Genomic DNA, 57,671 nt, shown 5'->3' with positions numbered 1-57,671 from the left:
CGTCCGACAGGTCCAGCACGATCTGCTCCAGCGGCAGACCCTGGGACTCCGCGTCGAGGGCGAGCAGAAAGTGCGCCCGGTCCAGTTTGTTCCGGATCCTGATCGTGCCGACGTCCGGGGTGAAGTGGCATTCGTCCGCCGCGCCCGCCCAGTTCCGCACTCCCACGTGCCCCTGGAACTTGGGGAACCTGAACTTCGGACCCATCGCCCAGCACATGCTCAGTGCGGCGAGTTGGGCGTTGGCCGGCCAGGAGTCGAAGTCACCGAAGCCGTCGCGGCCGATGAGCACTCCCGCCATCTCGTCGAGCTTCTCGAACACATGGCGGTCGATCTCGTCGTCGTCCACGTGCAGGCGGGTCAGGGGCGGCCGGAAGCTGTTGTGGCCGACGGGGGCCAGTTCGAGGTGGGACTTCACGGTGTCCCATTCCTGGGCGACCTCCTCGCTCGCCGCCTCCGCGTCCACGTCGTTGACGAGCCAACGGAGTCTGCCCGCGGCGGCCAGTGAAGCGGCCCGCTCCTGCGGGGTGGGCGCGGAATTGTCCCGTGCCGTCTCGTCGATCTTGTTGCCTATGCCGGTGCTCACATACCCTTTCACGTCCAGGTACATGAAGTTGACGCGTCCTTCCAGCGGGTCGTTGAAGGTGATCCAGTAGTCGCGGACGCTCTGGTGCATGGTGCTGCCTTCCTTCTTCCGGCTCCGGCTCGCTCGGGCAGCATCCGGGCGAACCGGGGCGAGGGTGCGACGCCGAGTTCCTCCTCCAACAGGCGGCGGAACTCCTCGTAATGGCGCACCGCCTCGCCGACGTTGCCCTCCGCGAGATGGGCTGACACGACCGCCCGGTGGGCGCTCTCCCGCAGCGGTTCCGCCCGGACGCTGGCCCAGCCCGCCTCGATCGCGAGGGCCGGTCTGCCCTGTCTTGTCAGGGCCTCGGCCAGCTCGTCGAGCGCGTGCAGCCGCAGTTGCCGCAGATGCTCACGCTCCAGCAGTACCCAGTCCTCGTCCCAGCCGGGCAGCAGATCCTCGACGGTCAGCAGTCCCAGCGACGACAGGGCGTACGGTGCAGGGGCGTTGCCCTGCACGACACCGAGCGCTGTCCGGGTGAGGGCGTGGACGTCCACCCGCAGGTCGGCGGTGACCCGAAGGACGTCGCCGCAACAGCTGACCAGCGGCGGTTCGGCGTGAGGCAGCTTCCACAGGGTGGTGCGCAGGCTGCCTCTGGCATGACCCTCGGTGACGTCGGGCCACAGCGTGCCGGCGAGGACCGTGCGGCACGCCTGCCCCCGCAGTCCCATGAAGGCCAGGAGCCGCTGGGCGTTGCCAGAGAGGTCGACATGCTCGGTGCCCAGTTCCAGACGGAATTCGCCGAGAAGTCTCAGCCGAAGAGAGGACGCCACTTTGATCGCCTCGCGCGCACGGTTTCGCGTGGGCGCGCCTCGCGCGGACCTTTCGTTGCATCGAGGGCGCACGGTCGCGTTCGCCGCCTCGACCGGGCCCCCGAAACGTCGCACGGGTCGACGACGCGTACCGCCTTCTCATTTTCAGACTCCTGCTCACCCCCTGCAACCGGGCCCGGAGGGACCGTCATTGACGTCGGGGTGACGGTGCGCTGACGCCGCGTCCGTAGCGTCGGACGCGGCGCAGGAGAGGCGAGCGCGGGGAATGCCCGGCAGTCGGGCCAAGGACCGACAGGAGGACGCCATGACAGCGACGGCGACCATCGAGGAGTTCATCTGCGTGCGGCCGGCGACGTCGACCGACTTCGACCTCGGGTCGGTGATCAACACTTTGCTTGCCCCGGTCTACGAGTTGCCGGGTGCCCAGCTCATCGACCGGCTCACCGGGAACGTCGACATCGGCCGGCTCATCAGCGACGCCGCGAACGAGGCACCGGACGACCTGTATGCCACGACCACCGACTCGCCCGGTCTGGACAACAGGGTGTGGCCGCCGGGCGACCCGTTCGAGGCCGCCGCGGGAGCGCGGATCCCCGTCGGACTCGCCTTGCCCGTGGAGGGCGCCACGACGGTCTTCCTGTGGGAGAAGGACAGCAGCCCGTTCGCCAACGACGACAGGCTGGGCTCCGTCACCATCGACGAGAGTGAGCAGGGACAGGGCGACCTGTCGAAGATCGCCTTCTCCGAGGAGGAGAAGTCCTGTTACTACGTCTCGTACCACGTGGACTGAAGGGAGCAGTCCCATGTCGGTGCGGGACCGGGGGTACTGCGGCAAGTGCCACGCGATGTTCCACGACGGAGATCCGGAGAAGGGCGCCTGTCCGAGGGGCGGTGGCCACGAGGCCGTCGGGTACACGTCGTCCCTCCGAACAACGCCTCCGGGACCTCCTTGTGCGCGACCGCACCATCGCATGGCCGGGCAGCGGCGGAGCCCATGGGCAGTGGATCGCGCCAGGTCAAGGCAGGTCAGCACGTCTTCGACCTGTTCCCCCATGGACGGCCCCCGGGCCGGACGGTTCTGACCGTGAGGTGAGTGATGGGCGGCATCTTCGGACTCGATCTGGAACGGCTGGCCGACGACCGGCTCCCGGCGACGGTGGAGATCGACTCCCCGCTGCCCCCGGTGCGGCTGCGGGGCAGGCTGGAGCGCCGGCAGTTCCGCTCCTTCTCGGGCGTGCTGAGCGCGACCGTGCCCGCCACGACGGTGACCGCCTTCGGGCAGCTGGATCTGGCGGCGCCGGGCGGTCCGGCGTTCGTCGCGCTGCTCGGCGCCACCTTCCCCGAGCCGGGCGTCCAGCTGGGCCTCGGCTTCGCGCTGAGCGGCGTCGGCGGTGTCGTGGGCGTCAACAAGGCGGTGAACCGGGACGCCCTGATCGCCGCCATCGCCGACGGCACCGCCGGTGAACTGCTGTTTCCACCCGACCCGGTGGCGGCGGCGAAACGGGTCGTCCCCCGGCTGCCGGCCCTGTTCCCGACGGTGCCGGGGCGCACCGTCGTCGGGCCGATGTTCCAGATCTCGTGGGGCGGCCGCATGGTCTCCCTGTCGGCGGCCGTCGTGGCCGAGGTCCCCGACCCGGTACGGCTGTCCCTCCTCGGAATCCTGCGGGTCGCGGTGCCGGACCCGGAGGTGCCGCTGATCCAGCTCAAGGCCACCTTCGCCGGACAGTACGACAGCGCCGAGCCCAGCACGTTCCTGATGGCGAGCCTGAGCGGTTCGCACATGGCCGGGGTGCCGCTCGACGGGGACGTGCTGGTGCTGAGCCGGGGAGGGCCCGATCCGACATTCGTGCTCAGCGCGGGCGGTTTCCACCCGGCCTTCGCGGTCCCGCGGGGTGTGCCGGCGCTGCACCGGCTGTCGATGAACCTCTCCCCGGTGCCATGGATCCAGCTGCGCTGCCAGGCGTACTTCGCGATCACCACCAACACCCTCCAGTTCGGCGCCCAGCTCTCCCTGGTCGCGGAGATCGCCGGCTGCGGGCTGCGCGGCCAGTTCGGGCTCGACGTCCTGGTCCACCGTGAGCCGAGCCTGTCGTTCAGCGCGCGGATGCGGGGCTCGCTGTCGGTCGAGGTGTTCGGCGAGTCCCTGGTGGGCGTCGCCTTCGACCTCACCCTGGAAGGACCCGCCCCCTGGCACGCGGTCGGGCGCGGCAGCATCGACCTGTTCCTGTTCAGCGCCTCCTTCGATTTCGACGAACGCTGGGGCAACCCGCCTCCCGCCCTTCCGGCCCCACGCGCGGACCTGCGGCGCAGACTGGAAGAGGCCTTCGCCCGCCCGGAGGCATGGAGCGCGCTGCCCCCTGCGGGCGGCGACCGGATTCCGGTGCTGCTGTCCCCCGCCGCCAACCGGCAGATCGGCGAGGGGCGCCGCGTCCACCCGCATGGCGGCGTCGTCGCCCAGCAGCGCGTCCTGCCCTTCGGTGTGGACATCGAGCGCCTGGGACCCTCGCTCGTCGAACCGGCCGAACAGTGGGACATCGCCTCGGCCTCGCTGGGCGGCGAGGAGGCCGACGCGGGAGCGACCACGGACAACTTCGCCCCCGGCCAGTTCCGCAGGCTCACCGACGACGAGCAGTTGGGCGCGCCCGCGTACGACAGGTACCGGTCGGGTGTCCGCTTCGTCGCCGACACCTGTGAGCCGGACGAGGACGCGTTCGTCACGGCCTCGCTCGACTGGGAGACGAAGGTCGTGCCCGACCCGAACCCGACGCGGCTGCTCGACCTGCTGAGGTTCCTGCGGTTGGAGGCGCTCGTACGCGCCGAGATCACGGCCACCGTCTCCCTGCGGGACCCGATCTGGTGGCCGGCCGGGGTGAAACTGCTCGTGTCCCACGAGCCGCCCGTCGTGGCCGCGTCGACCTGGGCGATGACCGCCGCCTCCCTGCCGGCCTCGCCGTCGGCGACGAACGGGGAGCTGCGCCTGCTGTACGCCGGTATGGCCGGGGTGCGGCCGGTCGAGGCCTGGGAGGTGTGACCCCGATGTCCGAGGACCTCCAGTTCGCCCCGTACCTGCAAAGCCCCGTCGGCGGAGCGATCCGCAGCACGGTACCGAACGGGCCCGCGCTGCTGGATCCGGGGCTGACCCTGCTCGGGCCGGGCGGTGAGATCCCGGTCAGGCCGCCCGGCGACGCGTTGCGGATGCTCGGCCCCGAGGCCGTCATCGGCATCGACACCAGGCACGTCCTACGGGTCGATCCGCCGCCCGGCATCCAGGACGCCGAGCCGAACTACCTGGTCTGCGTGGAGTTCGACGCGCCCCAACTGCCCTGGCTGTTCACACCCGCCCGGCCCAGCGAGGGCATGCTGCGGCCCTGGCTGGTGCTGGTCGCCGTCGAGACCGCCGGGCACCCCCTGCAGGGCGGCGGGCCACTGCCCTTCGTGGACGTCGACGCCACGGCCCTGCCGCCGCTGGACCAGTCGTGGCAGTGGGCCCACGTCCAGCGCCCCGCGGGCCAGTCGGGTCCGCTGATCTCACGGCTGCTGTGCCCACTGCACCTGAGATCGGACACCGACTACACGGCCTGTGTCGTGCCGGCCTTCCAGGGCGGGGTCGCCGCGGGACTGTCCGGCGGCCTCACCGAGGTCGACCAGCACGGCGACGCCTGGCGCCGGGACCAGGGCGGCGTCCGGCTGCCGGTCTACTACAGCTGGCAGTTCCACACCGGCGCCCCGGGCGACTTCGAGCAACTGGCAACCGCGATCGTCCCGTTGTCCGCCGAGGAACGCGGCCCGCTGTCCGGCCGGACGGTCGACATCACCCAACCGTGGCTGCACGGCCCGCCGCTGGCCTCCGCCGATCCGCCCGGCGCCCGGCAGACCATCACCGTGCAGGGCGTGCTCCAGCTCGTCGACTCCCCCGCCGAACAGGCCGTCACCGCCCTCGCCGACTTCGCCTCCCGCGTCGCCCGGCACATCAGCCGGGGCACCGAGGACGCCGTCGCACCGCCGCTGTACGGCGGCCGCCCCGTCGTACGCGACGACGTCGAGGACGGTGAGTCCGGGTGGCTGGCCGAGCTCAACCTGAATCCGGAGACCCGGATCGCGGCATCCCTCGGCGCGGGCTGGGTGCGCGAGAACCAGGAGTGGCTGATGGCCCGGGCCTGGGACCAGGTCGGTGACGTCCGGGAGGCCAACCGGCTGCGCAGCCGTACCGCCTTCTGCACCGCGGTCGCCGACTCCGTCTACCGGCGCAGTGTGCAGACCCTCAGCCCCGACGAGACGCTCGGGCTCGCCGCTGCGGTGGGCGACCGCGTCCGCACCGGGAGCGAACTGCCGCTGCGGACCGAGGTCGTGGTCAGCCCGGCCCCTAACGAGCTGGTCGCCCCGGCCCTGCGGCGGCTGCTGCGGCGCCGTGGGCCGGTCGCCCGCCGCGCGGGCCTCGACGGGGAGTCGTACGTCCGCCGCACGCTCAGCGGCGAGCTGCTGCCGCCGCTGCCGACGGCAATGTTGACCCGGCCGGTGGAGGCCGGGCAGTTGGCGGGGGAGGACAGCGTCGAGCTCAACGCCAAGGTGGGCACGGCCCTGCGGGCGACCGCGACCGCGCGGGGCGCCCGGACGCTCAGGCTGCTGTCGGCCATGGCGCCGTCGGCGTGGGCCAACGGCTTCGACACCCAGGCAGGTGCGCTCACCGCGCTCGTGGCACGCCCGGCGGAGGGCATCGCGCCCGCCGAGGGGACGACGGGACCGGCCGACGCCCTGCGGATGTTCCAGGCGCTGTCCGCCGTGGAGCTGTCCGACCTGACCGGTGGCCTGTCCCCCGCGTTCGCCGAGCAGTCGCCGGACGCCGTGATGACGCTGGCGGAGCCAGACACCGCCCTGTCGCCGGACGCGTCCATGGGCGACGATCCGGGGGCGCACATCATGGAGTTCGGTGTGCCCGTCGACGCGCACGGGATGCGCGAGCGCCTCGCCCAGGCCTTCGACCCCGGGCCCCTGCTGGCGGCCCGGCTCGACAGCACCGTCACCATCCTGTCCGAGGAGGCGCTCGCCGTGCCCGCCACGCCCGGCGAGCCGGTCATGACCGCCCCGGACTTCCCCGCGCCCATGGCCCTGGCACTCCAGGACACCGCGGGCGACTGGTTCCTCCCGGGCTCCGGGACGATCCCCGACGACCGGGCCGTGCTGCTCCAGGCCAACGCGCCGTTCATCGCCTCGTTCATGGTAGGCGTCAACGACGAGATGAACGGCGAGATGCGCTGGCGCGAATACCCCACCGACCTGCGCGGCAGCCCCTTCACACACTTCTGGCCGCGCCCCGACGGCGAGCCGGACGTACCGCCCGTGCACGCCTGGGACCCGGACGGCGCGCTGAGCGCCCAGCTCACCCTGGGCGCGGGCGAGCTGGACGTGCTGCTCATCCGGGGCCGGCTCGTGCGCCGGTACCCCCAGATGGTCGTGGCCGCCGTCCCCGCCCAGTCCGTGGGCGCGGCCGACCTCGGGCAGAGCACCTGGGAGCACCCGAGGATGGTGCTCACCCTGGACGAACGGACCTGTGCGTACGCGTTCGTGCTGCCCGGGGACATCCACGACTGGTGGTTCGTACTCGCCGAGAACAGCTACCGGATGCGGTTCGGCTTCGACAACCCGGTGGATCCGGCGCCGCCGTACCGGCACTGGTCGGACCTGAGCTGGCAGGTCCCGGAGGGCGGTTTCGCCGACCTGTCGGCGATGCCCGCCGTGCCGGAGCAGGAACCCCGGCCGGACCGGTGGAACGCCGCCACCGTGGCCATGGTGAGTCTGCAGCGGCCTTTCCGGGTCGTCATGTCGGCCCGCAAACTGATCGGAGATCCAAGGTGACCGTCAACCTGGAACTGGCCAAGGCCCGCCGGGCCGTCGCAGACGCCCGGATCGCGCTCGACTGGTCCCGCGCCGGACTCGCCATGTACAACAAGCGCATCGAGTCCGGGGAGAGTGGCCTGGAGGCCGAACATCTCGCCCAGGGCCAGGAGGCGGCCACCAACCAGACCCGTTATCAAGCCGCCCGCGACACCTACCACGAGCTGGCCTGCGAGGAGCCGGAGCTGTGGTCGGCCGACAGCCACTCCGACCCGCTGCTGCTCCTGCCGCTGCGCCTGGAGACGGTGTACCGCAACACCGGGGAGGCCGCGTTGGAACTGTGGATCCGCGCCTACCCGGACGACATCCACGTCGACTCCCACGAGCCGGCTCTGACCCCGGCCGAACGTGTCGCGGCGGAGGCGTACTGGTGCGAGGTCTGGGCGGCCGGCCCCAACCAGGACCGCCGCAAGGCAGCCTGGGCGCAACTCGTCGCCGCGATCGGTCCGGGCCGCGCCGCATGGGCGGTGAAGGCGCTGCGGCCCGGCCTGCAGGATCCGCCACGGACCGAGACCCCGCCCGGCGCGAGCGCGCCCTCACCGGCTCCCTGGGCGGTGGAACCGCAGAGCCGCGACGGCTGCTGGACGCGGCCGGCTCACACGTACGCTCTGCCCGACCGGCTGGTGTTCTCCGGCTACGAGACTGTCGGGGACGGACAGATCGGGCTGGTCTGGCGCCAGGAGGGCGCGCCCATCCCGGAGGTGCTCGACGTCGGCCTCGGCCCGGACAGCCCGGTCCCACCCGGCTGGCTCAGCGACTTCGAGGAGGCCGTGCGGGTCGGCATGGGCGTCAAGGTGCTCATCGAGGGCGAGACGCGCTCCGACTTCAGCCTGGTCACCGTCGCCGGGGTGCGCGGCGGGGCCTCGGAGCACACCGCTGAACTCATCGGCACCCTGCTGGACGCCCATCGCTGCACCGACGGCCTGGCGGTGCTGCCCACCGGCACGCCGACCAACAACACCGAGTCCACCAGGTCGGCATGGCGCACCCGGATGCCGCCGCCCAGCCCGGAGAAGGCCGACGAGCAGCGCGCCGCCCTCGCGGCCCTCGGTGACCTGGCGCCCGGCAGCCCTCAGGCCGCCGCCCGCGCCGCCCGGGCCCTTGGACCCGCCGCCGGGCGCGTGCTGGCCGAGACCGCCGACGGGCTCGACGTGGACGACCACGACCTGCTGCGCCGACTGCACGCAGCATTCGGTGCCATGGCCGCCGCGTCCACGAACTGGATGAACTACGACTCCGACACCCAGGTCGACCTGACCTTCCTCGTCCAGCACTTCGTCGAGCACGTGCGCGGCCGCGGGACGCTGCCCACGATCCGGATCGGACGGCAGCCCTACGGCATCCTGCCGGTCACCTCACTCGACCTGTGGCACGGCACCGAGGTCGACCTGCGGATCCTGGAACACCTCCAGAGTTTCCGCACCTTCGCCGAGTCCCAGGGCTGGCGTTCGCCCACCCTCGGCAGCGGTGACGCCGACGAGGTGATCAACGACCTGCTGCACCGCCTGCCCGCCTCCCGGCGGCTGCGCTTCGTCCAACAGGAGCCGGTCAGCCCGCCGTTCCAGCCCGCGCCGGACACGCCGACCGGCACGATCCCGTACAAGAGCGGCTTCGCCTGGCAGCAGCCGCCCGACCCGGCGTTCCTGCCGCAGCCGCTGGAGTTCACCCTCACGGCCGCGCCCGCGCCGGAGGTGAGGGACCTGCTCCGGGCCCACCCGCTGCGCACGCTCCTCGGCGCCCTGCAGGAGTTCGCCCACCTGCAATCCCTCCAGCAGGAGGTGCCGCCCGAGGTCACCCAGCGGCTGTTCGACCTGGGCCCCGCCTTCGAGGGAACCCGCAGCGGCAAGCTCGGGCCCTGGTACCACCTCGCCATCATGGCCCTTCACCTGTACTACTTCCGGCTCGACCAGCGGCTCCAGTCCGGCGGCGCCGTGGACCCCGTCATCGACCTGACGGGTGGTCAGGTGAAGGTTCCGCCCGGCACGGTCCCCGAGTTCTTCGACTGGGCGGCCACCGCCATCGACCAGTTCGCCGCGGCCGAGGAGATGGCTGACGGCGACCTGCCCCGGCTGGAGCTCCTGCTGTGCGAGGTGCTGGACACGCAGAGCCACCGCCTGGACGCCTGGATGACCTCCGTCGCCTCCGCCCGGCTGAACCGGCTGCGCCGCGACCGCCCCGACGGCACCCACCTCGGGGCGTACGGCTGGGTCACCGATCTGCGTCCTCTGGGCTTCGGCGAGGAGTCCGTGCCGACCGACCCGGAGGACGACGAGGACCCGGAGATCGTGGGAAACGCGGAAGAGAACCCCCAGGCCCCGACCGACGACGAGACTCCGGCCGAGCCCGCCGAGGAAAGGATCAAGGAGACCCACGACGGCTATCTCGTGGCCCCCTCCATGCACCACGCCACCACCGCCGCCGTCCTGCGCTCGGGGTGGCTCAGCCACACCGACGCCGAGGCCTTCCGCGTCGACCTCCGGGCGCGCCGGGTGCGCCAGGCCCTCGCCGTGGTGGACGGCGTCCGCTCCGGCCAGACCCTGGGCGCCCTGCTCGGCTACCAGTTGGAACGCGCCCTGCACGACGCCCACCTGGACGGACTGATCGCCCCCTTCCGCGCCGCGTATCCCACCCCGCGCCTCGCCGAGCCGGACGCGCCGGGTGCGCAGGAGGCCCGTACCGCGACGGCCGCCCGCGACGTCGTCGACGGTCGCGCGCTCATCGCCGACCACACGGCCCACGGCCGTCAGCTCCAGGACCTTGACTCGCTCACCGAGGTGCTCACCGACGAGAGCCGGCCGCTGCTGGACCGGGCCGGTCCGCTCGTGAACGACCTGGAGGCCACCGTGGACGCGGTCGGCGACCTACTGCTCGCCGAAAGCGTGCACCAACTCGTCGCGGGTCATCCGCTGCGGGCCGGTGTGGCCGCCGACGGCATCGCCCGCGGTGACACACTGCCCGAGGAGTTCGAGGTCCTGCGCACACCCCGCTCGGCCGTCGCGCTCACCCACCGGCTCGGCCTGCTGGCACCCTCCACCGGTACGGGCGGCTGGACGGCGGGCCGGCCGCTCGCCGCACTGGAACCCGCCCTGGAGCGCTGGTGCCAGACACGGCTCGGTGACGCCGCAGGCTGGACGTTCGCCTTCGGTGACCCGGCCGCCCCCGCCCAGGTCTCCCTCGCCGATCTCGGGGTCTGCGCGCTGGACGTCGTCCTGGGCGCGGGGTTGTTCCGGGACGGCGCCGACCGGCAGCCCGACGCCGTGACCGGGGCCGAGAGCGTGCTGGCACACCGGCTGCTGCGCCGTGTCCCGGCGGGAGCCCGGGTCACCGACACCGGGGCCGCCCGGTTCGGCGAACTGCAGTTGCTGTGCCGGTCGCTGGCCGGAGTCCTGGCCGGCTCCCGGCCACTGCTCGTCACCGACCTCGACCCCGGCGCGGGCGACGACTGGTCGGCCGCCGACCTGCCGGAGCTGGCCGCCCGAGTCACGGCCTGGCACGGGGCGGTGACCCTCGCTCTCGCCGAACTGCGCGAGCAGGTGGAGGCGTTGCCGGGCACGGTCGACGAGGTCGTCCGGGTCCTGGAGACTCTCACCGACCTGGGGATGTCCGGCGCGTGGCCGTCGGCCCGAGAGGACGCCGATCGGGTGGAGTCGCTCCGCGGTCAGGCCCTCGCGGTGCTGAACCGCTTCGAGGCCGAGCCGCTTCCCGCCCTGCCGGGGCCGCCACCACAGGATCCGTCGGCGGTGCTGCAGTGGGTGACCCGGCTACGCGCGACGCTCACCTCGGTGCTCGGCTGGACCCTGCCCGTCCTGCCCGTACTCCACCTGGGCGGCAGCGCCGCGGCGGGCGCGCTGACCGGGCCCGCCCCGCAGGAGGCCGACGAGGACACGGTCGCGGACTGGCTGCTGGAGATGGAACGCGTCCGGCCCCAGACACAGGCCTTCGGTGACGCGCTGACGGCCGCCGAGACGCTGGCCGGCACGGCCCCCTGCACCACCGTCGTGGCCCAACTCCCCGCCGGGCAGCCCTGGATCGCCCGCGGCCGGGCACCCGTAGCGTCGCGCAGTCATCCCTTCCCGCACCACTGCGCGGTGCTGCGCGCCGACGGTGCACCTGACGCCGAAAAGACCGCCGGACTGATCGTGGACTCCTGGACGGAGTCCGTGCCCGAGCCCGGCGTGGGCGAGCACCCGCCGGAGGAACTGGGCGGCCTCGCCTTCCACTACAACCAGCCCGACGCCCGCGCCCCGCAGGCTCTGCTCCTGGCGCTGCCGCCCGACCGCACACGCGGCTGGCGGATGGAGGACGTCCACGCCGTGGTCGAGGAGACCTTCGCGCTCGCCCGGCTGCGCGGCATGGACCTCACCGACTTCTACGAGCTGCGCGGTCTGCTGCCCATGCAGTGGACGATGCCGGCACACGGATGGGGACCGCTATGACCATGTTCCGGTACGAACCCGTGCCGCGTGACACCGGCATGGACGAGGCACTCGCCGCCCGGACCGCCGACGCCGCCTGGTTCCTCGCCCGGCAGTACGCGTTCGGAGAGTTCCGGGGCGACGACGCCGCCTCCCCCGTCAAGGTCTCGCTCGCCCAGGAGGCCCACCGGCTGGACGGCTGGCGCACCCGTGCCGATGCCGAGTGGCAGCCGTACGAGCCGGACACGATGGTCCTGGAGGCCCTCGTCGAACGGGAACCCGGCAACGGCCTCGACGCCCGGCTGGCGATGGCCGGCGCGATGCGCTGGCGGCGTGCGCTGACCGTCGCCGGACTCGTCGCCCTGCTGCCTGCCTTCGCCCGGGTCTGCCCCTTCGCCACCGATGGCCCGCTGGCCCCCACCGGTCTGTCCGCCGCCGTGCGTGACCGGCTCCCCGACCCGGTCGCCCTCGCGCCCTGGCTGGCCCGGATCGCCGAACGCGACCAGACGGCCGCCAAGGAGTTCGACGCGCCCGACACCGACGCCGCGCGCGACGCCCTGGCGAGCGCGGCCGTCACCTGGCTGTCCTGGTGGCACGCGCACGTCCCGGACGCCGCGCCGCCCCAGCCCGCGAAGCCGCCCGAGGCATGGAACCCCGCCCGCCTGGAGTACGCCTTCGAGGTGCGCGCCTCCAGCCTGCCCGGCCTCGTACTCAACGCCGGGGAATACCACGGCGGTCACCTCGACTGGTGGGCCGTGGACGCCGCCCCGGACGCCCAACTGCCGGTCGACGCAGCCGCGGTGACGCGCGAGCAGCGCACGATCGTCCCCACCCCGGCGGTGTACGGCGGCATGCCCGTGTCCCGGTTCTGGGAGATGGAGGACGCCCGCATCGACTTCGGCTCCGTCGACGCCTCCCCCGCCGACCTGGGCCGGCTGATGCTCATCGCGTTCGCCACGGTCTACGGCAACGACTGGTTCTGTGTGCCGCTACCGCTCGTCGTCGGCTCCCTGAGCCGGGTCGTGGACTGCTCCGTCCACGACGTCTTCGGCGGCGAGACGACCCTCGGTCACGCCACCGCCCGCGACCTCGTCAGCTGGAACCTCTTCGGCCTGGGCGACCGCTCCAACGGCGGTGTCCCTCCGGCCGAGGGCATGGCGATGCCGCCCTCGCCCTGGATCTACCGGCCGGCGTCCCTGCCGGACGGTCTGGAGAGCCCCGCTGTCGAATCGGTGCTCCTGCTGCGCGACGAACAGGCCAACCTCGCCTGGGCCGTCGAGGAAACGGTCGCCGACCGCGCCGAGGAGCGGGTCGACCGCTACTCGCGCTGGATCGCCGCCACACCGCCCCCCGCGCCGGCCCAGGGCGCCGCGGAGCCGCCTGCCGAGGCCGCCCCGCGCTACCTGCTGGCCACCGACGTACCCGCCCACTGGTACCCCTTGGTCCCGCAAACCCTCGCCGACGAGGAGTCCATCCGCTTCCGTCTGGCCCATCTGGTCCGCGACGACGCCTCGCTCGAGGCTCCACTGGGCCGACTCCTCGCCGAGACGACCGGCCTCTACGAGGAGGAGGTGCCGCGCTCCGGCATCCGTGTCGAGCGCAGTCGGCAGTTCACGCGGTGGCAGGACGGTTCCGCGCACGCGTGGACCACCCGCCGCAAGGTGAGCGGAACCGGGGGCGGATCGAGCGGGCTGCGGTTCGACGTGCTGAAGCAGGACTGACCTGAGACCGGGACCGGCATGAGCCCCGCCCGCTGCGGGCGGGGCTCATGCCGGTCTCAGCTGTTCTCAGGAGTCCTCGAACAGCAGGTCCTCGGGCGGGTGGGTCATCCGCACGGTCTCGCCGTTGGTGGTCTCCACGACCCTGTGCAGTCCCACGCAGCGCTCACCCGTGGACAGGATGGAGAACCGGTCCCCCACGCCTGCCAGAAATGCGGGGAAGCAGGTGAGCGGCAGCGTTCCGAGGTTCAGGTAGTCCACCAGGCGGCGGAACAGTTTGGGCAGGAGCACGGCGTCGTCCGTCAGCGAGGACAGGCCGCTCACCTTCACCCCGCTCAGGGTGACGTCAGTCGGCCACAGGCCCCGGCCCGCTGTCCGGGCCTGTTCGGCGGTGATGGCCATCTCGGCGCGCAGGCTGGTGAACAGGCTGCGGTAGAACGTCGGGTAAGTCAGGCCCACCGTGAGCAGGTGGTGATTGAGCGTCGTCCTCAGGACGGCGGGGTCGACGTCGATCTCCCGTCCGCTGTCCCCCGGTGGTGCGCCACGGCCCGCCAGGGCGATGCACCGGCCGTGGACGTCGGTGCCTCGGGTGAGGACGAAGCCGGGGACCGCGTCCGGGGTGGTGGCGATCACGTTCTCGCCCTCACGCTGGACCTCGGTGAACCCTATCCAGCTCAGCAACTCGTCGCGCGCGGCGTGGGCGAACCGCAGGGGCTGGTGGACCCGGTTCGCACCGTAGTGCGTCTCCAGTGCGTCGATCGCGTCGAGCCGCAGCTTCGCGCGGCCCGTGGCACTGTGCTCGACGGCGCGGCCGCGCCCGCCGCCCACGAGGTCCCATTCGGCCGGTGCGTCGGGGGTGAAGGCCACCGTGTCCCCGTCCGGCTGGGAGCCCTTGACTTCGTACAGGCCTTTGATCAGAAGCATGGGCATGGCGACTCCTCAGACTGTCCCCCTCCGTCCAATTATGCTGCCGAATAAGGCATTTCGCACTTTATAGAAGGCAACAAGCCGTCACCCCACGCCAGTTAAGGGCGCCTGGACGGCACCTCAGGCCCGGCCTCCCCCAGTTCCAGGTCGGGTGGGCGCGGGCCCGGGGGCGGGGGTGCGCAGGGCCGCTGGGAGCCCCAAACCCCCGCTCCCGTGTTCTCCTAGCCTGCCGGCACGTCGGCTCCCGGCTGGCCGACGCGCTTGACCCTCAGGTCGAAAGCGAACGCCTCATCACAGGTGAGCTGCACCTGCCGCCCCAGCACATTCACGGCCACCTCGGCGGTCAACGGAGTCCGCCAGCCCTTTGCCACCACCTGGCCCCACGGCTCCTGGTACACATCCTTACCCCCGCACGCGCGGGCCGGACACCTCGTACGAGCCCTCAATACGGGCAATCTGCTGCTCCCCCGCAGCTGCCCCGGCCCCTTCCAGCCGGCCGTATGCCACCTCTCCGACGATGACACCCCGGTCGAACAGACCCGGCTCGACGGGCCCGCCACCCCCGTACTGCTGCCCGTCCACTTCCAGCGACAGGCCGATGTGAGTACCGAAGGCGGAGTTCTCGTAGAGCTCCAACGACACCTGCATGCCGTCCCGCTCGGTCTGGCACGTCGCCGCATGCCCCCTCTCGCGGGTCACACTCACCGAAGTGTCCCGCTCACCCGCCACCGCCGCAGGTGCCAACGCCAGCACCGTCGCAGCCAGCGCACCAGTGACTGCAACCCGCTTCCCTACCTGCATCCCTCACCCTCCAAGCACCGTATGCCTGTGATACCTGGAGTTGGACTCACAAACAGCGCGCGGAGTTGTAAGCCGCCGGTGCCTTACGCCCGTTCGCCGTCCGGGTGCGCTCGGGTTGGATGAGGGCGAACAGGGCGAGGAGTGAGGGCAACAGCGCTGCTCGACGGCTACGCGGTGCCCTCAGTCTCGGCCCGCAGCCGTACGGCGAGGTCACAGCGCCGGACGTGCTCCCGGCATTTCTGCGCGCCGATCCAGACCGGATCCGACTCCTGGTGGGTCCAGGCCACCGCGAGCGAGCGCCGCACCAAGAACACGCGTTGAGCGTGTCCTCGGACGCGCAAGCCGGTCAATTTACCGTCCTGGAACTGCACGGACACCTCACCATCGCCGTGACGCCGATCGTCACGGCACCACTCCTGCCCGAGCAGCACGAGCCAGCTGACGACATCAAGACCGATGCCGTGACTCAGCTGTCCTGAAGACCGACCGCCAGCGTCAGTTCGAGGACCTGGCGTGGCGATGCGAGATCCGGAAACAGCTCCCGCAACTGCGACATCCGGTACCGGACTGTCTGAGGATGGACGAACAGGGCCGCCGCCGTCTCGTCCCGCCTGCCCTGGTGCAGCAGCCACGCCCGCAGAGTCTCCTCCAGCCGCCGTGCGGTCGCGACAGGCAAGGTCCGCAACGGTGCGAGGGCTCGGGCACGCAGGTCCGCGAACGCGTCCAGGTCGGCACTCAGCACCAGCTCGGGCAGGTGTTCCTCGGTATCGCGAATCTCAGAGGACAGGGAACGCGCGCGTACGGCTCGGGCGTACGAGGCGGACGCGCGCGTCCACGGCCGCGCCGGGCCGACCACGGCGTTGCGGCCGGTCAGCCGCCGCAAGAGATGTGATCGGTCGGCGTCGGGAACGAGCAGCACACCGGTGGCGTCCGGCAGATCATCGAGGACGAGGGTGCTCGCGTCGAGCGCGCGGTAGGCGGGTCGGGCATGGCCCGCGGGCAGCAGGACCGCGGTCAGCGACACCGGAGGCTGCCACCCGGCCCGTTGGACAGAGGCCAGCAGCACGTCCGGGCTCGCACCGGCGAGGAGGTCGCGGGCCAGGTGTTCCAGGTGGCGCTCCTGGTCTCTGCCCCGAGCGGCCAGTTCGTCGGCGTGGCCCGCGGCACTCGCGGCGGAGAGCTCGTCGATGTAGGCGAAGGTCAGCTCGGCGAACTTGGCGACCTCCGCGGCCGGCAGACCCGCGGGCACGGCACCCGCTGCCAGGCATCGCCAGGCCACGCGGGCACCGACGCGGTAGGCGCTGAGCAAGGCGTCCATCGAACGACCGTCGCGGACCTCGCCGCGGCCCAGCTCGTAGGCCGCGTCACCGGCGTCGCCGCCTGTGGCGTTCCCGCTCGCGAGGTCCAGGTAATGCCCCAGGGCGGTGCGGACGGCTCGGCGGATGGTGACGCCCATGTGGCCCGAAAGGGCGTTGGCGTAGGGCGGGACCTCGTCGATGATCGCCTGGACGACCTCGTCGGCGGTGCTCTTCAGCGCGGCCCGCAGTGCGGTGACCGTCGTCTCATCCAGGTCCAGTTCGCTGGCCCGCTGGATTGCGTAACTCATGTTCTTGTTCCCTGCGAACAATTCGACCGACCAGATTCACATCCTGCGGTCAGGACTCTACGCCCTGAGGCGCAGCAAGCTGGAGTCATGACGAGTACAGCCCTCCGCAGCAGGGCGTGGAAACTGCTCGAGATGGTCACGACGCCCCTGCTGCCCTCGGACTACCTCGACCTGGTCAGCCCGCTGCGCACGGGCGCTGACCTGCGTGGGCGCATCGAGGCCGTGCACCCCGAGACGAGTGACGCCGCGACCATCGTGATCAGACCGGGACGGGGCTGGCGCGGCCACACAGCAGGTCAGTACGTGCGGATCGGGGTCGACGTCGACGGGGTGCGCCTGTGGCGTGCCTACTCCCTCACCTCGCCGACAAACCGCCGGGACGGCCGCGTCACGATCACCGTCAAGGCGATCCCGGACGGCAAGGTCAGCCACCACCTGGTCCACCGGGCGAAGCCCGGCACCCTGGTCCAGCTCGACCAGCCGACCGGCGACTTCGTCCTGCCGCAGGCCAAACCCGCCAAGGTGCTCTACCTGACGGCCGGCAGCGGCATCACGCCCGTGATGGGCATGCTGCGCGACGGCGAGCTCGACGACGTCGTCATGGTCCACTGCGCGCCACAGCCGCACGACGTGATCTTCCGCGACGAGCTCCACGACCTGGTCGCGGCGAAGAGGCTGCGGCTGACCGAGGTGCACACCGACACAGACGGCATGCTCGACATCGCCCGCCTCGCCGAAATCGTGCCCGACTGGGCCGAGCGCGAGACCTGGGCCTGCGGGCCTGCGGGCCTGCTCGACGCCGCCGAGAAGCACTGGAGCGAGCACGGCGTCCCGGAGCGCCTGCACACCGAACGCTTCCGCCCCAGCATCGTCGTCGCCGGTGACGGCGGCGAGGTCACGTTCAGCGCCACCGGCAAGAGCGTCGACGCGGACGGCGTCACGCCGTTGCTGGACGTCGGAGAGCAGGCCGGTGTGCTCATGCCCTCCGGGTGCCGCATGGGCATCTGCTTCGGCTGCGTCTCGCCGCTCAAGGCGGGCGCCGTCCGCGACCTGCGCACCGGCGAGATCACCGAGGCCGAGCCGGGCGTCCTCATCCAGACCTGCGTGTCCGCCGCGGCGGGCCCCTGCGACATCGAACGGTAGGAACAGTTTGACCGCCATCGACCCCACCGCCCACCTGACCGCAGAGCAGATCGAGGAGCTCGGCCGCGAGCTGGACGCGATCCGCGACGAGGTGATCGCCAGCCGTGGTGAGAAGGACGCCGCCTACATCCGTAAGGTGATCGCCGCGCAGCGCACGCTCGAGCTGGCCAGCAGGGGCGTGCTGCTGTTCTCGATGTTCCCGCCCGCGTGGCTGATCGGCACCGCCGGGCTGTCCGTGGCGAAGATCATGGACAACATGGAGATCGGCCACAACATCCTGCACGGCCAGTGGGACTGGATGCGGGATCCGAAGATTCACTCCACCACCTGGGAGTGGGATCACGTCTCGCCGGCCGATCAGTGGAAGCACTCGCACAACGAGCTGCACCACACGTACACCAACGTGATCGGCAAGGACAACGACCTCGGCTACGGCATCATGCGCGTCGACGAGGACCAGAAGTGGCACCCGTTCCACCTGGGCCAGCCCCTTTGGAACTTCCTCAACGCCTGCTTCTTCGAGTACGGCATCGCAGCGTACGACCTGGAGCTCGGCAAGAATCTGCACAAGCGCCGCCGCAAGAACCCGGAGTTCCGCGCACGGGCCAGGGCCGTGGGCCGCAAGATCCGCAAGCAGGTGCTCAAGGACTACGTGATCCACCCGCTGCTGTCGGGACCGTCGTTCCTCCCCACGCTCGCCGCCACCTTCACCGCGAACCTGGTCCGCAACATCTGGTCCCACTCGGTGATCATGTGCGGGCACTTCCCCGAGGGCGTGCAGGTCTTCGAGCGCCGGTCGATCAAGGGCGAGACGCGCGGCCAGTGGTACCTGCGCCAGATGATGGGCTCGGCGAACATCAGCGGCAGCAAGGCCATGCACTTCATGACCGGCAACCTGTCGCACCAGATCGAGCACCACCTGTTCCCGGATCTGCCGAGCAACCGGTACGCCGAGGTCGCGGTGAAGGTGCGCGCGCTGTTCGAGAAGTACGAGCTGGAGTACGTCACCGGGCCGCTGCCCAAGCAAGTGTTCTCCGCCTGGCACAAGGTCTTCCGGCTCTCGCTGCCGAACAGCAAGCCCGAGGTCAGGACGCCGGATCGCGAGCAGAACCTCGTCGCGGCCTGATCCCACGAGGGTGCAGATCTTTGTGGCCGTGCCGGCCGCACCGCCGGGGTCGGGAGATCCGCTGCGGATGGCGGGCGACCGACGGCAGACCATACGGCTACGACCCGGGATCGGGTCCGCTCAGTGTCCGGCTGCGCCGCTGGACGTGCGCCGGGAGCTCAGCACCGAGCCCCGGCGCAGGGTTGCCGTGCGCTGACTGCCGCGGTCGAGCCGCGAGTCGGCCGCGTACGCGCACTCGCCTTGCCGACGGACGGGCGGGGCGGAAGGCACGGGGTGTCGCGTGCGAAGCGTTGATCGGCGCCCCGTACCCGGCGCGAGCAGATCGTTCAGGAATGCTGCGGGATGAAGGGAACGGCAGCGGAGCGTGCCCGCTCCCACATGCCGGGCAGCTGCTCCTCAGGACGCTGCTGCTCACCGTGCAGGGCGTTGAGCACCACCAGGCATCCGGTCAGGGCCGGAACCGCCCACTGCGCCACAGCCAGCTGCCGCTGGGCGCTGTCGAGGTCGATCGGATGCCGTTCGGCCTGCTCGGCGTCCTGCGGGTCGGAAGAGGAGGCCAGCTCGACCTTCTTGCCCAGGACCCGGGCGTAGGCGGTCGCGGCCAGAGCCGCAACGGTGACGAGCGTCTTGGCCGTGGTGGCGGCCCCGACGCCCTTCTGGGCGGCGACCCGGTGAGCGTTCGCGGCAAGCAGTCCGCCGCCGCCGAACAGGTGCACGCCGATGGCGGCGGCATTGACGGGCGTCCACTTCGCCCACCCCGACGAGGCGATCCGCGCCCTGCCCCGGGCCGTCTCACCTTGATCCTTCGCTGCCCCGTTGAGACCGACGGCCCCCATGAGGGAGCCACCGAACCAGGCCGCCAGACCCACATCGTGCAGGCTGCGGATGACGGTATTGCGATCGGACATGACACTGCTCCTCGGGACTGGGGACACGTGCCGACGGGAGCGTCGCGCACCACTCCACCCTCACTGGAGCCCGGGATCGCCGCCATCACGACTGACCCAGACGGATGCAAGTCCCCGTAGGGCCGGCCGGTGTGGATGAGGTCACGGTCCGTCGAGGTGGTGCTGGGGGGCGTTCTCATCGGCCTGGTGCAGGTCGAAGCGGATACCGCGAAAACGCCACCGGAGTCAGTGCCGTATCTCGGGCAGGAGGTCACCCCGGTGACTCTTCGTGGAGCTGTGGCGAAAACATCCGGGACCCTCAAGCACGTCTCAACCGGGCATCTCCAGTTCGGCCCAGATGGTTTTCCCCGACAGTCCGTACCGGCTCCCCCAACGACTGCTCAGCTGGGCAACCAGGAACAGCCCCCGTCCGCCCTCGTCTCCGGTCGACGCGCGACGCAGCCGGGGCTGAGTATTACTCGGATCGACGACCTCGCACACGAGCACGGCGTGGCGGATGAGCCGTAGACCGATCGGTCCACCCGCGTATCGGACGGCATTGGTGACCAGTTCGCTGACAATCAGTTCGACGGCGAAGTCCATATCCGTGAGCCCCCACTCCGCGAGCTTGGCGAGGGCCGCGGATCGTGCGTCGGCGACCGCGGCCGGGTTCGCGGGGAACGTCCACTCAGCCACGACATCTGCACGCAGTGGTCGGACGTGTGCGAGCAACAGCGTAGCGTCGTCGGCTGCATGCAGGTCGGCGTGACCGGCAGTCAGGACACGGACGGCCTCTCCGACAGAGCATCCCGAGCGGTGCTGATCAGCGATGCGGTCGCCGAGCCGACGTACGGCGGCGTCAACATCCGCGGCTGACGGGTCGAGCAGACCGTCGGTGTAGAAGGCGAGCCAACTGTCCGCTGCGAGGCGGACGGTCGTGGTCTCGAACGGCAGCCCGCCGACACCGAGTGGCGGGCCCGGATCGACCGGCGCAGGCCGGGTGGTGCCGTCCGGCTGAGTTACAAGAGGTGGTGGATGCCCAGCGCTGGCGATCACGCACTCCTCGGTGACCGGGTCATAGAGTGCGACCAGGCACGTAGCACCGATGGTGTCTCGGTGGGCCGGGGCGGCCTCGGCGGCGATCCGGAGCACCAGGTCGTCGAGGCGGGTGAGTATTTCGTCCGGGGGCAACTCGAGGTCGGCTAGCGTCTGGACCGCGGCGCGCAGCCGCCCCATGGTCGCCGTGGCGTGAATGCCGTGCCCGACCACGTCACCGACGACCATCGCAAATCTCAGCGAGGGCAGCGGGATGGCGTCGAACCAGTCGCCGCCGATCTCGGCGCCACCGGCGGCAGGCAGGTACTTGCTCGCTGTCTGCACCGCCGCTGTGCGCGCACTCGCAGGCGGCAGCAACCGCCTTTGCAGTGCTACGGCGGCACGATGCTCGCGGGTGTACCGGCGCGCGTTGTCAACGCCGAGCGCGGCCTGTGCCGCGATCTCGGTCAGCAGATCGGCGTCCTGCTGCCTGAAGGGTTCCTCGCGACGGGTTCGCCAAGCGACGATGGCACCGAGCACCAGCCCCCGCGCGAACAGCGGCGCGGCAGCGAAGTGACGCGCGCTGTCCGGAATGATGAGGCTCGCCAGGTCTGGGGCAAATCCCTTCTCGAGTCTCGTTCTGTCGACGAAGACCGTTTGCCCCTCCTGGAGCTGTCGGACTCCAGGCAGATCAGGGAACGGAGGTACGGCCATACCCGGTTGCAGCACACCGGAAGGCCAGCGGCCGGTCGCCCTTACTGCGGCGCGTCGTAGCTGAAGATTGCCTCCTCCACGCACAAAGGGCGGCTCGTCGCCCGTCAGGACGGCTTCGGCGAGATCGACGGAGACCATGTCCGCGAAGTCAGGCACCAAAACGTCGGCGACTTCCTGGGCGATGCGTTCGGGGTCCAGTGAGTGCCCGACGGCCACGGCGGCCCGATGGCGCAACCCGAGCCTGCGGGATGCCAGCCACTGGGCCGTCGCGTCCGTCAGAAGTGCCGTGACCCCGGATGGACGTCCGCTGCGGTCTGTGGTCCGAACAGCCGACACAGACACCGACCACTCGCGTGACGGATCCGACAGGGATCGCACATGCTGCTCTTCGGCCACCTGAGGGACTCCGGTCTCCAGCACTGTACGCAGCCGCGCCTCGGCGGACGCGGCGTCCGGAGCGGCCATCACACCGGACAGTTTGCTACCTGGCGGCAACGCTGACGTGAGATTTGTCCACAAGAGCGACAGATTCACGTCTCGTACAACGACCCCGATCCTGTCCTGAGCAAGCAGAGCGCGGAGCAGCGCAGCGCCCTGCTCATACTGCTTCCCCCGGTCAGCGGGGAGAGCCAGCAGTAGGCGACTCGAAGCGCCCTGAAGCCGCAGGAGACGACACATGACGGCGACGCCCCGTCCGTGGGCGTGCCGCAGGACGGCCGGCGAGTCCGCCCGAGCGGCATCGTCAGGTGCACCATCAGTGGTGAACAGGTGCCCGAGGGGTCGCCCGCAGACCTCGTCGGCAGTCCGGTCCAGTAGCTCCGCTGCACCCTGTGACCAATGAGTGACCATGTCATGGCCATCTACCACCACCGCCACCACGTCCGCCAAGGGATCGTCGGGCCCGGCATCGACACTGCCGAAGACGTCCATGTGGGTGATCACCACCTGATCGGGGCCGTTCATTATTATGTGCTTGCCGACCGGCTCTTGGCGCGACGAGCCGCGGCGCACAGGGGCCTGCAACCGTGACACCCACCTCAGCAAGCGGCACCAGGCCGTATCCCGTCCAGCCCACCGCTGAGGGCACATGCCTGGCGCTCGCTCGGGGTCACGTGTGGCTTCATTCACGAGATGCGGTTCTGGTCCGACTTCTTTGAATGTTGCCGCTGGGTGATCATCATGCCTTTGCCAGCTTCATCGTCGTCCGACCTGGTCAGCAGTGCCCTGGGACGTTATCGGCCATTAGGAGACCACCCAGTTACACGAGGCCGTGCACGTCGAGTCCGCAGAGACGCACGCCCTTCTCGCCGGTAGCGCGGAACTCGCCCTCGCAGAACACACGCGGCACCGCGGCCAGGACCGCACGCTCGGTACGGCCCGCTCATTGACCGCCGTGGCCTAGCAGCAGGCCGGTACTGTCGCCGTCCTCGGCGTCCATCTCGGCCAGGTGTGGGTACCGACCTCCGGCTGACCATTGAGGGCTGGAAGGCCGGGCACGACGTACCGGCCGAACAGACCCGACGCCGTCGCCGTCGCCTTGGGCAAAGCCTTTCGTCCTACGGGAACCGTGCCCACCTGCGCAAACGCGGCATCAAACCCGTCGTACCGGAGAAGATGGACCAGGCCGCCGACCGGAAGATAATGGACCCCCGAGGCGGCCGCCCCGTCGGCACGGCCCCGGCCTCTGCAAGGAGAGGCACACCGTCGAGTGCCTGATCAACAAATCCGGGTCGTCGAAGTATGCGCCGCGACCACCGAACAGATCGTTTAGCCGGCCGGAGTCGGTGTGGCCAGGGTCCGCATAGTCGGTGACCCCGACCAGCCCCAGACGGGCGATCACAGCGTCGAACTGCTCGTCAGGCACGAGGAAGGCATAGCGCTGCGACTGGACTGGCTCATCCCTTTTCTCGCAATAGTCGAGCGTCACGCCGTTGCCGAGATCAACTGGCAGGAACGGCCCAAAGGGTGCGCCGACTTTCAGGCCCAAGATCGCGGCGATGAACTCGGCGGACAGGTAGCGGTCGCTCGCCTAGACAGCCGTGTGGTTCAGCTGGACGTCGACACGTGGGTACGGCTGGTTGTAGGACATCAGTGGTGTGTCTCCGGTCTCGGTGATCCGCTTGAAAGGCGCAGTACGCAGGCGCCGGGAAGCAAAGAGGCGGAGAAGGTGGCGGCCCCCTGGCCCGCCACGGGCTCAAGCCGAGGCCGGGAAACTTACTCGTGCATGGCCCAAGGCCGACCCGGTAGTCACGCGACCGACCTTAATGACCATCGGAGGCGCGGGCAACACCGTTCCTCGGCCGTGCTCCAGCCGCAGATCGACCGCTCTCTCTGGTGATCACGACTCGACACGCGCCCTGAGCACGCTGCCTGGCGGCAGCGACTGCTCGTCGAACGCGACCTCGAACTGCAGGCCTGGCGCGATGAACTCGAAGATCACCGCGCCCAGCTGGTGGCCTACACAGCGCACTGCCGTCCAGGCGGCGGGAATCCCTGCCGCCGGCAACATCCTGTCGTCGTCGTAGTTCGACGACGAGCTCTTTCAACCCACTTTGGAGTCCTGACGGCTCCCCGGCGTAGGAGGCACCCGCCGCGCCCCTAACAGCGGGGACGTCAGTGTCGGCGGAACAGCGCGCCGGCCACGGCTGGGCATACGCCCTCTGCTGCCCGCCGCATTCTCCATGACCCTGGCCCCGCCGTTGCCTGGACCGCAGACTCCCGCACCCGGGCTCCCTCGTCCCGGACTCAGCCCCTGGTGACATACAAGGAGCCAGACTTTCAGCGGTGCATGCTTATTCGGCTCAAGCTGCGTTCAGCGCTCCCGGATCAGGCGACATCGCCCAGCATGGCTGCCGCGACGGCGCGGGCTTCCGCGGCGGGAACGGTCGTACGCTCCCGCAGAGCGGTGACAATGGCCCCGTCCATCAGCAGGACGAGTCGTCGCGCGAGCGGCTCCGCATCCTCATGGCCGTCTTCGGCGAGCAGACCCGCTACGTACGCGGTCACGTGCTCCTTGTGGTCTGCGGCGACCCGGTATGCGGGACTGCCGGTGTCGGCGGTCTCGACCATGGTGTTGATGAACGCGCATCCACGGAAGTCGGAGCCCGCGAAGCGCTCCGCCAGAGCGCCGAATACATCCAGAGGTTTTCCACCGAGAGCGGCCACTCGCTCGGTCAGCCAGGTTCGCCAGGCTTGATCGCGTCGTTGGAGTACGGCTACGACCAGTTCGTCCTTGCCCGCGAAGTGCCGATAGAAGGAAGCACGGCCGACACCGGACTCGGCCAGGATCCGTTCAACGCCAACGGCCCGAATGCCCTCGGCGTAGAAGAGGTCTTCGGCGGCGTTGAGGAGGCGCTCGCGTGCGTGGGTTGCCATGAATCGAGCGTAACCCGATCTTGACGCATATGGAACCAGTCGGTACCGTCTCACGAGAAGACGGAACCGATCAGTACCATCTGGAGGGGTCCTGTGTCCCGTATGCCCCAGCTCACCGAGGACCCGACAGGGCTTCTCGAACAGACCCGCCGCCAGCTTGGCCGCCTCCCCAATCTTTACGGGGCTCTGGCCAACGGACCGGCCGCGCTGGCCGGCTACCTGGCCATGCGTGATCACCTCAGCCGCGGCGTCCTCAGTGCCCGGCTCCGCGAGCAACTCGCACTGCTGGTCGCGCAGGAAAACAAGTGCACCTACTGCGTCAGCGCACACACCTTGCGTGGCCGGAAGATGGGCCTGACCGACGCCCAGCTCATCCGCACCCGTGAAGCCGCTGACGACACCGACTCGCACGCCGACGCGGCGCTGAGGCTCGCTCTCGAGATCATGCGCACGGGCGGCCGAGTCGAGGACGAGGTGCTGGCCGGCGCCCGCCGAGAAGGGGTGAACGACGCCGAGATCGCCGAAATCGTCGCCCACATAGCACTGAACACGCTATCCAACTACTTCAACCACCTTGCCCAGCCCGACCTGGACTTCCCGGAGGTATCCGCGTGAACAGCAACTGGCGCACAGGGTCGATCAAGCTCATGCCCGGCTACACGCTCATCGACGGTGCCGAGCAAGCTGTCGAACAGGCTGAGGGCGTCAAGTTCATGATCGAAGGCGGCTTCGTCAACGTCCAACTCCCGGGCGCCCCCCACACGCAGCTCGTTTCCGCCCCAGCCGTACGACTGATCACCTGCACAACCTGACTCGAGCAAGCCATCAGCCCGCGACAGTCCGATGAGTCGGCTACCGCACAGATGGTTAATACATCCCCGTCGGCGGCGCATGAGTCAGATGCAGGCGCCGCCGACAGCGTGTCGTCTCAGCAGCCCACTGATCACTGAGCAGGATTTAGGAACCCGAGCCCGCCGCAAGCCCAAGCCCAAGCCCAAGCCCAAGCGAGCGTGTCACAGAAATCCTGGTAACGGTTCTCGGCCGCCCACTTCGGGTTCCGCGGGCAGTTGCGTCGTCACAGATACCGGTTCGACGCCGACCACCCGGGTCGTGGACTCCGTCCACGACCCGGGTGGTCGGACTTTGGGGGGCGAAGATTCCGAGTACCGGCTGCGGCCGCCGGCGGACTTGCAACTGATGCGGCCTACACTCGAGACGAGCAAATTGACACGTCCGAGGCGTTGTCCCGCCCCGCGACCACTCCGGCCAACTGCATCGCACCACAGGGGCAGGTGACGGCATTTTACGAGGGCTGCGAACGATCAACTCGTCACGGCGGCTAGCTTCTCCGGATTGCGGACGCAGTAGAGAGCTGTCACGACACGCCCTTGCACCTCGACCGACATTACCTGATCGAGGGCACCGTCGATGAACACCGCGACGGAGTGCATCCCGTTGTAGGCACCGATACGGATGTCAACGTCGCCCATGCGAGCGCCCTTGGCCAGCAGGCCGAGGAGCATCCTGGCCACCTTGTCCGGCCCGACCACGGGGCGACGCGCCGCGTTGACCACCCCCCCGCCGTCGGTCAGGAACACCACGTCTGGTGCGAGCAGGTCCATCAGGCCTTGAACATCGCCGGTGGCAGCAGCCGTGAGAAATTGTTCGGCGATGGGCTGCGCCTGCGCAGGAGTGGCAATCGCCGTGTGCCGCCTGGCACGTACGCTGTTGCGGGCACGCTGGTTCAGCTGCCGTACCGCAGCTTCGGACTTCCCCACTGCCACAGCGATCTCCTGATAGTCGAAAGCGAACACTTCACGCAGCACGAACACAGCACGCTGGGCTGGGGTAAGGGTCTCGAGCACCAGGAGCATCGCCGTGGTGACAGCCTCACCGGTGAGTACGTGGTCGATGCCACTGGGCCTGTCTGCGATTACATCAGTCGCCAACGGCTCGGGCAGCCAAGGCCCTACATACAGCTCCCGGCGGCGGAGGGCCGATCGCAATGTGCCAAGCGCCTGCCGGGTGACCACCTGAGCAAGATAGGCCCGCACGTTCTCGACGGAGGCATGGTTTACCGAGCGCCATCGCAAGTAGCTGTCCTGGACGATGTCTTCAGCGTCCGTCACCGAGCCGGTGATTTCATAGGCGATCGAGAACAGCAGGGCTCTGTGAGCGGTGAACTCATCCGCCGTGTCCGGCTGTCGGGTCACTTCGGGGCTCGCAGCCAGGCATAAGTGGCGGTGCGGGCCCCGAACTTCGCGTAACGGCAGACACGCTCTTTGCCCACGGCTGCGGTACGCCCGCCTATGAAAAGCCGCAGCGCGGTGTCGTCCCTACGGCTGGCCTGCATCAATCCATCGCGTCGGCCCAGACTCAGGACCTGCCCGGCATACCCCATGGAGTACGGGATGGGATCACGGCCTTCGACCATGTGCGCCAGGGTATCGGCTGCGTGCACGCCTTGCGGCAGGGCTGTGGCACAAGCCGCCCGGGCCCCGCGCACCGCTGCGCAGTCACCGGCGACGAAGATGCGCGGGTCGGTCACACTGCGCAGATATTCGTCGACCGTCGCACGGCCCTCGGCATCCACCTGCAATCCACTGTGGCCCGCCAGGCCGGGCACGCTCCCGATCACGGCCCACAACGTGAGATCGGAGGCGATCTGCCGGTTCGACTGGAGACATACCGTATCGGCTCCTCCACGCTCGGTGCCGCCGTCGATGTGCACGACGGAGTCTTCGATGATCTCGACGCCCAAGCGGTACAGGCCAGTGTGCACCCGCTCTTGCGCTCCCTTCGACAGGCTCGCGGCGATCGTTCGCCCCACGAGCGTCACTTGGAGGTCAGGGCGCCCGAACGCTATCTCGGCTGCCGTCTCGATGCCCGTCAGCCCGCCACCGATGACGGTGACCATTCCTGCGCGGGGCAGCTCAGCCAGGGCGTCCCGAGCCCGTACCGCACCCTCCCAGGTCCCCACCGGTAGGGTGCCTGCCAGTGGGGTGACCGTGCTGCCCACCGTCAAGAACAGATAGTCGAAGTCGAGCCTCGATCCGCCACCGAACGTGACCTCTCCGTCGCCGATCTTGTCAACGGTGTCCAATCGAGTCGTGATGCGTCGGCGCAACATCGACGTCAGCGGCGTCGCCGCGGTGCCGGTCCCGGCAATCTGCTCGTGCAGGCGCACTCGCTCCACGAAGTCCGGACGCGGGTTGATCACCGTGATCTCGGCTGTTTTCGCTTTCCTTGCCAGTCGATTTGCGGCAACTGTTCCCGCGTAGCCCGCGCCCACCACTACGACCCTCATGTGTGCCTCCTGTTTTCGGAATAGCTCGGACATGGGATGCAACTCGCATCCCGCCCGTGACGGCCCAGCCGCGTGATCTGCGTCACCGAAAGACGAGCGGCGGGTGGCTGAGGACGGGTAGTGTGCGGGAGGCCCGCAACTCTCGCTGCTCCGCCAGACCCCAGGGCGCAAGGGAACCCAGGCCGGCCGGCCCAGCATTGGAGGCCGTGAAGAAGGGGAGCCGTCAGCCGGATCCGGAGGACTACGGACTTCACCACCCGTGGCCACTGTCGTCCAGCCGTGGCGTGGAGGCTGGGGCCCTCGCCGTGCCGGCTCCTCGTTCATTGTCGAGTCTGGTCACCGCGTCTGTGCTGGGGGCAGGGCGGGCTCAGCCCTCGCGCAGAGTACGGGCGGATCCGGTCGCGCCGATCTTCAGAAACAGGCCGACTGGGAAACGTCTCCGGGCGCTGGAACGGACCGATCGTGCAGCAAGCGGAGTGCGTCGCGTGACGAGGTGTTTGGCCAGGTCGCGTGCGTGATCAGCGCCTGGTCCGGATTGTCGGCGGCACGCAGGGTGTCATAAGTCAGTTCCAGATCGTCGACCGGCGATGCTGCAAAGCCTTCAGGCCCGACCTCATGGCCTGCACCGGATGTTCGGCCCACCATCGGCGAAAGTCCTCGCTGCTCATTGCCGGCTCCCCACCTGATCGGCCAAGGGCGGGCCACCTTACGGCCCCACAGTCGTCGTCACATCTGGCAGGCTTGGGCCACTGGCCGCTGGCCGTTCCATGAAGGGGCGGTGAGCGGCGGGGGTGACACGACACAGGGCGCACCCCTCTCCACCCGTGAGCTGCTTTCTGGTCAGGAGTTGCGTCGGGCGGCGGTCATCGCCGTAGCGGCCGCAAGCGCAAGGCACAGGGGCGAGTAGGCGAGCCGGTCCAAGCGACGGAAGCGAGCCGAGGTCGATCCGGGGGAGATCAGATCGGTATGCCCCGAGAGCCCTGCCATGCCTCGCACACCGAGCACGCCCGCCACGCCTGCGGCGCCGAGCCGGGACAGAGCCGGGCTGCGCTTGGGCCGTCCCGCGACAACGAGCGCCGCGGCCCCCAACACGCACGCCACCGCGTAGCACGCTGTCGGGCCCGGCGGATTCGGGCGGCCGACCACGGCGTCCGAGAAGGTCTCCCGGTCGGGCAGCGGCCAGGACGAACCCAGCCCCCAAGCGATATGGATACCGGAAAGCGCCGTCAGCGCTGTGACAGAGAAGCGATTCGCAACGCGTTCGATCTTCATGTGGTCGACGCTATCGCCAACGGCCGGACGCCACTACACCTGCCGTGAACGCATCGCGGCCTCGTCGTCGCGCAGTCCTGAATTAGCCAGCGTCACGCACGCAACCTTTGGGGTCGACAGCTCGGTGATCACTAGCCGGGCTGTCGCCTTCGCATCGCCAGAGGTAGCCGTTCGTCCGGGGGTCCTTCACCCGATGTCGTTCGAGAGGAAGGCCGCCGGGTCAGTGGCCAGGCGGAGCATGGGCGACGCAACCCGCCAGTCGACCGGCGTTGTTGGACATGTCCTAGCTACTTGGCCGTCGAGTGGTCATGACAAGGCCGCGGAAGGGGACGTAGGTGAGCAGACCGTCGCGCTTGAGCGGTTGCAGGGCGCTGGATACGACCGAGGCGGAGACTCCGAACTCCGCTGCGAGCGTCGTGACGCGCGGCACTCGCTCCTGCAACGCATAAACGCCCTTCGCCAGTCGAGCGCGCATGATGCGCTCAATGTGTCGGGTCTGCGGCACCCCGTCGGGCGCGTCCCAGCTCCGGCCCTCGACCTTCGGTCGAGTACCGACCTTACGACGGCTTTCAACGACGCCCTCCTGCCGGAGCAGTCCGACCGCCGCGGCAACGACATGCGCCGGCGCTCGGTGCCGGTACGCGAGCGTTTCCTGCGTAAGGATGCGACCCGGCGCCCACCGGCCTTCCTCGATCTCGGCGCGCAACGCCTCGGCGATCTGGCGTACCCCCTGCCGCCCGGACGGAATCGGGTTTTCGGTCACGCTTTCACCGTATGCGCGGCCCCACGGCGACGCACCGCATGGGGCTTTTCGTTCACAGAAAGGCTTCGACCGCCCACGAAGCGAGCGGAGCAACTGATGGCGAGTACGCCGTCCCGGGCCTGGCGGATGCGCCCGCACGGCTTGTGTGAGGAAGACACGAGTCCCTCCTGATCGATGAAGCTTGCCTCCAGCAGGCTGCATGAAACTTCAACCAATTGGCAACGGCTGCAAGGTGTCAGCATTTTGACGGCCAGTCAGACGCGTGATCATGACCTCTGTCGTTGCCGCGACCGAACCCGACCTCCGTGACTGTCTCGGCCCGGGTCTCCACGACCACGGCCCAGCGCTGGCGGCCCGTGCGGAACACGTGCCGCCGGTCGTCCTCCCCTGGCGGGGCGATATCGCCGCAGTCGCCGAGGGGCGCGCGGAGCGACGCCGGCGGGTGTGCCCGAGCCGGAATCCGCCTTCAGAGGCAGGTACACCTATTGGAATCCGGTGTGCGTCGCGAGCGCCCCCGCACGGCGCCTGCCGGTCCGGCAGGCGGTGAAGGTCAGGCGGGGCTGAGTGGGTGGGGTGCCGTGGCGGAGCGTGGGGGCCATGCCTGGGGGGCGAGGATGCCCAGGACGTAGGCGCGGGCCACGAGGGCGGGGCGGGTGGCGGCACCCAGGAGTTGCCGCAGGCGGCTGAGGTGGTAGTCGAGCGTCTGCCGGGACAGTCGCAGCGAAGTGGCGATGTCGCTGTTGCTGCTGCCCTGGGCCAGGAGGGACAGGATGCGGATCTGCGCGGCGGTGAGCGGGGGGTGAGCCTCGTGGGCGAGGCTCTGACGGGTGACCACGGCCCAGACGTGGCGGGCCCGGCCGGCGGAATGGCCGATTGTCGTCAGGTGGACCTCCGCACGGCGTTGCAGTCCTCGGGAGTCGATAAGCAGGGTGGTTGTCTCCAGGCGCCGGGTACGACGGGCTATCAGGCTGTTCCACCGGCGGTGCAGTACGTCCAAATCGGGGGCGGGCCCCGGGGCGAGCAGGGTCTGGGCGCGGCGGCCGAGCAGGTCGGGCAGGCTGAGCTGCAGGAGTTCCGCGGCTGCCGCGCTTGCCTCGATCACGCGTCCGTTTGCCGACAGCAGGGCGCAGGGCAGTCCGCTGTGGTCGCGCAGGGCGCTGAGGCTCTCCTCGGCCTCCTGGCGCTGGGCAGTGGCGCGCAGGTGGTCGGTGATGTCCACGTAGATCCCTGCGATGCAGGTGCGGGCGTGTTCCCGCACAGGGAAGCGGTGGCCGAACGCCCGGCCCGTGCTGCCGTCCGGGCGCCGGTAGCGCAGGGTGTGGCGTACCGGCATGCCCCGGGTGAGGATCTGCTGGTCGAGGGCGCGGAAGCGGTCGGCCTCGGCAGGAGTGTCGAAGTCTTCGATGTATTTGCCGACCAGTTGCCGGGGGACGGTGCCGTAGAGGTGCGCGTAGGCGTAATTGGCCCACAGGTAGCGTCCGTGGCGGTCCCTGATGAAGGCGGCAGCCGGAGCGAGGTCCACGAGGTCCGCGAAGGCGGTGTAGCCGCGGGGAACCGCGGCGGGGGTGCCGGGTTCTGCCGCGTGAGTGCGGGCGCGGTGCTCGGCATGGTGCTGGATGACGTCGGGAGTACGGCTGTCCACCTGAGTCTGTTGTCGGCCGCCGTCGGGCTGGCGCCTGGGAGTTGGGGGTTCTGGGCGCGTCCGGGCCGGGGGGCGCTGTGCGGTGTCCGGGCCACTGAAGGCGTCGTATCTCCGTTCCCCTGGCTGTTGCGCCTCGTCTGCTTCCCTCCGGACCACGGGGAGGTGCGCGAGCAGTGTCCTGGGGCTGGGATCGTCCACAGCGGTCTCCGTCCGTATACGACTGGCTGACGCGCAGTCACCTGACGTTGGATATCCCGCCCCGCCCGGCACAACCTCGGTTCCCGGCCGAAGTGCCGAAAGTGGACGGTGGGCCGAGGGGCTGCTCCACGGGTGGGTGCGAGGGCGGTTCGCGGCAGGGTGCGGAGGCCGGGGGCGGCTTCACCGGCTTCGCAGGACTCGCACGTACGCGCAGATCGTGCGGGTGGCCCGGCACGGTGTGCGACTCAGGCATTTGCCTGAACCGCGGGCGTCTTGTTCGGGGTTGGAGGCGGGTGCCGCCTGGTCCCCTTGAGTGTGCGGGTGAACACGCTTCCGGCGTTGACCGCAAATGTCCCCCAGGCCCGTCACCGCACCAGCGGTGCGGTCAAGGGTCCATACCGAGTGAGTGAATGGAGACGGTTTCTGTGAGCACGGTGCTGTTGGTGCATGCCAAGGGTGGTCCGCCGCTCGGTCATGTCCTGTCGCGGACGACTGCGAAGGCGGACGTGCACCTGCTGGCGCTCAGCGCTCTTCCGCCTGCCGTGGCGGGTGCCGCCGCCGGACTGTGCGCCTCGGTGGTGACGCCCGGCGACACGGAGTGCTCCGACCTGGTGTCCTTGATCGTCGCGCGGGCCGGGGAGGTGGGCGCGGACGCGGTGCTCACGTTCTCCGAGTATGCGGTCGTCGCCGTCGCCGCGGCCTGCGAGGAACTCGGACTGCCGGGGGCGGGCCGTGCCGCCGAACTCGCGCGCGACAAGCGGCTGATGCGCAGCACCTGGGAGCAGTACGGCCTGCCGCAGCCCGCGTTCCGCGCGGTCGCCACGGAGGCGGACCTGAAGGCGGCGGTGGACTCCCTGTCCTGCCCGCTGCTGCTCAAGGCGGCCTGGAGCGCGGGGTCCACCGCGCACCAGATCATTCACTCCCCCGGTGAGGCGTCCGCCGCCTGGGCCCGATCTCGTGAGGTCATGGCGGAGTCGGCCCGGCTGGGATACGCGGAGCTTCATGTCGCCGAAGCCAATGCCGACTTCGTGGTGGAGGAAATCGTCAGCGGTACGGCCGTGGACTGGTTCGAGGAGCCCGGCTGGGGCGACTACCTCAGTGTCGAGGGTGTCGTGGCGGGCGGAGTCTTCCACCCCGTCTGCCTCAGTGGCCGGATGCCCACCGTAGAGCCGTTCACCGAGCGCGCCGGCATCACCCCCGCCCTGCTCTCCGCCGACGCTCAGGACCGCGTTGTGGCCCTGGCCCGTCGCGCCGTCGACGCGCTGGGCCTGCGCGACTGCGGGACACACACCGAGATCAAGCTCGGCCCGGACGGCAGCATGTGGCTCATCGAGACGGCCGCCCGGTTCGGAGGTGCGATGACGGTGCCGCAGATCGAGGAGGTCTTCGGACTGGACCTGGTCGGCATGCTCGTCGATCAGCTCCTGGGGCGGCCGGTCGCGTGGCCCGAGCAGGCTCTGACGCCCGCGCAGGCGCGCGGTGCGGCGGGTTCCCTGGTCGTCCTCGCGGTCGACGAGCGGGGCGAGGCCTGGCAGGACCGCCGGGTGTGGGACTTTCCCGTGGTCGCCTCGAAGGTGCCGCTGAGCCCAGGCAGCGAACTGTCGGTGGTGGCGGAGAGTTCACTGGCCGACGGCAGCGTCGTACCGGTCTACGACCCGGCCGCGGGCGCCAACACCATGGCCGCCCTGTGTCTGTTGTTCGCCGCCGACCCGCGGGCGGTGCTCCGGGACTTCGAGACCCTGGTGAACGCCCTGCCCCGGGTGCTGCCCGCCGCGCGGTGCGAGGAGGTCCGGGCATGAGCGCCCCACTGGTCACCGGTGCCGCCGAGCCGGCCACGGACCGCACGGTCGTCGGCGAGAACCTCTCCCTGCCGCTCTTCCGGACACTGTCGGGGGTTCTGGCCGGTCATCCTTATCTCAAGGTCGTCGTCGACCGCGGGCAGGACACCTGGCACGTGCTCGACACCGGCGCGCACCCCTTCCACGTCAACTACGTCGCCACCCGGGTGCTGGGGATGGACCTCGCCACCCTGGACGAGGATCTGGACGCGTTCAACGCCTCCGTCTACACCGACCCCGGGCGGCGCTTCCTGCTCGGTGTGCTGTCCCTGCACAGCGAGCGGGACCCGGAGGGCCGCGAACGGCTGTTCCTCGTCCTGGAGACGACCGAGGCCGACACCATGCGCGGCGAACTGCTGCAATTCTTCTATGAGTTCGTCCGTGCGCGGGTCGACAGCCGGCTGCCTCTGCTGCTCAAGCCCGCCAACCACGGGCAGGAGGAGGAGCTGTCGGCGATCAGCGAACAGCGTGTGCCGCGCATCCTGAGCCATGAGCTGTTCGGGTCCCGGGAGCGGACGCCGCTGAACCCGGGAGAGGCCACCGGGCGACTGCGGTTCTTCCGAACGCACCAGGAGTACGCGGCGGCGGAGGCGGGGCTGGGCTGGTCGGACATCGTGGCGATGTCGTGCCTGCCCGACGACGTGCCGCGGGTCGCCGGTTTCGTCAACACCGCTCCGATCACGCCGCTTTCGCACACCAACGTCCTTGCCTCCGGCTGGGGCATCCCCAATGCGATCGTGCGTGACCTGGAACAGCTCGTCGAGAAGGACGGCCTTGACGGCGCGTGGGTGCGCTACCGGGTCGGCGAGGACGAGATATCCCTGCAGCCACTGGGTCACGAACCCGACCTGCGGGCCCCGGCCTGGCATCAGCAGCGCATCCGCCTCGAACCGCCGTTGCTCGAGGACGCCCCGGTGCTGTCCCTGCACCGGCTGCGTAGCGCCGACCGCGACCGCTACGGCACCAAGGCGGCCAACCTCGGCGAGCTGCACCATGTGCTCGACAGCCGTACGGCGGACCTGACGTCCTTCTACGGACGCCCCCGGCCGCCGCGCGAGGACCTCTACGGGCACCTCGCGGCCCGTCTCGGGGTGAGTACGCCCTCCGCCGAACAACTACGCGCCAGGGCAGCCGACTTCGTGGCCGGCGCGGTCAGCGCCCCGGAGGGGGTCGCCGTTCCCTTCGCGCTCCAGCAGCGTTTCCTCGCCTCCTCTCCCGTCCTCCAGCAGGCCATCGGCAAACTCAAGCTGGCGCTCGAACTCGACGCCACCGACGTCCTGGACTCGCTCTGCCTGCACCTGCAGCACCTGATCCGGCACACGCCTGTTCCCGAGGAGGTCACCCGGCAGATCGACCATGCCTTCCCCGCCACGGCGGCTTCGCGCGGACGTCTGGTGGTGCGCTCCTCCTCCAACGCCGAGGACCTTCCGGGATTCTCCGCAGCGGGTGTCTACGACTCCGTCACCACCGTCCAAGGCACCGGCCAACTCCTCGACGCCCTACGTCAGGTGTGGGCCTCCCTGGTCTCGCCGCGCAGCGTGCGGCTGCGCCACCAGGTCGGCATCTCCCTTGACGACACCTACATGGGCGTGATCATCCAGGAGTACGCGCCGGCCGTCCTGGGGGGTGTCCTGGTGACCTGCAATCCGACCCGCCGGGAGGACTTCCGCAACGTCTACCTCAACTGCTCCCCCGGCTCCCCCGAGCAGGTGGTCGAAGGCTCGGTCCTGCCCCAGCAGTACCTGTACAACACGGTGGAGGGCGGCGGCCGTACCGTCGCCCTGGGCTCGTGGGGCGAGCGGCTGTCGGCAGCCACCCGCGCCCGGCTCGCCGACCTGTCCCTGACCGGACGGCTCCTGCAGTCCCACTTCAGCGGCGCAGACGTGGACAAGCCGCTCGACATCGAGTGGCTGATGACCGAGCAGGGCGACTTCCGGCTGGTCCAGATCCGCCCCTACGCGCTGTGAGGACGCGTCCTGGCCGGCCGCACTTCGGCACGGGGGCGGACGCGGGCCCGACGGACACCGCCCGCCGGATCATCCGGCTCAACTACGGCTTCCAGCTGCTGTTCAACCTGCTGTGGTGGATGCCGGTGTTCTACGCCTACCAGAAGGCGGCCGGCCTCTCGGACGGTCAGATCTTCGGCATCCAGAGCATCTACTACGTGGCGTTCTGCCTGCTCGAGATCCCGACCGGGCTGATCGCCGACCGGATCGGCACACGCAACTGCCTGCGGGCCGGAGCGGTGGTCATGACGGCGGCGAACCTGATCCCGGTCGTCAGCGCCTCCTACACCGGCTTCCTCCTGCACTTCCTGGCCATCGCCGCCGGCCGGTCGCTGACATCGGGGGCGGCGAGCGCCTATCTGTACGACGGGCTGCGTGCGGAGCAGTGCGATGAGCATTATCTGCGGGCGGAGGGCACCGCGCGGGCTCTGGGGCTGGCGGCGAAAGTCGTGTGCTGGCCGCTGGTCGGGCCGCTGATGGCCCTCGCCCACCCGGCGCCGTACGTGCTCAGCGCGGCGAGCGCGGCGGGCTCCCTTGTCTGCGCCGTGCTGTTGCCCCGGCTCGCGAAGGGGGGCGGCGGTGCCGACAGGGGACGGCGGGGCGGGGCCTTCCTGCGGGACGCCGGTACCGCGCTGCGCTGTCTCGCCTCCTCGCGGTGGCTGGCCCTGGTGATGGTGCAGGGCGTGGCGGTGTTCACGCTGTCCCGGATCTGCCAGGTCAACCTCTTCCAGCCGATCCTGTTGGACCACGGCATCGCCGAGTCCTCGCACGGTGGGGTGCTGGCCGCGATGACGGTGGCGGAAGCGGTGGCCTCGGCCCGTCCCCAGTGGCTGAGCCGCCGGTTGCCGCCGGTCGCCTGGGTGTCCGTCCTCAGTCTCGCGCTCGCGGGCACCCTGGCGGCGATGACGCTGGGTGGGCCGTGGGCTGTGGTCGGGCTGCTCTGCCTGTTCGCCGCCGCCACCGGTTTCGCGTTCCCCGTCCAGCGCAAACTGGTCAACGACGCGGTGCCCGCGCACGCCCCGCGGGCCACGCTGCTGTCGGTGGAGAGCATCGTGGACCGCGCGGTGTGCGCACTGGCCGCGATCGCCGCGGGCGCGTACCTGTCGGCCGGACGCCTGGACGCGCTGCTGTGGCACAGCGCGCTGGCGACGGCGGTGCTGCTCGGGGTCTTCCAACTGCTCCTGCGCAGCGGGGTGGTCGCGCGGGACCGGCGCAAGGTGCAGGCGGTGCCGGCTCCGGGGGCCGACGGCGCCGGGGCCGGGGGTGCCGATGTCGCGGACACGGAGGACGGCGGCGGCGCGGGGGCCGTCGGCCGGCTTCCCGGCTGAGCCGGACGGGCGTCGTGGGTCGCGGCCGGTCCGGTGGCCCCGGCGCCGGGTTCCGGTCCGACGCCGTACGCACCGCGGGCGAAAGAGGGGCGCAGGACGCGGGTCACGTCGGGCTGCGCTCAGCGTCACCGTCGGCCGAGGAGTTCGACCAGCCCGGCCGGCAGGAACGCGGGCCGGTGGGGCCGGCCGACCTGGTACGCGACGAAGCCCAGCGAGGCGGCGACGGTGACCTCCTGGTCCGTCTCGGCCTGGTAGACGACCCGGCACTGACCCGAGTCGGCCTTCGCGCGCTGCCACAGGACCGGAGAGGGCTTGCGTTCGGCTTCGGTGCGCGGCGTGCGGATCCGGTCGCCGAAATCCTCCCAGGCGAACGGCACCGGGCCCCGCCACGCCGCGTCGACCTCCGCCTTCAGCCGGGCGGCACGCTCGGCGTCGGTCGTACCCCAGGAGGGCGGCACGTTGGTGATCAGGCCGACTCTGATGCGGTGTTCCCGCAGTGTCCGCAGATACGAGGCGGCACCGCTCAGGTAGGTGGTGCCGCCGTCGTCGGCGGTGTGCACCAGGGTCTCCCCCAGGTCGAAGTACACAACAGGGCAACTGCGTTCGCCGGAGGGTGCACTGGGAACTGTGCCCGTGTCCGTGCTCGCGGCCCCGGGGGCGGCCGCGGCCGCCGGGGCGCCGAGCAGCGTCGACACCAGGACTGCGCCCAGCGCGAGGCGCGTACGGACCGAACTATTGGAGGTCATATCACCGTCACCCTTCTCTTGCTGCGGACATGACAGACTATCCGGCCGACGGCTCAGCGCAGGATGAGCGCGTCATTCGCTTGATGTCGTCGATCGTAGGACGGCCTTCTCCACCGCCCGGACGTGCTCCTGGTCGGCTTTGCCGGGCAGGTGGCAGCTGGCTTTCCCACCGCTTGCCCCAAGAACCCCGGCCGGCCCGGGCGCGGGCCGTACCCCAGTTATCGTCTTCGTGGTCCTGCAAGAAGCTGATGTCGAGATCTTCAGGACGTGCTGGTGGACCGCCCTCTGTGATCACCGAGCAGGCGGAGCGGGACAGCCGGCGCCCACACCGGGCGAGCCAGGCCGCGAACTCGCGGGGGCACCTGCAGATCGAAGCCGTGAGGGTCCGCCGCCCCTGCCATCGACGGCGGGGAATTTGCCAGAGCCGTCACCGTGTGCCTTAACACTCACCGACCTGAAGGTCTCGTACGTCGGCGATCGGCACACGTAACACTTCGGCGTGGGCGAGATCCACTGCGACACCGAGATCCTCCGCGGCGCGTCCCTTCAACGATTGGGGGAAGCCAAAGCCTGCGGTCCTACGGCAGGTTGGCCACGCCGAGCCGGCGGCCGGAGGCCCGCTGTTTCATGCCGGACACATGAGCGAGGAAGGGGCGCCGAACCCGGGCCGCTCACACCGTCCCTGACCGTACGGTGACGACTAGGCCCGAACGCCGAGAGGCGATTCACCCGTCCGTCAGCCCCCTCAATGCGGGCCGTGCGTCTCTGCGATGTCGTGGCGGCTGACGCCGGGGATGCTGAGGACGAGGTCCGGGCCGTACTCGGACGCCGGCGTCCTGAAGCCGGGCGTGCAGCGGCTGTCGAGGACCTGTTGCAGGACGGCGATCGCGGTACGGGCGGTGAATTCGTAGGCCTCAGGACCGTGGAGTACGGCTGTGGCCTGCCTTCCGTCGGGGGCGGTGACCTGGGCCCACACCTGGCTGCTGCCTTTCGCCAGGTCCGTCTCACTGGGACCCGAGGGCAGGCGCCGGACCAAAGCGCTGGTAACGGCCCGCCAGGGAGCGGAGGTGAAGACGCCGGGGGTTCTCGCAGCGACGGACATGAGGACGCGTACAAGGGCGGGAAGGGCGGTGTAGGTGTCGATGGTGGAGATGCCGGTGGAATGGGCCGCGGTCAGAAGGTCCGCGCGCCAGGGATTTGTGGCGACGGTGGTGGGCCCGTCGCCGAAGTCGACCTTCTTGGTGGTGGCTGCTGCCCACTGCCGTTCGTAGACGCCGTCGCGAAGACGGACACCGGTGCGCGGAAGGTCGCGCAACAGCGTCGCGGCGGTTCCGCGGGAGACGCCGCCGACGGTCCGGAACGCGATCTCGAGCCGGTGGGCGTCCGGCACGCGGCCGTGCAGATGCACGGCAAGGCTGTCGGTGGGAACGACACCGAATCCCACACCGGGCATGAGCATGACGTGACTGTCCCTGGCCTGGCGGTCGAGGTCGGCGGCGAGGCGGAACTCCGGCACTTCGCCGGCCAGGTCGAGGTAGTGGGTGCCCGTGAGCAGGCATGCGTCGATCAACGGCGCAGCCGTCCGGTCGAAGGGGCCGGCGCTGTTCAGGACGACGGAGACCCCGTCCAGGGCATTCCGCACGGCAGCCGGATCGTCCAGGGAGAAGGCGCGGACGGGCAGGTCGAGTTCACGGCCGACTTCGGCCACGGCAGTGGCGTCGCGGCCGGCGAGCAGGGGGCGCATGCCTGCTTCGGCTGCGCGACGGGCGGTCAGGCGCCCCATGTAGCCGGTGGCGCCGTAGATCAATGCGGTCGAACTCATGCGAGGTTCCTTCGTGTGTGGCGTACCAGGCCTTCCAGCCAGATCTGGTGCCGGCGCTGTAGGGCGCGACGCATTGCGGGTGCCGCCAGGCGTGCGGCCGGGCCGTGTTGCACCTCTTCCGTGACGAGATGGGTGCCGCCGCCCGCAGTGGGGTGCAGTGCCCAGCGGTGGTAGCCGGCGGCGCCGAGTGCTCGGCCGTCCCAGGCCAGGCGGGACTCCGGGACACATTCACGCACGGTGCTCTCGATGCGCAGGTGGAACGTGGTCCAGGTGAAGGTGGTGCCAAGGGCGAGGTGGCGTTGCCCTGGCGGAAGGACGACGTGACGGGCGTTGGCGTACCACGTCGGCCAGTTGGCGGCGGCGAGGAGGACGGGCCACAGGTCGTGCGGAGACAGGTCGGTGGTCACATCGTTGTGCACGGCGAGCGCGCTGCGGTCAGGCTGGTGCGCCGGCGGCCAGGGCCAGGGGTGGGTGACGGTCACGCGGCGTTGCGGTACTGGAGCTTGAGGTAGGCGTCGAAGGCCCGGGCGCCGAGGATGCGGCGGGAGTGGACGAGGGCCTTGGCCGCAGGGGTCACTACGTAACGGGTGCGCGGGCGGCGCGCGGTGACGGCGTGCGCGATGGCCTTGGCGACGACCTGCGGCGGGGCCGACAGCAATGTCGAATCGTAGGAGGTGCGCATTTGTTCCTCGTTGGCTGCCGCGAGGGCACCATATGGTCCGTGCGGAACAGCCGAGGACGCCTGGGTCTTGGCGGCGACCTCGCCGAACCCGGTGCGGATCAGGCCGGGTTCGATCAGGCTGACCTTGACGCCGAAGGGGGCCGTCTCGAAGCGCAGCGCGTCGGTGATGGCCTCGACCGCGTACTTGCTGGCGTGGTAGTAGCCGCCGACGGGGAACACGAGTCGTCCGCCCATGGAGCCGATGTTGACGATGCGGCCAGTTCCGGCGGCGCGCATCCCGGGCAGGACCAGCTGGGTCATGCGGGCGAGACCGAAGACATTGGTCTCGAACTGGCGGCGGACGCCGTCCAGGCCGGTTTCCTCGATGGTCCCGTACTCGCCGTATCCGGCGTTGTTGACCAGAACGCCGACGTGCCCGTGGCGCTCCTCGACGGTGTTCACGGCTGCCCTCATCGAGTCTTCGTCCGTGACATCAAGCGCGAGGGTGTGGGCGCCGGCGGCCGCGAGGTCCGCGAGGGCCTCCGGATTGCGGGCTGTGGCGTAGACGGCGAGGTCCGCGCGGCGGCTGAGGAGTTCGGCTGCGGAGCGCCCGATCCCGGAGGAGGTGCCGGTGATCAGAACGGCGGTGGTGGTCATCGGTGGTCCTTGGTTGTGTCGGCGGCCGCGAGGCCGGAAACGATCAGGGTGACGCCCAGATGCAGGCGGCGGCGGGGTGTGCTCGGGTCGGTGAGGTCCGCCTCGAGACCACGGGTGAGTGCGAGAAGGAGATGGGCGATCTCGTCTGCGTCGGTGCGCGGGCACGTCTGCGCGAGTGCACCGGCAAGGAGGTCGATCATCGCCTCGTCATAGCTGGCGAGGAGGTCCGCGGACAATCGGGCGTCGACGGCGAGCAGTTCGGCCGCATGGGCGGGACTGTCGCGCCATACCGTGGCGACCAGGTTCAACTTGGCCTCGAGAACACCGACGAGCTGTGCCGCCAACTCCGTCTCGTTCGTGATCGCCGCGCGTGAGGCGGCAAGCGCGTCGTCGAGCAGATGCTGGACGAGCCGCTTGAAAGCGTCCTCCTTGTTGCGGACGTACTGGTACACGGCAGGTCGTGACATGCCTGCCTGGCGGGCGAGGTCATCCATGGTCGTGCGCCGCACCCCATGCCTGGTGAAGCAGGTGTAGGCGGCTTGCAGGATGGTATGGAGCCGGTCAGCGTCAGACATACTGACACTCTAAGCATGAAATGTCAGATGGTCAATCGGCGATGCGGTCATTCGGCCACACGCGCGCCGACACCGCCCCCGCAAGGGCACGCGGCGGCTTACCGACGTCATTAGTCGACCGGCCGCCTATAGCGAGGAGTGATCCGGCTTGTCGCAGCACGCAAAGCGAAGGGGTATGCATATTCGTGCCACCTACCGTCGTCGCCGCGCGCCACAGCGACCGCTGCCCCGGACGGAGCGACGCAGCCGACGCGGCCATCCTCGATGTCGTGCCCCCGCCCCCGTGCCACCTGCACCCCGGCCAAGCCCTCACCGGCTCTGTCCTGCGCACCGACTACCACCTGGGCTCCCACGTCGCCCGCCCCGCTCCTCAGCTTCGCCCTGGCCGCGAGGCCACCGCCCTGGCGGTGACCGCATGAGCGCCCCCGGTCGTCTGGGCGAGTTGCTGGGCATCGATCACCCCATCGTCCAGGGCCCCTTCGGTGGCGGACTCTCCTCCGTCGCCCTCGCCGCCGCTGTCAGTGAGCGTGGCGGCCTCGGCTCCCACGGGGCGCACATCGTGACCCCGGACGCCATCACGCGTCTCGTCAACGAGTTGAAGGCCGCCACCAACCGACCGTTCGCCGTGAACCTATGGGTACCGCTGGAGGGCTATCGCTCGTGCCGGACCGCACCGTCTTCTCGGCCCATACCGAGCGACTCCGTTCCTACTACTACGACCTCGGTGCCGCCGCCTCCGACTACGAGGCCGTCGAAGCCCTGCCCGGCTTCGAAGACCAGATCGACGCGCTCCTCGCCACCCGCGCCGCCCGTCATCAGTTTCGTCATGGGCATCCCTCCCCACCGTGTCGCCGGAGAGGCGCGCCGGCGAGGCATCGCCCGGGATCGGCACGGCGACGACAGTGGACGAGGCCGTGGCCCTGGAGGACGCAGGCCTCGACGCGATCGTGGCCTCGGGCAGTGACGCGGGCGGACACCGCGGGGCGTTCCTCGCACCCGTACGGGAGTCGCTGGTCGACGCCTTCTGGCTGGTACCGCAGATCGCCGATGCCGTGACCGCTCCCGTCATCGACGCCTGGGGCATCGCGGACGGCCGCGAATCCGGGCCGCCCTGGCCCTCCGCGCCGACGCCGTGCAGATCGGCACCACCTTCCTCGCCACCAGGGAGTCCGGCGCGAGCAGCACCCACAATCGTCAGCTCGGGACTCCGGCAGCGCGCACCACCGCCCTGACCCGGCTCTTCTCCGGCCGGACCGCCCACGGGATCGCAAACCGGTTCGTCCGCGAGATGGCGGCACACGTGGACGCCGTGCCCCGTTCAGAGCGCCCTGATGCGGCCGATCCCCGAGGCCGGTAGTGAAACGCAACAGCGCACCGGCAGTGTCAGCGATACCCGGCCGATTGCCGATTCGCTTGCTCTCGCGGGTTCGCACAAAGCCACAGGCGGCTTCTGAGAACCGCAACCTCAGCCTTGCTCCGCCGGCGACCCACGACGCGCGGGGGCGGATCCGCTCCGACTGGAGGGCGACGGCTGCACAAGTCGTCCTACGAACGGAGCGACACGTGACCGCCCGGAATCAACGAGGCCGCATCGTAGCGAATGCGCGCAGCTTGCCTACGACCGAGCGACTGCCGCGACCCCGGTGCGCTCCGAGCAAACCGGACAACGCGGCGGCTCACGATCGATCGGGCCGGGCTGGCCTGCGGATCGTGCGAAGCGGCAGCGATGACGTGTCGAGGACTGCCGCCTGGTGTCGCCCGCAAGTTCGCCCCGTGGGGGGCGAGTTGCGGGAGTGACGTTGGCAGACTTCTGCCACGGATGCAAGACATCACGAGCACCTAGAGCGCGCAGCCTTAGCGCAACCTTAGGGGTTCCTGAGCAGAGGCTTCACGGAGCGCCCGGAGCCCTGAATCGGACTTACGTTGGCATCCACTCAACCGTGACGACCTCTTGTGCCGTGCCGGGCCGAAGTGTTCAGCGGGGCACACCTCAGGTGGGACTGCGCGGCCTGGTGTCTCCCCGTTTCAATCGCTTGTGAAGTCTTGTGTGAGACGGATAGCGGCCCCGTCGCTCCGGCCGGGGCAAGACGGGGCGAAGGGGCAGGCAGCCGTCCGCGCAAGCGTCCTTGGAGAAAAGGCAGCAATGAAACACACCAGCGCATACGTAGTGTCAGCGGTGCTCATCGGTTCGGCGATACCCCTGGGTCTGGGAGGTTCGCAGACGGCACAGGCCGCTTCCCATACTTATTACGTCAGCCCCAGCGGCTCCGACCGCAACTCGGGGACCTCACAGGCCAAGCCGTTCCGCACGCTCCAAAAGGCCGCCGACAGCACCGCGCCCGGGGACACCGTCTCCATCATGAACGGCACCTACCGCGAACGAAACGGAGGCGCGGACGTCGTGGTGATCTCCCGTTCCGGCCGGGCCGGGGCCCCCATCACCTTCCGGGCCCACCCCGGGCACCACCCCGTCATCAATCCCGTCACGGCGTGGAACGGCATCCGCATCAACGGGGCGTCCCACATCGTCGTACGCGGACTGGAGGTCAAGGGCAACAACGCCAATATCTCCCTCGCCGAAGCCGAGCGCGGCGCCAGCACCAGGAAGGGGAAGTACAACGGCAACTGCATCTGGGCCGAGCCGAACAAGTCCTCGGGCGCCAGGCCCCATCACATCGACATCATCGGCAACACCGTGCATCACTGCCCCGGCCTGGGAATCGGATCGCGCGGCGCGGACTACATGACGATCGACCGCAACCACGTGTACTCGACCTCGTGGTACACGGTCTTCGCCACCAGCGGCATCTCGATCCTGGCCGCACAGGACGTCGATCGGGGCGACGGCAAGAAGTACAAGATCCGAGTCACCAACAACACCGTCCACGACAACGAGACCAAGGTGAAGTGGGAGCAGTGCAACTGCTACTCGGACGGTAACGGCATCATCATCGACACGCTCAAGGGCAAGGCCAAGGCCGGAGAGCGCGGCCCCGACTACCAGGGCCGGGTCCTGGTCGCCAACAACGTGTCCTACAACAACGGCGGCTCCGGCATCCACTCCTTCAAGAGCCAGCACGTCGACATCCTGCACAACACGGCCTATCAGAACGGCCGCAGCACCCGCATGGAGAGCTACGCCAACATCTACGCGCACAACAGCACGGACGTGAAGATCCTCAACAACGTCGCCTACGGCCGCCCCGGCCAGGCCACCAACTCCAAGCACAACAACATCAACGTCACCTACGACTACAACGTCTACTACGGCGGCAAAGCCCCAGAGGTGAAGGGCGCGCACGACATCGTGGCCAACCCGCGGTTCGTCAAGCCCGGCAATGGCGCCGGAGCCGACTTCCGACTGCGCAAGGGCTCCCCCGCCATCGGTTCGGGCAAGCCCCTGCACCAGGTCCCCACGGACATCACCGGCGCCCGCCGGGCCACCGGCGCACCCGACCGCGGAGCGTACGCTTCGACCGCGAGCGGTGCCGCTTCCACGCTCGGCAAGGCCGGACCCGACGCCACGGCAGGGGCCAAGAACGACAAGTCTCAGGCTCCCTCCGAGAGGACCGCCGAAGGGACCGCGAACGTCAAGGACGGGACTGACGCCGGCACCGGAAACGACGCCCGGACCAACGGTGACAGCAAGCCGCTGGCCGAGACCGGAGCCGGCGTCGGAGTACCCCTCGGTATCGGCGCCGCAGCGCTGGTACTCGGCGCAGCGATCATGTTCCTGATCCGCCGCAAGCGCTCCTGACGTCCTCGGGTCCCACTCCGGCCCCCGCTGCCCGGGCATCCCCCAGCCCGGGCAGCGGGCTACACCACTCGCGAATGCCGCCGTCCTCGCGGGCGTGGACGTTCCTGGCCCGTCTGGGCTTCGATGAAGACGCTTTGTCGACTTGGCCCACGCGGGTTCCGCCAGCAACGACGGCCTGACGTCCACGCCCTACGAGTCCCGGTGCCCGGTCCCCAGATCACCGGGGCTCCCCGTCGCCGCGTCGGCGCACGCGGCTGTGCGTGCCTGCGTGCCCCTGCGCATCACGCCGTGACGGCGATCGCCATGACGCTCGAGGCGACGGCGAAGGCTACGGCGACCAGCACATTGCGGGGCTGCTTCTTCTCGGTGCCCAGGCGTTCGTAGAGGCTGCCGAGACGGCGGCGTACCCGGTCACCATGGGTGGCGCCGGCGATGAGGAGCAGCAGGCACGGCAGACAGTAGACCAGCGCATAGCCGGCGATGATCAGCAATGCGCTCGTGGTGCCCACATCGGCGTTGACGATGCGCTCGATGGCGATGAAGTACGGGAAGGCATTGGGCAGGTCCGCCCCGGTCATGAGGAGCCCGAGTACGGCTGCGGTCAGCGGGTTGACCCAGCTCGGCACGGTCACCGCCGGGCGGATCCGTGGCCGCAACCGGCGCAGCCCCGCCACGGCGAGCGCCACGGCGGCCACCGTGAACGCCGTCCGTCGCAACCAGACAAGGCCGTCGCCGACGGCGTCGGCAGCGGCGTCGGCGCCCACATACACCAGTGCCCCGAGTCCCAGGACCGTCAGATAGGCGCCGACCGTGAACCCGGCGGCTTTCCGGACGGGATGTGCCCCTGGGGCGAGCAGCAGCAACGCCACCCCCGCGATCGTCGCGGGATTCAGCGCGTCGAGCAGAGCCAGGCCGGCGACACCCGCGAGCAGCGCGGCGGTCACGGCCGTTCCCCATCGGCCGGCGCGCCCCGGACGCCGAGGTGGCGCAGGAGCTCCTCCACTTCGTCGGCCGTCGCAGGTCGACCGGTCAGGGCGGCCATGAACAGTCCGTCGCCCACGAGCCGTACCGTTCGGGCCTGGACCGGGTCACCCAGCTCGGCGGTCAGCATGTCCTGCCAGCGTTGCTCGGCGTCGGCGACTTCGCCCGGCAGATCAAGCTCCCCCGTGGTGGTCAACCGCAGCATCGACACCATGGCCCGGTACAGCGTGCGCTCACTGGGGCTCGGCACCGACAGCCTCAGCCAGGCGGCGGCCATGAGTCCGTCGGCCGCTGCCGCCGTCAGCCGCTCATCGAAGCGTCGCACCGCTCGCGTCACCAAGGCGCTCAGCAAGGCCTGCTTGTCGAAGTGGTAGAGAAGTCCGCCCTTGCTCACGCCTGCCGCGGCGGCCACGGCGTCCAGCGCCGGCGGCACCTGGCCGGAGGTGATCAGTTCCTCTGCCGCATCGAGGATTCGCTCCCGTGCGGTTCCCTTGGTTCCCATACCAGCAACTGTACCGTCTGGACGGTACAGTAGCTCGTTGATCGGCCGATCATGCTGTTCCGGCTGGAGTCGGGTGCGTGGTCAGGAGCGACGTGTCGACGCTTCGAGGTCCCTAAGCGCCGCCGTGAAGTTGCCGAGCATCGGGCGCAGGCGGTCCGGGTCGAGGGCGACGAGGCCATCGGTGTGCGCGCCGCCGGGGACAGTCACGTAGCGGTGCAGGCGGGCACGACCCGCGTCGGTGACCATGCGGTGGTAGACGTCGCCGAAGGCGGCCGGCGGGGTGAGCGCGTCGAGGTCGCCCTGGATGCTGATGAGCGGACGCCGGATGTTGCCTGTGAGCGCGATCCGTTGCACGGCCTGGTGCACCGCGCGGGGGCGGGAGGCGAAGTCGTAATCGGTGTCGCAGCCGCCCCCGGTGCCTTCAGGGCAGAAGGGTGTGCCCGCCTGCGCGGGCCCGTCGTAGCCCGGGTCGAGTTCCTCACGGATCACCCGCTGGAGGAGGTCCCACTGGTTCTTGTGGTGCCAGTCCCACTGGCGCTCGGAGCCCTCGGGATAGCCCGTGGCGAGCATCGTGGCATGGGCTGAGCGGTCCCCTTCCTGCAGGCGTGGGTAGGCGCGCAGAGCCGGGGGGAGCGTGGCGAGCAGGCCGCCGTCAGCGGTGAAGGCGAGGGCGTTCCAGTCAAGTCCGCCGGTGTAGAGGTCGGGTCGGTGTTCGAGCTGCCAGCGGACGAGATACCCACCCGCGGAGAGGCCCGCAGCGTAGGTGCGACTTGGCGTGCGGCCGTAGTGCTGATCCGCCACCCTCCGGGCAGCGACCGTGAGTTGGGTGACTCTGCGGTGCCACTCCATGATGGCGTCCCCGGGACGGTCACCGTCCTTGTAGATCTCGGGGCCGGTGTTCCCCTTGTCGGTGGCCGCGTACGCATAGCCCTTCGCAAGGACCTGATCACTGATGATGCGGTCGTTGGCGTACTGCTCACGCAATCCCGGCGGACCCGCGACGACGAGCCCTCCGTTCCAGTCGTCGGGCAGCCGGATGACGAACTGACTGTCGTGATTCCAGCCGTGGTTGGTGTTGGTGGTTGAGGTGTCGGGGAAGTAGCCGTCGATCTGGACCCCGGGGACCCCGGACGGGGTCGTGGTACCCGGGGCTTCCAGTCCTGCCCAGTCGGCGGGATCGGTGTGCCCGGTGAGGCGTGTGCCCGTGGTGGTCAGGTCGGTGAGGTGAGCGGTGACGGTCCGCTCGGCGCCGGGGACCCGAAGGTCGGGGGGGCCGGTCCTGGCGGACGCCGGAGCGGCAAGGAACGGCGCCATCAGCAGGGACACGATGGCCACAGTACGGAGGTGCATGGGTCCTCATCTCTAGTGGTGACGCCGAGAAATCTAGAAAGCGCAGGTCACCGCGAAGAAGTACGAGAAGGCACGGAGGTGCGCCTCCGGAGGGCACATGACCTTCGGCCACACTTCGCGGCCTCTTCCCACGCCCGGTACGGCTGCGCCGCCGCGGCCGCGTACGCTGCTGAGACCCCGCTTGCGCCTGGAACTGCCGAGGAGGGCCGATGCCGCGTCCTGTGCCCTGGATATCCGCCCTCCTGTACGGGGCGGTGCTCGCAGGAGGTCTCTACTACGCCGCGGTCAGTTCTGCCTTCGACGGGCGCACGGCCGCCTTCGCGGCGCTGCTCTGCGCGCTGGCGGTCCTCGACGGGCGAGTGTGGCGATGCCCTGTGGGCGCCGTGTTCGCTCTCAGGGCCGCTCTCCTGTGCGCGGTGGTGGTTGTCGACACTTCGGGGCTCTCGCGGGTGCTGTTCGTGCTGATCCCGTTCCTGGGATTCTTTGCGTTCGGGCCGGCCGTCGGGATCGCGCTCGGCGCGAGCTGTGTGGTCCTGCTGGCGGGCGCGTTCACGCTGTGGGTGCCGGGCTGGGAGGTACGCGCCGAGTACATAGGTGACCTCGTGATGTTCGCCTTGGGGGTCGTACTGGCGCTGGTCACAGCGGCGGTTGCCGTGCGCGAGCAGCAGGCCCGTGACCGGCTGGAAAGCACACTCGCGCAGATAGCGCAGTTGTCGGCGGCCCGCGAACGCAATCGGCTGGCCCGCGAGATCCACGACAGCCTCGGACACCATCTGACCGCCATCGGCATCCAACTGGAGAAGGCCGAGGCGTTCGCCGCGCTCGATCCGGCATCCTCCGCGCAAGCGGTCTCGCATGCCCGTTGGTCCGCGAACAGGGCCCTTGAGGAGGTCCGGGTCTCCGTACACGCCCTCGGGGCGCAGGCGGAGTCCCAGCCGGTCGGTCTCTCCAGGGCGCTGGCCGATCTCGTCCACCACCTGAGCGGTGGCGGTCGCCGGATCTCCCTGGAGGTGTCGGGCACCGAGCGGCGGCCGCTGCTGGTGCTGTACCGGGCGGCTCAGGAGGGCCTCACCAATGCCTGCCGGCATTCAGGCGCCACCGATATCGGCGTGACGGTCCACTACGACGACCACGGTGCGCGCCTGTGCGTCACGGACAACGGAGGCGGACTGGGCGGTGCGCGGGAGGGCTTCGGACTGACCGGACTGCGGGAGCGGGTCGCGTCGGTCGGCGGGACCGTGGCTCTGGAGAGTTCGGACGCGGGCACCACCCTGAAGGTGCACGCCCCGTGGTGAACGAACCCGTGCCGGGGGCGCCGGACGTACGTGTCCTCGTGGTCGACGACCAGGACCTCGTCCGCGAGGGCATCGCCGCACTGCTGGGCATCCAGCCGGGCATCGAGGTGGTGGGAAGCGCGCGAGACGGTGCCGAGGCCGTGGAGGAGTCCGTGCGGCACCGCCCCGATGTGGTGCTGATGGACATCCGGATGCCGCGCATGGACGGGGTGGCCGCCGCGGCGCTGCTTCGCCGACGGGTGCCCGCGTGCCGGATCATGATGCTGACGACCTTCAACGACGACGAGTATGTGGGTCAGGCACTCAAGGCGGGGGCGGTCGGCTATCTGCTGAAGAACCTGCCCGCGGCGGAACTCGCCCAGGCAGTCCGTCTGGCGCACGCGGGTGTCGCCCAGTTCGATCAGGGGGTCGTCGCAGCGCTGGCCGCCGGCATCCCCACTCCGGACGTGCTGACGCCCCGGGAGACGGAGGTGCTACGGCTCATCTCCGCGGGCGCCACGAACAAGGAGATCGCTGGCCGGCTCTACTTGAGCGAGGGCACCGTCAAGAACCACATATCGCGCATGCTGAGCCGGCTTGGTCTGCGCGACCGGACCCAGGCCGCGCTGTACGCCCGCGAGAACGGTCTGATCTGACGCATGCCCCCTGCCCCTCCCCAAGTCGGCGGTAGGGCAAGGGGAGGTACGCGATGCGGGAAGGGATTGCCTAGCCGCCCCATACCGTCGCAGGCACCTGGCGTTAGGGGCCGCACCGAACTCCAAGGACCGGGCCGCGGCTGCCCCGCCTCGACTTCCCCGGCGAACTCGATCCGCTCCGGACAAAGGTGAGTCAGCCGCCTTCCCATAAGGAAGTCCAGTTCATCCCCACGGCGGGATTCACTTCGTTGTCGCCGTATCGGCAAGCAGGCCGCGTCAGCGCCGATTCGGCGTGCCGCTACGCCGGCATCGAGTGGTCCGCCGAGGACTGAGCGATTCGGGCATCTGAGGATCCAGGAAGGTCGAAGGAGCCATCAGGTGGAACCTCCAGCCGAACAGCGGTTCCATGGCGGTGGTCAGCGCTCTGCCACCCGTCTTCACTCTCGGCCCCGCCCTCGGGGTGCGTGGGTCACGGGAATGGACGCGACGAGTTCTCCGCTCACGGGTAACGGAAAGGCGGCGGTGGTGGTGGCGGTGGGCCACGAAACGGACTTACGGTTCGGGGTGAATTACGTCCCCAGCAAGCACTGGTGGTATTCGTGGCTGGAGTGGGACGCCGCATCGGTCCTCGACGATCTGCGATCCATATCCAGTCTGGGAATGGACCATATACGCATCCAACTGCTGTGGCCCGTTTTCCAGCCCGACCCTTCGGTGGTCAATCCAACGGCCCTGGAGCGACTGTGCGAACTGATGGACCTCGCCGATCACCCGCACGTCTCGCTGGACGTCTCGATCAGCGTGCTCGACGGGTGGCTCAGCGGCCTCATGTTTCTTCCGGCATGGCTCAGCGGCCGCAACATGATCACCGACGAGGACGTGGTCCGCGCGGAACTGACCCTTTTCGACGCCGTTGCCGAATGCGTCGGCGACCACCGGCGCTTCCTCGGCTTCGACCTGGGCAACGAACTGTCGGCGCTCAACGGCGATGTCCCACCGGAATCCGGGGACCGGTGGGCCTCACTCCTGCTGGACCACTGCGAACGCATCGCACCCGGCCGCTTCCACGTCAACGGCGTGGACCATCGGTCCTGGTTCCGGGCACGGACGTTCTCACCCACCGCGGCCGCCACCTACGGCAGTGCCAGTGTCCTGCACGCCTACCCGTACCGGACCGGTGTGACCGAGCGGTACGGACCGGACGGCACCGGCGTCCTGCACCTGGGTGAGTACCTGGCCGAGTTCGCCGAAGCATTCTCCCCGACCCGCGGACGCGCGAAATGGCTGCAGGAGTTCGGTGCCTCACCGGTGGAACACCCGGCGGACTCGATCCCGCAGTGGGCCGCGTCCTTCACGCGCAACACCCTCTCGTCCAAGGGCATGTGGGGCTGCACCTGGTGGAGCAGCCACGACGTCGACCGCCGCTTCACCGGCTTCGCCGACTGCGAGTACGACGTCGGACTGTTCACCGTGGTCAACGACATCAAGCCGGCGGGCGTCCGGCTCAGGGACCTGATCAGGGAACTACGCCACACACCGGTGCGGCCCGTCGACCGCCACGTCGGCCTGGTCCTGCCGGACTCCCGGCAGCTCGGTCTCCAGGCCGCCGACCGCTTCTTCACGCTCGTGGACCAGGGGGTCCGGCCGGCGCTGGTCACCCACGACAGGGCGGAAGACACCGCTCACCTGTCCACCCGCGGCATCACCGAGCTCGTCCACTGCTGACGAGCCCCCAGCACCCCGCTCCATCACCGCCCGCTCAGTGCTGCCCTCAAAGGGACGCCCTGCGAGCCGGCATGACCGAAGGAGGAAACCGCGTTCGGCCTCGACTTCTCCACCCAACAGGAGAGAACCAGTGATGACGAAGCACCCCCGTTCGACTTGGCCATGCGTACTCACAGCGGCACTGCTGCTCCTCGCCGCTCTCCTCACCGCCGCCCCCTCGGCTACGGCCGCCCAGGGCGCCTACTACGTCAGCAGTGTCATGGGGTCGGACGCCAACGACGGGCGTTCGGCGAGCAGACCGTTCAAGACCATTCAGGCAGCAGCGGACAAGACCCTTCCCGGCGACACCGTGTACATCATGAACGGGACCTACGGCGACGTCTCGCCGGAGGGAGTCGTCCAGGTCACCCGCTCGGGCGCGCCGGGCATGCCCATCACCTACCGGCCCCTTCCGGGACATGAGCCGGTCCTCGCGCCGGTGACCGGCTGGAACGGGATCGTCGTCATCGGAGCGTCGTACATCACGATCACCGGCCTCGACATCCGCGGCGACAGCGACAACCTTCGACTGGAGGACGCAGAGACCGGCTCGAAGCCCACCGGACCGGCGTTCAACACCAACTGCATCTACATCAGGGAGGACACTCCCTCAGGTCGGACTCCGCATCACATCACCGTCCGCAACAACCACATCTGGGACTGCCCGGGCGCCGGAATCGGCAGCGCCTATGCCGACCACCTCCTGATCGAGCACAACAGGGTGCACTCCAACGCCTGGTACTCGGCCTTCGCCACCAGCGGGATCTCCGTGCTCACGCCCGTGGACGTGGACAGCAGGCCCGGATACAAGATCATCGTCCGGAACAACGTCGTCCACGACAACGAGAGCAAGGTCAAGTGGTACGTCTGCTCGTGCTACTCCGACGGCAACGGGATCATCATCGACCAGACCCTGCACCGTGGGGGCACCGGCGTCCCGTACAAGGGCCGCATCCTGGTCGAGAACAACCTGGCGTTCGACAACGGCGGTTCGGGCATCCACTCGTTCAGCTCGGCCAACGTGGACATCGTCCACAACACCGCCTACATGAACTCCCGCGGCCGGGAGATCAACTACCCGAACATCGGTGCCTGGCACAGCTCGAACGTCCGGCTTCTGAACAACATCTCGGTGGCACGGCCGGGCAAGCCCACCAACTTCACCTTCGAGAACAGCGACGTCGTGTACGACTACAACATCTACTACGGCGGCACCGCTCCCATGGTGCAGGGTCCGCACGATGTGATCGCCGATCCGCGGCTGGTCGCCCCGGGCACGGACAGCCGGCACGCCGACTTCCGGCTGACCGCGGGCTCGCCCGCCATCGACAGCGGCGTCGCCACGAGCACCCGGGTCGATCACGCGGGCACGCCACGGCCACAGGGCACCGGCTGGGACCGGGGCGCCTACGAGTTCAGAAGGCACTACACCAAGCACTGAAGCCACAACCCCGTCGTGGCGTCGTCCCGGCAGTGGTCCGGCCCACCGTCCAGGCCACTGCCGGGAGGCGACGCCGGGCGCGCAGACGCCTCACACTCCTCCCTCCTACGAAAGAAGTCAGTTCGGTGGATTCCGATCTCTCCCCCGGCCCCCACCCTCGATCGGGCGCTGCGCGCTTCCCGATGCTGTTCCCGGCCGCGGACGCCGTCGCACAGCGGCACACCACACTGCTCCTGCGGCAGGCCTCCGACGAACTGCCCGCTGTCATGTGGTGTGGCATCGCCCCCGGCCCGGACGGAGTCGCCTGGGAAGCGGAGCAGGGAGCACGGGCAGCCTCCGTCGAGTCGGCGGTGCCGCTGCTTCCCGAGCACTGGCGGGGCTGGTTCGGGCGTCCTGGGCTGGGCGGTCACCGCCTCGCCGAGGCAGCCGGCGCTCCGGCGGGCGGCCGGGACTGGGCCCCGTCGTTCACCCTGGACAGTGCGCTCGTCGAGGGTTCGGTGCTGACGCTGCGGGCCCGGGACGACGTCGCGGGGCTGGCTCTGGTCACCGAGGTGGAGTCGTTGCCCGGCGGAGCGTTGCGGGTGCGCCACACGCTCACCAACACCGGTGTCGGCGCCTACGTGGTGGACCACTTGGACGTCGTCGTCCCGGTGCCGTCGAGGGCCCGGGAGGGACTCGACTTCACCGGGCGGATCCTGCACGAAAGGACTCCCCAACGCCGGGAGGTGATCGACGGGCTGTGGCTGCGGGAGAACCGCAAGGGCAGGACCGGGCACGACGCGGCAACGCTGAACATCGTCGGGACTCCGGGCTTCGGGTTCGCGTCCGGCGAAGTCTGGGGCGTGCACGTCGGCTGGAGTGGCAACCACGTCCATCGCACGGAACTCCTGGACGGGGTCCTGACGATCGGCGGCGGTGAGCTCCTGCTTCCGGGTGAGGTGGTCCTCGCTCAGGACGAGAACTACCGGACTCCTTGGGTCTACGTCGCCGCCTCGGACGAGGGACTCGACGGACTGGCGGCGCGGTTCCACGACTACCTGCGTTCCCTGCCCGCGCACCCCGGCTCCGCGCGGCAGGTCAACTTCAACGTCTGGGAGGCGGTCCGGTTCCGGCACGACACGGCGGAGCTGATCGAATTGGCGGAACTCGCCGCCGAGGTGGGTGCCGAGCGCTACGTCCTGGACGACGGATGGTTCCGCGGCCGGCGTTCGGACCGGGCCGGCCTGGGCGACTGGCGGGTCGACGAGAGCGTCTTCCCCGACGGGCTCGGGCCCTTGGTCGACCGCGTCCGGGAGCTGGGCATGGAGTTCGGGCTATGGTTCGAACCGGAGATGATCAGCCAGGATTCGGACCTGTACCGCGAGCATCCTGAGTGGATCTTGTCCACCGGGTCACGGACACCCCTGCTGGAACGCAACCAGCTGGTCCTGGACCTCTCGCGGCCCGAGGTCGTCCAGTACCTGCTGGAGCGCATCGACACCCTGCTCACCGAGTACGACATCTCCTACGTCAAGTGGGACCACAACCGCGCGGTGCTGGACGGAGGTTCGGGACGGACCGGCGGCGCACCGGTGATCCACGCGCAGACCGTCGCCTACTACACCCTGCTCGACGAACTGCGGCGCCGGCATCCACGGGTGGAGTGGGAGTCCTGTTCCGCCGGCGGCGCCCGCATCGACCTGGAGGTAATCCAGCGCGTCCAGCGAGTGTGGACCTCCGACATGACCGACGCCCTGGCCCGCCACTCGATCCAACGCTGGACGGGCCAGCTGCTGCCCCCGGAGTATCTCGGCGCTCACGTCTCCGCGCCGTTCTCCATGTACACAGGGCGCTACATGCCACTGGACTTCCGGGCCGCTACCGCGTTCTTCGGGCACTTCGGCATCGAGTGGGACATACGGGAGGCGAGCGCCGAGGACCTGGCCGTCCTCAAGGGCTGGGTCAACCTCTACAAGGAGCACCGGAGCCTGCTGCACAGCGGTAGGACCGTCAGGGGCGACACGAGCGACGACCGCGCCTGGAGCCACGGCGTCGTCGCCCACGACCGGTCCGCCGCCCTCATGGCGCACGTCCAGTTCGAGGACGGACTCAACACGACACCCGCGCGACTGACCGTCCCCGGGCTGCTCCCGGACAAGGAGTACCGGATCCGAGCCGTGCGGCCCGCGGCACAGGCCAGGACCTCACGCGCCGACCACATCCCCCCGCTCCCGGAAGAGGGCGCACTGCTGTCCGGCGCGGCACTCGGCCACCTCGGCATCACCCTGCCGCCACTGAGTCCGCTCCAGGTCGTGCTGCTCCTCGCCGAGGCGGCCTGACTGCGGGCTCGAAGGCCACCCACCCGAACAGGCGCCACGCGCATCGGCAGGAGACAGACGGCAGCGACCGACAACACGATCCCAGCGCACCACGCCGGGGCTCCTGGCATCAGGCCACCCCGGGCGACATCGCACCTTTCCTCACTGGAGTCACCGTGCCAGCACACCACACCTTCCGGGCGCTGAGCGCCGCCATAGTCGTCGCGGCCCTGATCACCGGATGTTCCTCTGCCAACTCCGACGCCAACCGCTCGTCACGGGGCAGCGCCGGCGGTGTCCTCGACATCGGCATGATCAACGGTCCGCAGACCAACAACAGCAACCCCTTCCTCGGCACGTCGGCCGCCGCGGCTCTCGGGTACCGCCACATGATCTACGAGCCGCTCGTGATGCCGAACGACATCCGGCCGGAGCGCAAGGGCACGCCCTGGCTGGCGAAAGACTGGAAGTGGGAGGCGAATTTCACCAAGGTCACCATCACCCTGGACGAGCGCGCGAAGTGGTCCGACGGCAAGCAACTGACCGCTGAGGACGTGGCGTTCACCTTCGACCTGATCAAGAAGCACCCGGCGCTTAACGTCTACGGTGTCACCTTCGGCGGGATAGCCGTAGAAGCCGGCAAGGTCGTCCTCACCTTCGAGGAATCGCAGTTCGTCAACCAGAGCAAGATCCTCCGCACGCTCATCGTGCCCAAGCACATCTGGAAGACCGTCGACGACCCGGCCACCTGGCCCAACCGCAAGCCCCTCGGCTCCGGGCCGTACACACTCAAGACCTTCACCCCGCAGACCACCACACTCCAGGCGGCACCCTCCTATTGGAAGGGCAAGACGCGGGTGAAGGAGCTCCGCTTCACCTCGTACAACGACAACAGTGCACAGACCACGGCCCTCGCCAAGGGCACGTCGGAATGGTCGAGCGTCTTCATGCCGAACCACAAGCAGCTGTACGTCGACAAGGACCCGGCCCACCACAAGCTCTGGTTCCCCGCCGGGATCGGCATCCACGGCCTGTGGCTCAACACCACGAGGGGTCCGCTGAGCGATCCGGCGCTGCGCAAGGCGATGGCCATGGTCATCGACCGCAGGGCCATCCACGTCCAGGCGCAGGCCTCGCTCTACCCGGAGATCACCAACCCGACCGGGATACCCCTGCCCGCAGGTGAGCCCTTCCTCGCCCCCGAGTACAAGGGCATGACCAACAAGCCCGACCTGGCCGGCGCCAGGAAGCTCCTGGACGGAGCGGGATACCGCCTGGCCGGCGGTGTGCTCAAGGACCCCGCCGGCAAGGCCGTGAAGCTGACCCTCACCGACCCGGCAGGCTGGAACGACTACATCACCGGCCTGTCGATCATCCAGAGCAACATCAAGCCCCTGGGCATCGACGCCAAGGTCAAGACCCAGAGCGCCGAGGTCTGGACCGCCAATGTGGCCAACGGTGACTTCGACGCCACGCTGCACTGGACCAACAGCGGTGCCACGCCCTACGACATGTACCAGAACATCATGGACGGCGCCCTGCTCCAGCCCGTCGGCAAGAGCGCCCCGCTGGGCAACTACGGGCGCTTCAAGAGCCCTCGGGCGACGAAGGCACTCAAGGAGTACGCCAACGCCACTCAGGACGCGACGCGCTCCACGGCGCTCGGCACCCTGCAGAAGATCATGGTGGAGGACGTGCCGGTCATCCCCACGGCCGGGGCGCACCTGGGAGCCGAGTACTCCACGAAGAACTGGGTGGGCTGGCCCACCGAGTCCGACCCGTACGGTCCCCCGCAGCCGA

47 protein-coding genes and 4 pseudogenes (2 of these 51 only partly in view) are annotated in these 57,671 nt (G+C 69.6%); 24 read left to right on the top strand and 27 right to left on the bottom strand.

What is annotated here, in order from left to right; translation table 11 throughout:
- On the bottom strand, positions 1-673 hold the 5' portion of the coding sequence (locus tag ACFYQQ_RS21645; RefSeq protein ID WP_355795394.1) for a peptidoglycan-binding protein. 206 nt of this gene lie to the left of the window's left edge; 673 of the gene's 879 nt are visible here — the first part of the coding sequence; the start codon lies at positions 671-673; its stop codon lies beyond the left edge, outside the window.
- Entirely contained in the window at positions 592-1,395 is an 804-nt protein-coding gene (locus ACFYQQ_RS21640; RefSeq protein ID WP_356242439.1) for a BTAD domain-containing putative transcriptional regulator, read from the bottom strand. Before ACFYQQ_RS21640 ends, ACFYQQ_RS21645 begins: the two co-directional genes overlap by 82 nt.
- A gap of 304 nt (positions 1,396-1,699) precedes the next feature.
- Here ACFYQQ_RS21640 and ACFYQQ_RS21635 point away from each other — a divergent pair, with 304 nt between their 5' ends.
- The 5 genes from ACFYQQ_RS21635 (at position 1,700) to ACFYQQ_RS21615 (ending at position 13,423) form a co-directional block, all read left to right on the top strand.
- The gene (locus ACFYQQ_RS21635; protein ID WP_355794281.1) at positions 1,700-2,185 is read left to right on the top strand and encodes a hypothetical protein; all 486 of its coding nucleotides are present in this window, start codon (positions 1,700-1,702) and stop codon (positions 2,183-2,185) included.
- 306 nt (positions 2,186-2,491) lie between these two features.
- A complete protein-coding gene (locus ACFYQQ_RS21630; protein ID WP_356242442.1) occupies positions 2,492-4,426 on the top strand; it encodes a DUF6603 domain-containing protein in 1,935 nt (644 codons plus the stop codon).
- A 5-nt stretch (positions 4,427-4,431) separates the two neighbouring features.
- Complete coding sequence (locus ACFYQQ_RS21625; RefSeq protein WP_356242444.1) at positions 4,432-7,248, top strand: hypothetical protein; 2,817 nt, start codon at positions 4,432-4,434, stop codon at positions 7,246-7,248.
- On the top strand, positions 7,245-11,723 hold the full coding sequence (locus tag ACFYQQ_RS21620; protein WP_388904978.1) for a hypothetical protein: 4,479 nt from the start codon (positions 7,245-7,247) through the stop codon (positions 11,721-11,723). The genes ACFYQQ_RS21625 and ACFYQQ_RS21620 overlap by 4 nt, the downstream gene beginning before the upstream one ends.
- The gene (locus ACFYQQ_RS21615; protein WP_356242449.1) at positions 11,720-13,423 is read left to right on the top strand and encodes a hypothetical protein; all 1,704 of its coding nucleotides are present in this window, start codon (positions 11,720-11,722) and stop codon (positions 13,421-13,423) included. Before ACFYQQ_RS21620 ends, ACFYQQ_RS21615 begins: the two co-directional genes overlap by 4 nt.
- A gap of 66 nt (positions 13,424-13,489) precedes the next feature.
- Here the strand turns inward: ACFYQQ_RS21615 and ACFYQQ_RS21610 are convergent, their stop codons facing one another.
- The 4 genes from ACFYQQ_RS21610 to ACFYQQ_RS21595 all read right to left on the bottom strand — a co-directional run bounded on the left by ACFYQQ_RS21610 (position 13,490) and on the right by ACFYQQ_RS21595 (position 15,462).
- Complete coding sequence (locus tag ACFYQQ_RS21610) at positions 13,490-14,350, bottom strand: nuclease (RefSeq protein ID WP_356242451.1); 861 nt, start codon at positions 14,348-14,350, stop codon at positions 13,490-13,492.
- A gap of 218 nt (positions 14,351-14,568) precedes the next feature.
- The gene (locus tag ACFYQQ_RS21605) at positions 14,569-14,745 is read right to left on the bottom strand and encodes a hypothetical protein (RefSeq protein WP_355795353.1); all 177 of its coding nucleotides are present in this window, start codon (positions 14,743-14,745) and stop codon (positions 14,569-14,571) included.
- 4 nt (positions 14,746-14,749) lie between these two features.
- Entirely contained in the window at positions 14,750-15,148 is a 399-nt protein-coding gene (locus ACFYQQ_RS21600; RefSeq protein ID WP_355795351.1) for a hypothetical protein, read from the bottom strand.
- Positions 15,149-15,315: 167 nt separating this feature from the next.
- Entirely contained in the window at positions 15,316-15,462 is a 147-nt protein-coding gene (locus ACFYQQ_RS21595; RefSeq protein ID WP_356242454.1) for a hypothetical protein, read from the bottom strand.
- Between the two features lie 9 nt (positions 15,463-15,471).
- On the opposite strand from ACFYQQ_RS21595, the gene ACFYQQ_RS21590 reads away from it, so the two are divergent.
- Positions 15,472-15,627 (top strand): hypothetical protein, encoded by a 156-nt coding sequence (locus ACFYQQ_RS21590; RefSeq protein WP_355785182.1) that lies wholly within the window; start codon positions 15,472-15,474, stop codon positions 15,625-15,627.
- Here ACFYQQ_RS21590 and ACFYQQ_RS21585 read toward each other — a convergent pair.
- Positions 15,615-16,754: a helix-turn-helix domain-containing protein gene (locus ACFYQQ_RS21585; RefSeq protein ID WP_355785184.1), complete on the bottom strand. Its 1,140-nt coding sequence runs from the start codon at positions 16,752-16,754 to the stop codon at positions 15,615-15,617. The genes ACFYQQ_RS21590 and ACFYQQ_RS21585 overlap by 13 nt on opposite strands.
- A gap of 87 nt (positions 16,755-16,841) precedes the next feature.
- Between ACFYQQ_RS21585 and ACFYQQ_RS21580 the strand changes: the two genes are divergently transcribed.
- Both ACFYQQ_RS21580 and ACFYQQ_RS21575 read left to right on the top strand, forming a co-directional pair.
- Positions 16,842-17,897: a ferredoxin reductase gene (locus ACFYQQ_RS21580; protein WP_355785187.1), complete on the top strand. Its 1,056-nt coding sequence runs from the start codon at positions 16,842-16,844 to the stop codon at positions 17,895-17,897.
- Positions 17,898-17,904: 7 nt separating this feature from the next.
- Positions 17,905-19,023 carry an acyl-CoA desaturase gene (locus ACFYQQ_RS21575; protein WP_355785190.1) on the top strand — a complete coding sequence of 373 codons (1,119 nt, stop codon included), beginning with the start codon at positions 17,905-17,907 and terminating at the stop codon, positions 19,021-19,023.
- A 326-nt stretch (positions 19,024-19,349) separates the two neighbouring features.
- On the opposite strand, the gene ACFYQQ_RS21570 is transcribed toward ACFYQQ_RS21575, so the two are convergent.
- Together ACFYQQ_RS21570 and ACFYQQ_RS21565 are read right to left on the bottom strand one after the other, a co-directional pair.
- Entirely contained in the window at positions 19,350-19,931 is a 582-nt protein-coding gene (locus tag ACFYQQ_RS21570; protein WP_356242456.1) for a hypothetical protein, read from the bottom strand.
- A 309-nt stretch (positions 19,932-20,240) separates the two neighbouring features.
- Positions 20,241-22,622: a SpoIIE family protein phosphatase gene (locus ACFYQQ_RS21565; protein WP_356242459.1), complete on the bottom strand. Its 2,382-nt coding sequence runs from the start codon at positions 22,620-22,622 to the stop codon at positions 20,241-20,243.
- A 511-nt stretch (positions 22,623-23,133) separates the two neighbouring features.
- On the opposite strand from ACFYQQ_RS21565, the pseudogene ACFYQQ_RS21560 reads away from it, so the two are divergent.
- Positions 23,134-23,383 (top strand): annotated as a pseudogene (locus ACFYQQ_RS21560) (IS5/IS1182 family transposase); the annotation flags it as partial.
- On the opposite strand, the pseudogene ACFYQQ_RS21555 reads toward ACFYQQ_RS21560, so the two are convergent.
- The 3 genes and pseudogenes from ACFYQQ_RS21555 to ACFYQQ_RS21545 form a co-directional block, all read right to left on the bottom strand.
- Positions 23,383-23,673: pseudogene (locus ACFYQQ_RS21555) on the bottom strand (VOC family protein); the annotation flags it as partial. The pseudogenes ACFYQQ_RS21560 and ACFYQQ_RS21555 sit on opposite strands and share 1 nt — an antisense overlap.
- A gap of 324 nt (positions 23,674-23,997) precedes the next feature.
- Positions 23,998-24,129, bottom strand: coding sequence for a hypothetical protein (locus ACFYQQ_RS21550; protein ID WP_356242461.1), 132 nt, complete (start codon positions 24,127-24,129; stop codon positions 23,998-24,000).
- 356 nt (positions 24,130-24,485) lie between these two features.
- Positions 24,486-25,034 (bottom strand): TetR/AcrR family transcriptional regulator, encoded by a 549-nt coding sequence (locus tag ACFYQQ_RS21545; RefSeq protein ID WP_355794187.1) that lies wholly within the window; start codon positions 25,032-25,034, stop codon positions 24,486-24,488.
- A gap of 102 nt (positions 25,035-25,136) precedes the next feature.
- On the opposite strand from ACFYQQ_RS21545, the gene ACFYQQ_RS21540 reads away from it, so the two are divergent.
- A complete protein-coding gene (locus ACFYQQ_RS21540) occupies positions 25,137-25,649 on the top strand; it encodes a carboxymuconolactone decarboxylase family protein (RefSeq protein ID WP_355794188.1) in 513 nt (170 codons plus the stop codon).
- Positions 25,646-25,846 carry a hypothetical protein gene (locus tag ACFYQQ_RS21535; protein WP_355794189.1) on the top strand — a complete coding sequence of 67 codons (201 nt, stop codon included), beginning with the start codon at positions 25,646-25,648 and terminating at the stop codon, positions 25,844-25,846. Before ACFYQQ_RS21540 ends, ACFYQQ_RS21535 begins: the two co-directional genes overlap by 4 nt.
- A gap of 510 nt (positions 25,847-26,356) precedes the next feature.
- On the opposite strand, the gene ACFYQQ_RS21530 is transcribed toward ACFYQQ_RS21535, so the two are convergent.
- The 6 genes from ACFYQQ_RS21530 to ACFYQQ_RS21505 form a co-directional block, all read right to left on the bottom strand.
- A complete protein-coding gene (locus ACFYQQ_RS21530) occupies positions 26,357-27,247 on the bottom strand; it encodes an RNA polymerase sigma-70 factor (protein WP_356242464.1) in 891 nt (296 codons plus the stop codon).
- Complete coding sequence (locus ACFYQQ_RS21525; RefSeq protein ID WP_355791941.1) at positions 27,244-28,341, bottom strand: FAD-dependent oxidoreductase; 1,098 nt, start codon at positions 28,339-28,341, stop codon at positions 27,244-27,246. The genes ACFYQQ_RS21530 and ACFYQQ_RS21525 overlap by 4 nt, the downstream gene beginning before the upstream one ends.
- 411 nt (positions 28,342-28,752) lie before the next feature.
- Positions 28,753-28,986: a hypothetical protein gene (locus ACFYQQ_RS21520; RefSeq protein WP_355791938.1), complete on the bottom strand. Its 234-nt coding sequence runs from the start codon at positions 28,984-28,986 to the stop codon at positions 28,753-28,755.
- Positions 28,987-29,181: 195 nt separating this feature from the next.
- Complete coding sequence (locus ACFYQQ_RS21515) at positions 29,182-29,613, bottom strand: DUF3995 domain-containing protein (protein ID WP_355791935.1); 432 nt, start codon at positions 29,611-29,613, stop codon at positions 29,182-29,184.
- A 283-nt stretch (positions 29,614-29,896) separates the two neighbouring features.
- Positions 29,897-30,376: a GntR family transcriptional regulator gene (locus ACFYQQ_RS21510; RefSeq protein ID WP_356242468.1), complete on the bottom strand. Its 480-nt coding sequence runs from the start codon at positions 30,374-30,376 to the stop codon at positions 29,897-29,899.
- A 550-nt stretch (positions 30,377-30,926) separates the two neighbouring features.
- Positions 30,927-32,018 carry a PAS domain S-box protein gene (locus ACFYQQ_RS21505; protein ID WP_356242471.1) on the bottom strand — a complete coding sequence of 364 codons (1,092 nt, stop codon included), beginning with the start codon at positions 32,016-32,018 and terminating at the stop codon, positions 30,927-30,929.
- A 623-nt stretch (positions 32,019-32,641) separates the two neighbouring features.
- Here ACFYQQ_RS21505 and ACFYQQ_RS21500 point away from each other — a divergent pair.
- Genes ACFYQQ_RS21500 through ACFYQQ_RS21490 form a run of 3 tightly spaced genes read left to right on the top strand, consistent with a single transcriptional unit; the run spans position 32,642 to position 37,388 of the window.
- A complete protein-coding gene (locus ACFYQQ_RS21500; protein WP_355789550.1) occupies positions 32,642-34,015 on the top strand; it encodes an ATP-grasp domain-containing protein in 1,374 nt (457 codons plus the stop codon).
- Positions 34,012-36,021, top strand: a complete 2,010-nt coding sequence (locus ACFYQQ_RS21495; RefSeq protein WP_355789547.1) for a PEP/pyruvate-binding domain-containing protein — start codon at positions 34,012-34,014, stop codon at positions 36,019-36,021. The genes ACFYQQ_RS21500 and ACFYQQ_RS21495 overlap by 4 nt, the downstream gene beginning before the upstream one ends.
- Complete coding sequence (locus ACFYQQ_RS21490; RefSeq protein ID WP_388904977.1) at positions 36,018-37,388, top strand: MFS transporter; 1,371 nt, start codon at positions 36,018-36,020, stop codon at positions 37,386-37,388. Before ACFYQQ_RS21495 ends, ACFYQQ_RS21490 begins: the two co-directional genes overlap by 4 nt.
- 125 nt (positions 37,389-37,513) lie before the next feature.
- On the opposite strand, the gene ACFYQQ_RS21485 is transcribed toward ACFYQQ_RS21490, so the two are convergent.
- From ACFYQQ_RS21485 to ACFYQQ_RS21465, 5 genes are all read right to left on the bottom strand, one after another.
- A complete protein-coding gene (locus ACFYQQ_RS21485) occupies positions 37,514-38,134 on the bottom strand; it encodes a hypothetical protein (RefSeq protein WP_356242474.1) in 621 nt (206 codons plus the stop codon).
- 745 nt (positions 38,135-38,879) lie between these two features.
- A complete protein-coding gene (locus ACFYQQ_RS21480) occupies positions 38,880-39,956 on the bottom strand; it encodes a saccharopine dehydrogenase NADP-binding domain-containing protein (RefSeq protein ID WP_356242477.1) in 1,077 nt (358 codons plus the stop codon).
- Complete coding sequence (locus ACFYQQ_RS21475; RefSeq protein WP_355794544.1) at positions 39,953-40,438, bottom strand: SRPBCC domain-containing protein; 486 nt, start codon at positions 40,436-40,438, stop codon at positions 39,953-39,955. Before ACFYQQ_RS21475 ends, ACFYQQ_RS21480 begins: the two co-directional genes overlap by 4 nt.
- Positions 40,435-41,274, bottom strand: coding sequence for an oxidoreductase (locus ACFYQQ_RS21470; protein WP_355794546.1), 840 nt, complete (start codon positions 41,272-41,274; stop codon positions 40,435-40,437). Before ACFYQQ_RS21470 ends, ACFYQQ_RS21475 begins: the two co-directional genes overlap by 4 nt.
- Entirely contained in the window at positions 41,271-41,849 is a 579-nt protein-coding gene (locus ACFYQQ_RS21465) for a helix-turn-helix domain-containing protein (RefSeq protein ID WP_356242483.1), read from the bottom strand. The genes ACFYQQ_RS21470 and ACFYQQ_RS21465 overlap by 4 nt, the downstream gene beginning before the upstream one ends.
- A gap of 185 nt (positions 41,850-42,034) precedes the next feature.
- Between ACFYQQ_RS21465 and ACFYQQ_RS21460 the strand changes: the two genes are divergently transcribed.
- Together ACFYQQ_RS21460 and ACFYQQ_RS21455 are read left to right on the top strand one after the other, a co-directional pair.
- Positions 42,035-42,268: a hypothetical protein gene (locus ACFYQQ_RS21460; RefSeq protein WP_355795488.1), complete on the top strand. Its 234-nt coding sequence runs from the start codon at positions 42,035-42,037 to the stop codon at positions 42,266-42,268.
- A pseudogene (locus ACFYQQ_RS21455) lies at positions 42,265-42,447 on the top strand (nitronate monooxygenase); the annotation flags it as partial. The gene ACFYQQ_RS21460 and the pseudogene ACFYQQ_RS21455, both read left to right, overlap by 4 nt.
- Positions 42,448-42,500: 53 nt before the next feature.
- Here ACFYQQ_RS21455 and ACFYQQ_RS21450 read toward each other — a convergent pair.
- The gene (locus ACFYQQ_RS21450; RefSeq protein WP_388904990.1) at positions 42,501-42,677 is read right to left on the bottom strand and encodes a hypothetical protein; all 177 of its coding nucleotides are present in this window, start codon (positions 42,675-42,677) and stop codon (positions 42,501-42,503) included.
- A 17-nt stretch (positions 42,678-42,694) separates the two neighbouring features.
- On the opposite strand from ACFYQQ_RS21450, the pseudogene ACFYQQ_RS21445 reads away from it, so the two are divergent.
- Both ACFYQQ_RS21445 and ACFYQQ_RS21440 read left to right on the top strand, forming a co-directional pair.
- Positions 42,695-43,206 (top strand): annotated as a pseudogene (locus tag ACFYQQ_RS21445) (NAD(P)H-dependent flavin oxidoreductase).
- A gap of 786 nt (positions 43,207-43,992) precedes the next feature.
- Positions 43,993-45,606 (top strand): choice-of-anchor Q domain-containing protein, encoded by a 1,614-nt coding sequence (locus ACFYQQ_RS21440; protein WP_388904976.1) that lies wholly within the window; start codon positions 43,993-43,995, stop codon positions 45,604-45,606.
- Positions 45,607-45,887: 281 nt separating this feature from the next.
- Here ACFYQQ_RS21440 and ACFYQQ_RS21435 read toward each other — a convergent pair whose 3' ends face one another.
- The 3 genes from ACFYQQ_RS21435 to ACFYQQ_RS21425 all read right to left on the bottom strand — a co-directional run bounded on the left by ACFYQQ_RS21435 (position 45,888) and on the right by ACFYQQ_RS21425 (position 48,439).
- Positions 45,888-46,550 (bottom strand): GAP family protein, encoded by a 663-nt coding sequence (locus ACFYQQ_RS21435; protein ID WP_355785992.1) that lies wholly within the window; start codon positions 46,548-46,550, stop codon positions 45,888-45,890.
- Positions 46,547-47,089 carry a TetR family transcriptional regulator gene (locus ACFYQQ_RS21430; RefSeq protein ID WP_355785989.1) on the bottom strand — a complete coding sequence of 181 codons (543 nt, stop codon included), beginning with the start codon at positions 47,087-47,089 and terminating at the stop codon, positions 46,547-46,549. The genes ACFYQQ_RS21435 and ACFYQQ_RS21430 overlap by 4 nt, the downstream gene beginning before the upstream one ends.
- 81 nt (positions 47,090-47,170) lie before the next feature.
- Complete coding sequence (locus tag ACFYQQ_RS21425; protein ID WP_355785986.1) at positions 47,171-48,439, bottom strand: tannase/feruloyl esterase family alpha/beta hydrolase; 1,269 nt, start codon at positions 48,437-48,439, stop codon at positions 47,171-47,173.
- Between the two features lie 209 nt (positions 48,440-48,648).
- Here ACFYQQ_RS21425 and ACFYQQ_RS21420 point away from each other — a divergent pair, with 209 nt between their 5' ends.
- The 6 genes from ACFYQQ_RS21420 to ACFYQQ_RS21395 all read left to right on the top strand — a co-directional run.
- Positions 48,649-49,734: a histidine kinase gene (locus ACFYQQ_RS21420; RefSeq protein WP_355785983.1), complete on the top strand. Its 1,086-nt coding sequence runs from the start codon at positions 48,649-48,651 to the stop codon at positions 49,732-49,734.
- A complete protein-coding gene (locus ACFYQQ_RS21415) occupies positions 49,728-50,369 on the top strand; it encodes a response regulator transcription factor (protein ID WP_355785980.1) in 642 nt (213 codons plus the stop codon). Before ACFYQQ_RS21420 ends, ACFYQQ_RS21415 begins: the two co-directional genes overlap by 7 nt.
- 660 nt (positions 50,370-51,029) lie before the next feature.
- Positions 51,030-52,094, top strand: a complete 1,065-nt coding sequence (locus ACFYQQ_RS21410; protein WP_355785977.1) for a hypothetical protein — start codon at positions 51,030-51,032, stop codon at positions 52,092-52,094.
- A gap of 133 nt (positions 52,095-52,227) precedes the next feature.
- Positions 52,228-53,574: a right-handed parallel beta-helix repeat-containing protein gene (locus ACFYQQ_RS21405; protein WP_388904975.1), complete on the top strand. Its 1,347-nt coding sequence runs from the start codon at positions 52,228-52,230 to the stop codon at positions 53,572-53,574.
- Positions 53,575-53,699: 125 nt separating this feature from the next.
- Positions 53,700-55,892: an alpha-galactosidase gene (locus tag ACFYQQ_RS21400; RefSeq protein WP_388904974.1), complete on the top strand. Its 2,193-nt coding sequence runs from the start codon at positions 53,700-53,702 to the stop codon at positions 55,890-55,892.
- A gap of 290 nt (positions 55,893-56,182) precedes the next feature.
- A protein-coding gene (locus ACFYQQ_RS21395; RefSeq protein ID WP_355791453.1) for an ABC transporter substrate-binding protein crosses the window boundary here: on the top strand, positions 56,183-57,671 show its 5' portion. 50 nt of this gene lie beyond the right edge of the window; only the first 1,489 of its 1,539 coding nucleotides appear in the window; the start codon lies at positions 56,183-56,185; its stop codon lies off the right edge, out of view.

The organism is Streptomyces sp. NPDC005496, assembly GCF_042872045.1.
Taxonomy (GTDB): domain Bacteria; phylum Actinomycetota; class Actinomycetes; order Streptomycetales; family Streptomycetaceae; genus Streptomyces.
Note: the sequence above shows the minus strand (reverse complement) of the source record. Positions and strands in the feature narration are given on the sequence as shown.

What these genes read in the sequence shown, in the direction of transcription:
- ACFYQQ_RS21450 (WP_388904990.1), bottom strand. Translation starts at nt 42,677, where the DNA reads ATGACGAAACTGATGACGGGCGGCGCGGGTGGCGAGGAGCGCGTCGAT.
- ACFYQQ_RS21565 (WP_356242459.1), bottom strand. Translation starts at nt 22,622, where the DNA reads ATGAACGGCCCCGATCAGGTGGTGATCACCCACATGGACGTCTTCGGC.
- ACFYQQ_RS21540 (WP_355794188.1), top strand. Translation starts at nt 25,137, where the DNA reads ATGCCCCAGCTCACCGAGGACCCGACAGGGCTTCTCGAACAGACCCGC.
- ACFYQQ_RS21465 (WP_356242483.1), bottom strand. Translation starts at nt 41,849, where the DNA reads ATGTCTGACGCTGACCGGCTCCATACCATCCTGCAAGCCGCCTACACC.
- ACFYQQ_RS21570 (WP_356242456.1), bottom strand. Translation starts at nt 19,931, where the DNA reads ATGTCCGATCGCAATACCGTCATCCGCAGCCTGCACGATGTGGGTCTG.
- ACFYQQ_RS21580 (WP_355785187.1), top strand. Translation starts at nt 16,842, where the DNA reads ATGACGAGTACAGCCCTCCGCAGCAGGGCGTGGAAACTGCTCGAGATG.
- ACFYQQ_RS21430 (WP_355785989.1), bottom strand. Translation starts at nt 47,089, where the DNA reads ATGGGAACCAAGGGAACCGCACGGGAGCGAATCCTCGATGCGGCAGAG.
- ACFYQQ_RS21410 (WP_355785977.1), top strand. Translation starts at nt 51,030, where the DNA reads ATGGACCATATACGCATCCAACTGCTGTGGCCCGTTTTCCAGCCCGAC.
- ACFYQQ_RS21545 (WP_355794187.1), bottom strand. Translation starts at nt 25,034, where the DNA reads ATGGCAACCCACGCACGCGAGCGCCTCCTCAACGCCGCCGAAGACCTC.
- ACFYQQ_RS21440 (WP_388904976.1), top strand. Translation starts at nt 43,993, where the DNA reads ATGAAACACACCAGCGCATACGTAGTGTCAGCGGTGCTCATCGGTTCG.
- ACFYQQ_RS21525 (WP_355791941.1), bottom strand. Translation starts at nt 28,341, where the DNA reads ATGAGGGTCGTAGTGGTGGGCGCGGGCTACGCGGGAACAGTTGCCGCA.
- ACFYQQ_RS21470 (WP_355794546.1), bottom strand. Translation starts at nt 41,274, where the DNA reads ATGACCACCACCGCCGTTCTGATCACCGGCACCTCCTCCGGGATCGGG.
- ACFYQQ_RS21515 (WP_355791935.1), bottom strand. Translation starts at nt 29,613, where the DNA reads ATGAAGATCGAACGCGTTGCGAATCGCTTCTCTGTCACAGCGCTGACG.
- ACFYQQ_RS21615 (WP_356242449.1), top strand. Translation starts at nt 11,720, where the DNA reads ATGACCATGTTCCGGTACGAACCCGTGCCGCGTGACACCGGCATGGAC.
- ACFYQQ_RS21610 (WP_356242451.1), bottom strand. Translation starts at nt 14,350, where the DNA reads ATGCCCATGCTTCTGATCAAAGGCCTGTACGAAGTCAAGGGCTCCCAG.
- ACFYQQ_RS21585 (WP_355785184.1), bottom strand. Translation starts at nt 16,754, where the DNA reads ATGAGTTACGCAATCCAGCGGGCCAGCGAACTGGACCTGGATGAGACG.
- ACFYQQ_RS21495 (WP_355789547.1), top strand. Translation starts at nt 34,012, where the DNA reads ATGAGCGCCCCACTGGTCACCGGTGCCGCCGAGCCGGCCACGGACCGC.
- ACFYQQ_RS21480 (WP_356242477.1), bottom strand. Translation starts at nt 39,956, where the DNA reads ATGAGTTCGACCGCATTGATCTACGGCGCCACCGGCTACATGGGGCGC.
- ACFYQQ_RS21635 (WP_355794281.1), top strand. Translation starts at nt 1,700, where the DNA reads ATGACAGCGACGGCGACCATCGAGGAGTTCATCTGCGTGCGGCCGGCG.
- ACFYQQ_RS21485 (WP_356242474.1), bottom strand. Translation starts at nt 38,134, where the DNA reads ATGACCTCCAATAGTTCGGTCCGTACGCGCCTCGCGCTGGGCGCAGTC.
- ACFYQQ_RS21630 (WP_356242442.1), top strand. Translation starts at nt 2,492, where the DNA reads ATGGGCGGCATCTTCGGACTCGATCTGGAACGGCTGGCCGACGACCGG.
- ACFYQQ_RS21520 (WP_355791938.1), bottom strand. Translation starts at nt 28,986, where the DNA reads ATGGTGGGCCGAACATCCGGTGCAGGCCATGAGGTCGGGCCTGAAGGC.
- ACFYQQ_RS21625 (WP_356242444.1), top strand. Translation starts at nt 4,432, where the DNA reads ATGTCCGAGGACCTCCAGTTCGCCCCGTACCTGCAAAGCCCCGTCGGC.
- ACFYQQ_RS21420 (WP_355785983.1), top strand. Translation starts at nt 48,649, where the DNA reads ATGCCGCGTCCTGTGCCCTGGATATCCGCCCTCCTGTACGGGGCGGTG.
- ACFYQQ_RS21405 (WP_388904975.1), top strand. Translation starts at nt 52,228, where the DNA reads ATGACGAAGCACCCCCGTTCGACTTGGCCATGCGTACTCACAGCGGCA.
- ACFYQQ_RS21425 (WP_355785986.1), bottom strand. Translation starts at nt 48,439, where the DNA reads ATGCACCTCCGTACTGTGGCCATCGTGTCCCTGCTGATGGCGCCGTTC.
- ACFYQQ_RS21600 (WP_355795351.1), bottom strand. Translation starts at nt 15,148, where the DNA reads ATGCAGGTAGGGAAGCGGGTTGCAGTCACTGGTGCGCTGGCTGCGACG.